The sequence below is a fragment of the Kibdelosporangium banguiense genome (genome assembly GCF_017876405.1).
Classification (GTDB): Bacteria; Actinomycetota; Actinomycetes; order Mycobacteriales; family Pseudonocardiaceae; genus Kibdelosporangium; species Kibdelosporangium banguiense.
Genome location: NZ_JAGINW010000001.1, coordinates 11,768,757 through 11,826,427, shown reverse-complemented (window position 1 = coordinate 11,826,427; position 57,671 = coordinate 11,768,757). Strand labels below are relative to the sequence as shown.

At 66.0% G+C, this 57,671-nt stretch carries 48 protein-coding genes (1 of these 48 only partly in view); 27 read left to right on the top strand and 21 right to left on the bottom strand.

The window, feature by feature from the left end:
- The 4 genes from JOF56_RS52980 to JOF56_RS52965 all read right to left on the bottom strand — a co-directional run.
- A protein-coding gene (locus tag JOF56_RS52980) for a hemolysin family protein (RefSeq protein WP_245378781.1) crosses the window boundary here: on the bottom strand, nucleotides 1-135 show its 5' end (the start). It extends 900 nt beyond the left edge of the window; the window shows 135 of its 1,035 coding nt (coding positions 1-135); the start codon lies at nucleotides 133-135; its stop codon lies off the left edge, out of view.
- Complete coding sequence (locus JOF56_RS52975; RefSeq protein ID WP_307855685.1) at nucleotides 132-1,460, bottom strand: hemolysin family protein; 1,329 nt, start codon at nucleotides 1,458-1,460, stop codon at nucleotides 132-134. The genes JOF56_RS52980 and JOF56_RS52975 overlap by 4 nt, the downstream gene beginning before the upstream one ends.
- A gap of 192 nt (nucleotides 1,461-1,652) precedes the next feature.
- Entirely contained in the window at nucleotides 1,653-3,473 is a 1,821-nt protein-coding gene (locus JOF56_RS52970; protein WP_209647001.1) for an amidohydrolase, read from the bottom strand.
- An 11-nt stretch (nucleotides 3,474-3,484) separates the two neighbouring features.
- A complete protein-coding gene (locus tag JOF56_RS52965) occupies nucleotides 3,485-5,317 on the bottom strand; it encodes an amidohydrolase (RefSeq protein ID WP_209647000.1) in 1,833 nt (610 codons plus the stop codon).
- Between the two features lie 127 nt (nucleotides 5,318-5,444).
- Between JOF56_RS52965 and JOF56_RS52960 the strand changes: the two genes are divergently transcribed.
- From JOF56_RS52960 to JOF56_RS52935, 6 genes are all read left to right on the top strand, one after another.
- A complete protein-coding gene (locus JOF56_RS52960) occupies nucleotides 5,445-6,236 on the top strand; it encodes an SDR family NAD(P)-dependent oxidoreductase (RefSeq protein ID WP_209646999.1) in 792 nt (263 codons plus the stop codon).
- A gap of 53 nt (nucleotides 6,237-6,289) precedes the next feature.
- Nucleotides 6,290-6,796, top strand: coding sequence for a MarR family winged helix-turn-helix transcriptional regulator (locus tag JOF56_RS52955; protein WP_209646998.1), 507 nt, complete (start codon nucleotides 6,290-6,292; stop codon nucleotides 6,794-6,796).
- A gap of 66 nt (nucleotides 6,797-6,862) precedes the next feature.
- Nucleotides 6,863-7,570: a type 1 glutamine amidotransferase gene (locus JOF56_RS52950; protein ID WP_209646997.1), complete on the top strand. Its 708-nt coding sequence runs from the start codon at nucleotides 6,863-6,865 to the stop codon at nucleotides 7,568-7,570.
- An 83-nt stretch (nucleotides 7,571-7,653) separates the two neighbouring features.
- Nucleotides 7,654-9,108 (top strand): APC family permease, encoded by a 1,455-nt coding sequence (locus tag JOF56_RS52945; RefSeq protein ID WP_209646996.1) that lies wholly within the window; start codon nucleotides 7,654-7,656, stop codon nucleotides 9,106-9,108.
- Nucleotides 9,109-9,128: 20 nt separating this feature from the next.
- Entirely contained in the window at nucleotides 9,129-10,028 is a 900-nt protein-coding gene (locus JOF56_RS52940; RefSeq protein WP_209646995.1) for a TIGR03619 family F420-dependent LLM class oxidoreductase, read from the top strand.
- Nucleotides 10,029-10,078: 50 nt separating this feature from the next.
- Nucleotides 10,079-11,332 (top strand): cation:proton antiporter, encoded by a 1,254-nt coding sequence (locus tag JOF56_RS52935; RefSeq protein WP_209646994.1) that lies wholly within the window; start codon nucleotides 10,079-10,081, stop codon nucleotides 11,330-11,332.
- Here the strand turns inward: JOF56_RS52935 and JOF56_RS52930 are convergent.
- Nucleotides 11,329-12,321, bottom strand: coding sequence for a helix-turn-helix transcriptional regulator (locus tag JOF56_RS52930; RefSeq protein WP_209646993.1), 993 nt, complete (start codon nucleotides 12,319-12,321; stop codon nucleotides 11,329-11,331). The two genes, JOF56_RS52935 and JOF56_RS52930, sit on opposite strands and share 4 nt — an antisense overlap.
- A gap of 160 nt (nucleotides 12,322-12,481) precedes the next feature.
- On the opposite strand from JOF56_RS52930, the gene JOF56_RS52925 reads away from it, so the two are divergent.
- The 5 genes from JOF56_RS52925 to JOF56_RS52905 all read left to right on the top strand — a co-directional run bounded on the left by JOF56_RS52925 (nucleotide 12,482) and on the right by JOF56_RS52905 (nucleotide 19,682).
- Complete coding sequence (locus tag JOF56_RS52925) at nucleotides 12,482-13,471, top strand: sugar ABC transporter substrate-binding protein (RefSeq protein ID WP_209646992.1); 990 nt, start codon at nucleotides 12,482-12,484, stop codon at nucleotides 13,469-13,471.
- Complete coding sequence (locus JOF56_RS52920) at nucleotides 13,471-14,955, top strand: sugar ABC transporter ATP-binding protein (RefSeq protein WP_209646991.1); 1,485 nt, start codon at nucleotides 13,471-13,473, stop codon at nucleotides 14,953-14,955. Before JOF56_RS52925 ends, JOF56_RS52920 begins: the two co-directional genes overlap by 1 nt.
- On the top strand, nucleotides 14,952-15,917 hold the full coding sequence (locus JOF56_RS52915) for an ABC transporter permease (protein WP_209646990.1): 966 nt from the start codon (nucleotides 14,952-14,954) through the stop codon (nucleotides 15,915-15,917). Before JOF56_RS52920 ends, JOF56_RS52915 begins: the two co-directional genes overlap by 4 nt.
- Nucleotides 15,918-15,926: 9 nt before the next feature.
- Complete coding sequence (locus tag JOF56_RS52910; protein ID WP_209646989.1) at nucleotides 15,927-17,615, top strand: amidohydrolase; 1,689 nt, start codon at nucleotides 15,927-15,929, stop codon at nucleotides 17,613-17,615.
- Nucleotides 17,616-17,684: 69 nt separating this feature from the next.
- Nucleotides 17,685-19,682: an esterase/lipase family protein gene (locus JOF56_RS52905; protein WP_209646988.1), complete on the top strand. Its 1,998-nt coding sequence runs from the start codon at nucleotides 17,685-17,687 to the stop codon at nucleotides 19,680-19,682.
- On the opposite strand, the gene JOF56_RS52900 is transcribed toward JOF56_RS52905, so the two are convergent.
- The 4 genes from JOF56_RS52900 to JOF56_RS52885 form a co-directional block, all read right to left on the bottom strand.
- A complete protein-coding gene (locus JOF56_RS52900) occupies nucleotides 19,663-21,549 on the bottom strand; it encodes a glycoside hydrolase family 127 protein (protein ID WP_209646987.1) in 1,887 nt (628 codons plus the stop codon). The two genes, JOF56_RS52905 and JOF56_RS52900, sit on opposite strands and share 20 nt — an antisense overlap.
- A 13-nt stretch (nucleotides 21,550-21,562) precedes the next feature.
- Nucleotides 21,563-22,378, bottom strand: coding sequence for a carbohydrate ABC transporter permease (locus tag JOF56_RS52895; RefSeq protein ID WP_209646986.1), 816 nt, complete (start codon nucleotides 22,376-22,378; stop codon nucleotides 21,563-21,565).
- 4 nt (nucleotides 22,379-22,382) lie between these two features.
- Nucleotides 22,383-23,192, bottom strand: a complete 810-nt coding sequence (locus JOF56_RS52890) for a carbohydrate ABC transporter permease (protein WP_245378780.1) — start codon at nucleotides 23,190-23,192, stop codon at nucleotides 22,383-22,385.
- 118 nt (nucleotides 23,193-23,310) lie between these two features.
- Nucleotides 23,311-24,606 (bottom strand): ABC transporter substrate-binding protein, encoded by a 1,296-nt coding sequence (locus tag JOF56_RS52885; protein WP_209646984.1) that lies wholly within the window; start codon nucleotides 24,604-24,606, stop codon nucleotides 23,311-23,313.
- Between the two features lie 170 nt (nucleotides 24,607-24,776).
- On the opposite strand from JOF56_RS52885, the gene JOF56_RS52880 reads away from it, so the two are divergent.
- On the top strand, nucleotides 24,777-25,817 hold the full coding sequence (locus JOF56_RS52880; protein ID WP_209646983.1) for a LacI family DNA-binding transcriptional regulator: 1,041 nt from the start codon (nucleotides 24,777-24,779) through the stop codon (nucleotides 25,815-25,817).
- Between the two features lie 18 nt (nucleotides 25,818-25,835).
- On the opposite strand, the gene JOF56_RS52875 is transcribed toward JOF56_RS52880, so the two are convergent.
- The 5 genes from JOF56_RS52875 to JOF56_RS52855 all read right to left on the bottom strand — a co-directional run bounded on the left by JOF56_RS52875 (nucleotide 25,836) and on the right by JOF56_RS52855 (nucleotide 35,657).
- The gene (locus tag JOF56_RS52875; protein WP_209646982.1) at nucleotides 25,836-30,026 is read right to left on the bottom strand and encodes an AAA family ATPase; all 4,191 of its coding nucleotides are present in this window, start codon (nucleotides 30,024-30,026) and stop codon (nucleotides 25,836-25,838) included.
- Nucleotides 30,023-31,084, bottom strand: coding sequence for a P-loop NTPase family protein (locus JOF56_RS52870; protein ID WP_209646981.1), 1,062 nt, complete (start codon nucleotides 31,082-31,084; stop codon nucleotides 30,023-30,025). The genes JOF56_RS52875 and JOF56_RS52870 overlap by 4 nt, the downstream gene beginning before the upstream one ends.
- A gap of 46 nt (nucleotides 31,085-31,130) precedes the next feature.
- Nucleotides 31,131-33,491, bottom strand: a complete 2,361-nt coding sequence (locus tag JOF56_RS52865; protein WP_307855684.1) for a glycoside hydrolase family 84 protein — start codon at nucleotides 33,489-33,491, stop codon at nucleotides 31,131-31,133.
- A 121-nt stretch (nucleotides 33,492-33,612) separates the two neighbouring features.
- The gene (locus tag JOF56_RS52860) at nucleotides 33,613-34,428 is read right to left on the bottom strand and encodes a peptidylprolyl isomerase (protein WP_307855683.1); all 816 of its coding nucleotides are present in this window, start codon (nucleotides 34,426-34,428) and stop codon (nucleotides 33,613-33,615) included.
- Between the two features lie 95 nt (nucleotides 34,429-34,523).
- Nucleotides 34,524-35,657: a hypothetical protein gene (locus JOF56_RS52855; protein ID WP_209646980.1), complete on the bottom strand. Its 1,134-nt coding sequence runs from the start codon at nucleotides 35,655-35,657 to the stop codon at nucleotides 34,524-34,526.
- Nucleotides 35,658-35,811: 154 nt separating this feature from the next.
- On the opposite strand from JOF56_RS52855, the gene JOF56_RS52850 reads away from it, so the two are divergent.
- The 4 genes from JOF56_RS52850 to JOF56_RS52835 all read left to right on the top strand — a co-directional run bounded on the left by JOF56_RS52850 (nucleotide 35,812) and on the right by JOF56_RS52835 (nucleotide 43,249).
- Complete coding sequence (locus tag JOF56_RS52850) at nucleotides 35,812-36,975, top strand: serine hydrolase domain-containing protein (RefSeq protein ID WP_209646979.1); 1,164 nt, start codon at nucleotides 35,812-35,814, stop codon at nucleotides 36,973-36,975.
- Entirely contained in the window at nucleotides 36,972-38,129 is a 1,158-nt protein-coding gene (locus JOF56_RS52845; protein ID WP_209646978.1) for a sensor histidine kinase, read from the top strand. Before JOF56_RS52850 ends, JOF56_RS52845 begins: the two co-directional genes overlap by 4 nt.
- Nucleotides 38,126-38,788 carry a response regulator gene (locus tag JOF56_RS52840; protein WP_209646977.1) on the top strand — a complete coding sequence of 221 codons (663 nt, stop codon included), beginning with the start codon at nucleotides 38,126-38,128 and terminating at the stop codon, nucleotides 38,786-38,788. The genes JOF56_RS52845 and JOF56_RS52840 overlap by 4 nt, the downstream gene beginning before the upstream one ends.
- Before the next feature lie 339 nt (nucleotides 38,789-39,127).
- Nucleotides 39,128-43,249, top strand: a complete 4,122-nt coding sequence (locus tag JOF56_RS52835; RefSeq protein ID WP_209646976.1) for a hemopexin repeat-containing protein — start codon at nucleotides 39,128-39,130, stop codon at nucleotides 43,247-43,249.
- 357 nt (nucleotides 43,250-43,606) lie between these two features.
- Here the strand turns inward: JOF56_RS52835 and JOF56_RS52830 are convergent, their stop codons facing one another.
- Complete coding sequence (locus JOF56_RS52830; RefSeq protein ID WP_209646975.1) at nucleotides 43,607-44,119, bottom strand: PPOX class F420-dependent oxidoreductase; 513 nt, start codon at nucleotides 44,117-44,119, stop codon at nucleotides 43,607-43,609.
- A gap of 45 nt (nucleotides 44,120-44,164) precedes the next feature.
- Between JOF56_RS52830 and JOF56_RS52825 the strand changes: the two genes are divergently transcribed.
- Complete coding sequence (locus tag JOF56_RS52825) at nucleotides 44,165-44,824, top strand: TetR/AcrR family transcriptional regulator (protein ID WP_209646974.1); 660 nt, start codon at nucleotides 44,165-44,167, stop codon at nucleotides 44,822-44,824.
- A gap of 31 nt (nucleotides 44,825-44,855) precedes the next feature.
- A complete protein-coding gene (locus JOF56_RS52820) occupies nucleotides 44,856-45,659 on the top strand; it encodes an SAM-dependent methyltransferase (protein ID WP_209646973.1) in 804 nt (267 codons plus the stop codon).
- Nucleotides 45,660-45,782: 123 nt separating this feature from the next.
- Here the strand turns inward: JOF56_RS52820 and JOF56_RS52815 are convergent, their stop codons facing one another.
- Together JOF56_RS52815 and JOF56_RS52810 are read right to left on the bottom strand one after the other, a co-directional pair.
- Nucleotides 45,783-45,938: a hypothetical protein gene (locus JOF56_RS52815; protein ID WP_209646972.1), complete on the bottom strand. Its 156-nt coding sequence runs from the start codon at nucleotides 45,936-45,938 to the stop codon at nucleotides 45,783-45,785.
- A gap of 50 nt (nucleotides 45,939-45,988) precedes the next feature.
- Nucleotides 45,989-46,630, bottom strand: a complete 642-nt coding sequence (locus JOF56_RS52810; protein WP_209646971.1) for a TetR/AcrR family transcriptional regulator — start codon at nucleotides 46,628-46,630, stop codon at nucleotides 45,989-45,991.
- Nucleotides 46,631-46,689: 59 nt separating this feature from the next.
- On the opposite strand from JOF56_RS52810, the gene JOF56_RS52805 reads away from it, so the two are divergent.
- Entirely contained in the window at nucleotides 46,690-47,034 is a 345-nt protein-coding gene (locus JOF56_RS52805; RefSeq protein WP_209646970.1) for a PNPOx family protein, read from the top strand.
- Between the two features lies 1 nt (nucleotide 47,035).
- On the opposite strand, the gene JOF56_RS52800 is transcribed toward JOF56_RS52805, so the two are convergent.
- Together JOF56_RS52800 and JOF56_RS52795 are read right to left on the bottom strand one after the other, a co-directional pair.
- The gene (locus JOF56_RS52800; RefSeq protein WP_209646969.1) at nucleotides 47,036-47,812 is read right to left on the bottom strand and encodes a citryl-CoA lyase; all 777 of its coding nucleotides are present in this window, start codon (nucleotides 47,810-47,812) and stop codon (nucleotides 47,036-47,038) included.
- The gene (locus JOF56_RS52795; RefSeq protein WP_209646968.1) at nucleotides 47,812-48,957 is read right to left on the bottom strand and encodes a CaiB/BaiF CoA transferase family protein; all 1,146 of its coding nucleotides are present in this window, start codon (nucleotides 48,955-48,957) and stop codon (nucleotides 47,812-47,814) included. Before JOF56_RS52795 ends, JOF56_RS52800 begins: the two co-directional genes overlap by 1 nt.
- 127 nt (nucleotides 48,958-49,084) lie before the next feature.
- Here JOF56_RS52795 and JOF56_RS52790 point away from each other — a divergent pair, with 127 nt between their 5' ends.
- The 8 genes from JOF56_RS52790 (at nucleotide 49,085) to JOF56_RS52755 (ending at nucleotide 56,595) form a co-directional block, all read left to right on the top strand.
- A complete protein-coding gene (locus JOF56_RS52790) occupies nucleotides 49,085-49,945 on the top strand; it encodes a dioxygenase family protein (protein WP_209646967.1) in 861 nt (286 codons plus the stop codon).
- Nucleotides 49,942-50,460, top strand: a complete 519-nt coding sequence (locus JOF56_RS52785) for a DoxX family protein (protein ID WP_209646966.1) — start codon at nucleotides 49,942-49,944, stop codon at nucleotides 50,458-50,460. The genes JOF56_RS52790 and JOF56_RS52785 overlap by 4 nt, the downstream gene beginning before the upstream one ends.
- A 5-nt stretch (nucleotides 50,461-50,465) precedes the next feature.
- Nucleotides 50,466-51,908, top strand: coding sequence for an amidohydrolase family protein (locus JOF56_RS52780; protein ID WP_209646965.1), 1,443 nt, complete (start codon nucleotides 50,466-50,468; stop codon nucleotides 51,906-51,908).
- 41 nt (nucleotides 51,909-51,949) lie between these two features.
- The gene (locus JOF56_RS52775; RefSeq protein WP_209646964.1) at nucleotides 51,950-52,750 is read left to right on the top strand and encodes an IclR family transcriptional regulator domain-containing protein; all 801 of its coding nucleotides are present in this window, start codon (nucleotides 51,950-51,952) and stop codon (nucleotides 52,748-52,750) included.
- A 411-nt stretch (nucleotides 52,751-53,161) separates the two neighbouring features.
- Nucleotides 53,162-54,655, top strand: coding sequence for an Nramp family divalent metal transporter (locus JOF56_RS52770; protein ID WP_245378778.1), 1,494 nt, complete (start codon nucleotides 53,162-53,164; stop codon nucleotides 54,653-54,655).
- Nucleotides 54,655-55,179, top strand: coding sequence for a hypothetical protein (locus tag JOF56_RS52765; protein ID WP_209646963.1), 525 nt, complete (start codon nucleotides 54,655-54,657; stop codon nucleotides 55,177-55,179). The genes JOF56_RS52770 and JOF56_RS52765 overlap by 1 nt, the downstream gene beginning before the upstream one ends.
- Before the next feature lie 198 nt (nucleotides 55,180-55,377).
- The gene (locus tag JOF56_RS52760) at nucleotides 55,378-56,346 is read left to right on the top strand and encodes a patatin-like phospholipase family protein (protein WP_209646962.1); all 969 of its coding nucleotides are present in this window, start codon (nucleotides 55,378-55,380) and stop codon (nucleotides 56,344-56,346) included.
- Nucleotides 56,347-56,373: 27 nt separating this feature from the next.
- Nucleotides 56,374-56,595 carry a hypothetical protein gene (locus JOF56_RS52755; RefSeq protein ID WP_209646961.1) on the top strand — a complete coding sequence of 74 codons (222 nt, stop codon included), beginning with the start codon at nucleotides 56,374-56,376 and terminating at the stop codon, nucleotides 56,593-56,595.
- 67 nt (nucleotides 56,596-56,662) lie between these two features.
- Here the strand turns inward: JOF56_RS52755 and infA are convergent, their stop codons facing one another.
- Nucleotides 56,663-56,887, bottom strand: coding sequence for a translation initiation factor IF-1 (gene infA, locus JOF56_RS52750; RefSeq protein WP_209646960.1), 225 nt, complete (start codon nucleotides 56,885-56,887; stop codon nucleotides 56,663-56,665).
- Nucleotides 56,887-57,627: a GNAT family N-acetyltransferase gene (locus JOF56_RS52745; protein ID WP_209646959.1), complete on the bottom strand. Its 741-nt coding sequence runs from the start codon at nucleotides 57,625-57,627 to the stop codon at nucleotides 56,887-56,889. The genes infA and JOF56_RS52745 overlap by 1 nt, the downstream gene beginning before the upstream one ends.
- Nucleotides 57,628-57,671 lie beyond the last annotated feature (44 nt).

Genomic DNA, 57,671 nt, shown 5'->3' with positions numbered 1-57,671 from the left:
GCTACGCTCGGCTGCCTCCTCCAGCCGGTAACGGCGTGCCGCGACGAGGGCGAACTCCACGGCCACGAAGAACGCGCTCAGCCCGATGATCACAGCGGTGATCAGCAGGGCCATTCCGGTGCTCATCCCGCTCATCGCGTCTGAACCTCTTGCAGTGTAAGGAAAACCGTCTCCGGCACGTGCCTGGCCACGCTGCGGACGGTCGCCGTGATCTCGAATTCGGGCTCGTCGTTGCGGGCGGGCAGCACGATGGTGACTGTGTCCTCAGGGTTGGGCAGTCGTTGCAGTTCGTTGATGACAAGTCCTGCGATGGTCTCGTAGACGCCGTCGGGCAGGTCGTGCCCGATGAGCCTTTCCACCTCGTCGATGTGGGTGGCGCCGGACACCAGCCAGCCGTTCTCCGCAGGTTGGGCGATGTGCTCGTCGTCGTGTTCGTCGGTGATCTCGCCGACGAGTTCCTCGGCGATGTCCTCCAGCGTGATCACACCGGCCAGGCCGCCGTACTCGTCCACGACACAGGCGAACTGCTCACCCGCCTCGCGCAACTGGGTCAGCACCGCGGGCAGCGGCAGCGAGGCGGGAACCATCACAGTCGGCCGTGCCGCCTGGAGAACTCTGGAGTCCTTGTCTTGCAAGGAAAGTACGTCTCGCAGGCAGATCATTCCGGTGACATCGTCGACGTCGGCGCCGAGTACCGGCAGTCGCGAATGGCCGGACGCCATCAGCTCGACAGCCCGGCTGACCGGCTCGTCACCGGAGATCGTGGTCACTCTCGGACGCGGGATCATGGCGTGTTCGGCCGTACGCTCGTGCAGATCCAGCGTTCGTTCGAGCAAAGTGGACAGTTCGGCGGGCAGATCCCCGCTTTCCCGGGACTCCGCCACGATGTGTTCCAGATCCCGCGGTGTCGCGGCATGCTCCACATCGTGCACAGGCTTGATGCGCAACAGTTTCAGCAAGAGGTTCGACGCGTGGTCGAACAACCGGATCAGCCAGCCGAACAGCTTCAGATACAAGCCGGTGGACAACGCCAGACGGCGCGCGACCGGCTCCGGCCGGGCAATGGCCAGGTTCTTCGGCACAAGCTCCCCGAAGATCATCTGAATCACCGTGGACAGCAGCAGAGCCAGCACAGTCCCGACCGCGATCCCCACCCCGGACGGCACACCGACGCCACCGAGAAGTTCACCCAGACTGTCGCCGATCATCGGTTCAGCGACATACCCGACCATCAGGCCGGTCACAGTGATTCCCAGCTGCGCGCCGGACAGCATGAACGACGTCCGCCGAGTGATCCCCAGCGCACGCGAGGCTCCAGTGTCACCACTCGCGGCACGAGCCTTCAACCGGGAGCGATCGACCGCCATGTAGCCGAATTCCTGCGCGACGAAGTATCCAGTCGCGACAGTCAGCAGGACAACGACAAGAACACCCAGCAGGATGTTGAGCAGGATCATCATCGCGACCGCTCCATGATCAGGCGGTCGCGGCCGGTACTTCGGGAGGGGTCCATGACTTCTTTCGATAGGGGGCAAGGGCCTCTCAGAAGTAGGAACGTACAACATCACGGCAAAGTTCCGTCAACGCCCTGCTTGGCGCGAGGGGTACCTGTCCTAGCGGGACGGAAGGGGCGTTGACCAGGGCTGGAGGTACTACCGGGGGATGCCGGCCCGGATGTCCTCGGCCAGACGGCAGCAACATTTTCCGCCGTTCAGGCACTTGGTGGCACGCGCCTCCCGCGACATGGTCATGGCTTTGGTTCCGCCCTCGTAGACGACCTGGCCACCCAGCACTGTCGTGGTGATGGGCAGGTTCACGAGCTCGTGCGGGTCGGCACTGAGCACGTTCCCGCCGACGATGCAGATGTCGGCGGCTTTGCCCACTTCGAGGGTGCCCTTCCATCGTTCTGCGTGGTCCTGCCAGGCGGGAGTACGCGTGTAGCTGGCGAGTGCTTCCCGGACTGTGATGCGTTCCGCTTCTCCGGCGACACCGCCGAAGCGGCCTTCACGAAGGACGGCGGATTGCACGCCTTGGAGCCAGGTTGGGAAGGTCACCGGTGCGTCGGACGAGCTCGACACCTGTACGCCGAGGTTGAGCGCGCTCCGGTACGGCCATTGGTAGTCCGTGCGCTCGGGGCCGAGGACAGGGTCGAGTGTGCGGCCCAGCAAGTATTTGATCGTCGCGTTCATGTTCACGCCGATGTCGTTACGGGCCATCGTTTTCAACGTTGCCAGGGGCGTGAGGTCGCCGTGGATGACGTAGTGGCGTGGATCGCCGCCCTTGCGACGCATTGCCCTGAGATAACCGTCGACGACGGCATCGATTGTGGCGTCGCCGGTCGCGTGCGTGCCTATCTGGAATCCGGCGTCGTGGGCGATCTTTATCAGTTCGCGCAGGTTCGCGACCTGTTCCGCATTGGTGGCGCCGGCTATGACCAGGCTGCCGTTTGTGCCGTCGAGGTAAGGCTTGTGCAACCATGCTGTCTTGGCTGCGGTTGGGATCCCGTCGCCGAATATCTTGACGCCCGCCACTCGTAGCCACCGTGGGTCGACCCCGCGCAGTGGCCTGTACCGGGATAGGGTGTCGCGTAGCTGTTGAGGTGCGGTACCGGCGGAAAGAAGCGTGTTCAGGCGGATTCTCAACGTTCCGGCGCGGGCCTTGTCGGCATACATCGCCAGTAGGTCGAGGCCGATTCCCGGATCGGTGATACTCGTGATGCCCTGCGCGTGCAGGAGCCTGATTCCGGTATCCACGCCTTGGGCGATCTCATCTTTGGTGAACGGCGGGATAAGCGCGCGCACGAGACCCTGTGCGGTCTCGCGCAGGACACCGGTCGGCTCGCCGCTGGCATCCTTTTCGATTACGCCACCCGGTGGGGGAACGGTGTCGCGGGTGATGCCGGCCAGTTGCAGCACACGCGTGTTGACAGTCATTGCGTGGCCGGAGAAATCGGTGAGGAATACCGGGTGGTTGCCGGACACCGGGTCGAGGTCGGTTCGCCGTGGTGGGCGTGGCAGTCGGTTGTCATTCCATCCCTGGCAACGGATCCAGGAGTCCGGGGCCGGTGCGGCGGCGACCGCTGTGCGGACCACGGCGACCAGTTCGTCGATCGTCGCGGTGTCGACGTCGTAGGAGAACGGCGGGAAATCGAGGCCGAACGCGTTGAGGTGCAGGTGGGAATCGTTGACACCAGGCAGAACGGTTCCGCCGCCGGCGTCGATCACCTGTGTGCGTCGACCGGCAAGGCGCCGGATGTCCCGGGCGTGTCCGACAGCCTGCACAACGCCACCGCGCACCGCGATTGCCTCCGCGACACGGAAAGCCCTGTCCAGAACGAGAACCCGGGCGTTGTAGATGATCAGGTCGGCATCCTTCTGCCCGTGACCGCTGTCCGCGTACGCCTGCTGCGCGGGAAGCATGCCACCCGCCAGGCTCAGTGCGGCCCCGCGCAGGAAATGCCGTCTGTTACCCATGTCGGTTCCTTTCAGCAGTTCGCACACATGTGTTCGGGATTCGGGTTACGCGCCCAGCCCGCGTTCTGCGCAGCCGTGGCCGCGGCGCGAGCGGACTTGTCGGAGGAGTCGTAAACGACCGAGCCATCTACCAAAGTCATGGCGACAGGGATGTCCGAAATCGCATGGGCATCCACTGCCAGACGGCCACGCTCGTCGAGCAGGGTTCCGTCCAGAACGCACAGATCCGCAGCCATACCTGGTTCCAGCGAGCCTTTCCAATGATCGGCATGGTCCTGCCATGCGCCCGCAGTGGTATATGTGCGCAATGCCTGCTGCACGCCGATTCTTTGCTCTGGACCGGAAACGGTCCCTGAGTTGCCTTCGCGCAGCAGTATCGTCTCCAGCCCCTGCAACCAATGCGGTGACACATTCGGTGTGTCGGACGCACTTGTCACCTGGACTCCGGCGCGCAACGCTGATTGGTAAGGCGTCTGATAGGCAGCCCGTTCCGGACCTACCACCCCTGGCTGGGTATCGGCGATCAAACGTTTGATGTTCGGATTGAAGCTCACACCACAGCGATTGCGCGCCAGCAGACGCAGCGTCTCGGGCCACGCGAAGTCCCCGTGGATCACATAATGGCGCTGGTCTGAAGGCCGTGACGAGGCGTAGGCCGTAGCTACGGCGTCAATGGCGGCGTCGCCCGTGGCGTGTGTCCCGATCTGCAGGCCTGCCCGGTGTACCAAGGCGACCATCGCTGTGAGCTCGGCGACCTTCTCCGAGTCGGACGCCCCGACGGTCAACAGCCCGCCCCGGCCACCGCCGACGTACGGCTCGCGCATCCACGCGGTACGGCTCCCGATCGGCACGCCGTCGGCGCGCAGCTTCACGCCGGCGATGTTCAACCATCGACGGTCGATGCCCTTGAGAGGCTGTTGCGCCGCAAGGATTTCACGAACCTGGGCGACCGAAACCGGGTAGGTGTCGTCTGGCCGGCTGAGCAACGCGGTGACCCGTATTCGCAGCGCGCGCCGGCGTGCCTTGTCCGCGTACAGCTTCTGGGCCACCGCGCCGATGCCAGGCTCGGTGTAGCTGGTTATCCCATGGCTGAGCAGGAGGGAGATGTTCCGTTCGATCGCGTCGGCCTGCTCTTGTTCGGTGAACGCCGGAATGCGCTCGTTCACCAGCCGCGCCGCGCCTTCGAGCAGCAGGCCGGTCGGTTCCCCGGCGCTGTCGCGGACGATGACGCCTCCGCCCGGGTCAGGCGTGTCACGGGTGATACCGGCGATCCGCAACGCGACGCTGTTGACCCACAGCTGATGGTTGGACCAGTCCAGCAGGGCGACCGGATTGCCGGGGGAGATCTGGTCGAGGTCCTGGCGCGTCGGTGGCCGGCCCTCGGCGAACTTCTTCTCGTCCCATCCCTTGCCGCGAATCCAGGCGCCGGGCGCGACCTGCGCAATGGCCGCGGCGACCGCCTCGGTGACTGCCGAGATGGCAGGTTTGCCGACGTCGACGGTGTACGGCGGCAACGCCAGTCCTGTCCGCAAGCCGTGTGCGTGCGAGTCGTTGACACCGGGCATGACTGTTCGTCCACAAAGGTCAATGACATCGGTCCGACGCCCGATGAGACGTCGTACGGACCTGTTGTCACCGACCTCGATCACTCTGCCGTCCTTGATCGCCACGGCTTCGGCGATCCGGAAGCCACGGTTCAGGGTCAGGACGCGGCCGCCGGACAACACAAGATCCGCCGCGCCGCCCTGCTGGGCGTGGGCGGTCCCGGTCAGGCCCGAGGCGGTGATTCCGGCGACGGCTGCGCCTTGGAGCAGTCTTCGCCGATTCCACACAGGACTGGTCATCCGGCGCTCCTCGCGAGCAGGGCCGACGTACTGGTGACGATTAGGATGTTTGGAAGCAAACGAACTGTCAAGTGTCCGGCCGCAAGGAATCTGGTCAAGTTGTTCGGATGCGAATAGCATCTCCGGGATGAGCGAGTCCCAGTCCGGGCCGGTCGCGCTGATCACTGGCGCCGGCACGGGAATCGGTGCGGCCACCGCACGCATGCTGCACCAGCGTGGCTATCGGATCGTGGCCTGCGGTCGCCGTACCGAGCCTCTGGCAGTGCTGGAGGCGGAGATCGGCGCGTTCGTGAGATCTGTCAACGTGGCCGACGCTGATTCGGTCAAGGCGCTCTCGCGTGCGGTTGAGGACCGTTTCGGCCAGCTTGACGCGGTTGTGCTGAACGCAGGCGCGATTTACTCCGCTGAGGTCGACCATCAGGGTGACGCCGAGTGGGCGGACACCATGCGGACCAATTTGGACGGTGCGATGCATGTCGCCCGCGCCTGCCTGCCGCTGCTGGAGCGGGCCGGCGGGGCGATCGTCGCCGTGAGCTCGGTCGCGGCCAGGGTGGCGTCCCGGGGGAGCGGGGCGTATTCGGCGTCGAAAGCCGCGTTGACCATGTTCATGGCCACCGTCGCGTACGAGTTCGGCGCACGCGGTGTCCGGGCGAACACCGTTGCGCCTGGCTGGGTGCGTACCGAGATGGCCGACGCCGAGATGGACGCTGTCGCCGGAGACCTGGGGCTCACGCGGGAGGAGGCCTACGGGCGCGCCACCTCGCTCGTCCCGCAGCGGCGCCCTGCCGAGCCCGCTGAGGTGGCTGAGGCAATCGTTTGGCTGTTGTCGCCTGCGGCTTCCTACGTCACGGGCGCCGTTCTCCCCGTCGACGGCGGACTGGGGGTCGTCGACCCTGGCATGGCGCCGCTCGACGGTTAGGTCCTCTTAGACTCATGGTGGGCGACTGCCCGTGATGACCTGAGAGGAAGCAGATGACTGGATCGCACACCCTCCAGGCCACTGAGAAGGCGATCGAGGACCGGCTGGCCGGCATGCAGATCGACACCGGCGCGATGTGGGCCGTGTCGAACCTCTACCGCGCGACCACTTCCATCCGTAACCACCTTGAGCAGACCGTGCTGCGCGACACCGGACTGACCTGGACCGGCTTTGTGGTCCTCTGGGTGGTCTGGATCTGGGGCGACATCGAGACCCGGCACGCCGCCGCGGAGAGCGGGATCTCCAAGGCGACCTTGACCGGGGTGGTGAAGACGCTTGAGTCCTACCGATACGTCCAGCGCGCGCGGCACGAGTCCGACGGACGCCGTGTCGTGCTGTCGATGACCAGGTCCGGCAAGAAGATGATGGAGAACCTGTTCCCCGCCTTCAACCGGCAGGAGGCGTACGTCGTGCGCGGCCTGAGCGACGTCCAGCGCAAGGAACTCGCCGCGTCCCTGCGGGTGATTGTCGAACAACTGGAGGAGCCGGACCGCGACTGACGGGTTTGGTGGGAGGCGATCCGCCGGTATATCGTACGGGTCCGAACGATATACCGGGAGCGGCCTATGCGAGCGCTGTGTGTCCTGCATGACGCCTTGTCCGAGACCGGCCTGATCGGTGCCGCGCTGCGGGATCAGGGGTGGCACGTCGACGAACTGGTTGTCGTGCCCGCGGACCGGCACGCCTCGCCGGATGTGGAGGCGTCCTTTCCGGACAGCTCGGCCTACGACCTGCTGGTGCCGATGGGGGCGCCGTGGAGTGCGGGCCTTGACGACGGGCGGATCGGCCGATGGCTGGCGCCGGAGCTGGAATGGCTTGCCGACGCGGTCGCGGCCGGTGGAGCGGTGTTCGGAATCTGTTTCGGCGCACAGGCGTTGGCACGTGCGCTCGGTGGTTCGGTTGGCAGGGCGGCTCATCCGGAGATCGGATGGGTCCGGATCGATTCGGTCGTGCCGGAGCTGATCGAGGCCGGACCGTGGTTCCAGTGGCATTTCGATCGGTTCACGCTGCCGCCCGGCGCGGTCGAACTGGCCCGCAACTCCGTGGCAGTGCAGGCGTACCAGGTCGGGCGCAGTCTTGGTGTGCAGTTCCATCCGGAGGTGACCGCGGCTGGGATCGCGCGTTGGGTGGACAACGGGGGCGCCGAACAGGCGCGTGCGCTCGGTATTGACCCCGTGGACGTACTCGCCGAGGCGGACCTGCAGGCGGAGGCGGCGCAGCGGAGGGCGGCTGCCCTTGTCGGGGCCTATTTGGCCAAAGTCTTTCCCGGCTGAAAACCGACCGTTGCGGTAGAACGTTTGGGGCCTTACGATTTGCCGATCCGGGGGCGGACCACCAGGGGCCGAGGAGGCGCCATATGGCTGACAGCGCTGGATCAAACCGTCGTCTTGGTGGGTCCTTGACCCTGGTGGACGCCATCGCGCAGTCCGTCGGGGTGATGGGACCGGTGTTCTCCATCGCGTTCCTGGTTCCGCTGCTCGTCGGGTTGAACGCGTCAGGCAGCGGTGCGGGCGCTGCGGCGCCGCTGTCGGTCGCGATCGGGGCGATCGGCGTGCTCGGCCTGGGCTGGATCGTCGCCCAGTACGCCCGCCGCATCCATTCCGCCGGGTCGCTCTACGACTACGTCACCGACGGGCTCGGCAAACGCGTCGGCGCGGCGGCCGGATTGCTTTACTACGTCGGCATTCTCGTGCTCGGCGTCGGCATCCTGGTGATGATCGGCGGCACGATCCACGACACACTCCAGGCCGAGTTCGGGATCACCCCGCTGCCGGAAGTGGTGTGGGACCTGATCCTGCTCGTCGGCCTTGGTGTCGTGCTGTACATGGGTGTCGCGCTGTCGACCCGGACACAGCTGGTGCTCGCGTTGGTCTCGTTGGCCGTGGTGCTGGTGTTCTTCATCGTGGTGATCGTCAAGGTCGGCGACGGCAACCAGGTGGTCACCGCGTTCAACCCGGGCACGTCACCGCAAGGGCTCAGCGGCGTGCTGTTCGGGGTGCTCTACGGCGTGTTGCTGTTCACCGGTTTTGAGACAGCGGCCAACCTCGGCGAGGAGACCAAGCATCCGAAGCGCGACATCCCACGCGCGGTGCTGATCTCCGTGCTGACGGTTGGTGTCTTCTACGTCATCGGTTCGTACAGCCAGGTCGCCGGTTATCAGTTCAACCTGGACGCGTTGGGCAGCAACGCAGGCGCACCGTTGTTCGGCCTGGCCGGTCCGGTGTCCGACGGTGGCTTCGGGTCCGTGGCTGTGCGGCGGCTGCTGGAACTGGTGGTCATCCTCGACATGTTGGCTGTGATGATCGGATGTTCCGTCGCAGCGTCGCGTGGGTTCTTCGCACTCGCTCGAGATCGGCGGCTGCCTACCGCGTTGAGTTCCGTCAGCGGACGCGGAACGCCTTTGGTGGCAAGCCTTGTCGTGGTGGCCGCACACCTGGTGGTCATCGTGATCACGGCTGCGTGGACCGGGCTCTTCGCCCAGGAGAACATGCCGCACTACGTGGCCATGTTCAGCTGGGGATCGACGTACGGCGGATTCTCGCTGGCGGTGATCTATCTGCTGATGTCGGTCGGGGCGTTGCGAGGGCTGCGCGACCACAGCAAACTCTGGGCGGTCTATTTGGCTGGTGCCACGGGCATTGTGGTGACCGGCGCGGCCATCTTCGGCGCGGTGTACAAGGTCGGCGCGCCGATCATCTACGCCCCGTACGCGGCGATTGGAGTGTTCGCGATCGGCTTGGTGCTTGCGTTCCTTCACCGGGAGCAATCGATCGACCCGGTGACCGCGGCCGTCCCCACCGCGCGGGCGTAAGCGGCATGCCAGTGCCACGGATGCTGTTGATTCTCAGCGAGAACTGGACGTTGACCTCGGGACGCGACCTGCCCACGCTCGTGCGGTGGGCACGTGAGGCCGAGGATGCCGGGTTCGACGCTGTGATGATCAGCGAACACCTTGTCCTCGGCCCGGATGCCAGTGACAAGGGCGTCATGGCCAACCCGCGTGAGTACGCCTTGCCTGGCAACCAGGATCCGTACACGCCGTGGCCCAACTCGCTGATGCTGCTGTCCGCGATCGCGTCCGTGACTTCGCGGGTGCGTCTGGTGGCTGGTGCGATCCTCGCGCCGTTGCGGCATCCGATACTGCTCGCACGCGAGTTGGGCACGTTGGACCTGTTGTGCAAAGGGCGGCTCGTCGTCCAGCCGACGGTCAGTTGGAGCCGTGACGAATACGACGCGCTCGGGGTGCCGTTCGAGCGGCGGGGGAGGATTCTCGACGAACAACTGGCCGTGATGGACCTGCTCTGGCACGCATCGCCGGCCACTTACTCGGGGGAGTTCTTCTCCTTCAAGGACATCTACTTCGAACCGAAGGCGTATCGCCCCGACGGGCCACGGATGTGGTTCGGCGGTCAGCACCTGCACGACCGCCTGCTGGACCGGATCGTCCGATATGGACACGGATTCCATCCGCTCGGTGTTCCGTCCGAAGCGGATCTGGCCCGGCTGAGGCAAAGCGTGACCAAACAGGTGGAGCTGATCGGCGGTACGCGGGCGGTGTTCCCGGACGACGACTCGTGCGCGGACATCGGCCAGGCCATGGCCGGCCTGCCCGAGCAGATGGCCAAGGGGTTCACCACGTTCTGCCTCAAGCCGTCCCAGTTCACCGACGACCCGGCCCAGGTCGGCGCCCTGTGCCGGGAGGTGGTGCGCCGGGCGGAGGCGATGGCCTGAGCGACCGGGTCTAGCGATCCTCTTAGGACCCCATAGGCGAAGATGGGCGCATGAACTCGTTGCTGCTCGCTGCCGCGTTGGCGATGGTGGTCCGGTCGCTGGCGGCGTCCCGGCTGGATCGGTGGAATCTCGGCGCGCCGGTCGTGATGGTGCTGGCGGGTGTCGTGGTCGGTCTGCTGAACGAGAGCTCCATCGAGGCTGTGCTGAACACCGAGGCAGTGCAGCACGCGGCGGAGATCATCCTCGCGGTGTTGCTGTTCGTCGACGCCACGGAGGTGCGCGGGGGACGGTTGTGGGGTGCTTACCCCGGCCTGGTGGCCAGGGTGCTGCTCATCGCTCTGCCGGTGAGCCTCGGGCTGGCGATGCTCGTGGGCTGGCTGCTGTTCCCCGCCCTGCCGTGGCCGGTCCTGCTGCTGGTCGCGGGCGTCACCGTACCGACCGATTTCGCCCCGGCCGAGCAGTTGGTCCGTGATCGGGCGCTGTCGATGCGGGTGCGCAGCGTGCTGAACGTGGAAAGCGGCTACAACGACGGGATCATCTCACCGCTGTTCCTGTTCGCGTTGATCCTGGCGGGCGACCAGACCCAGGAGCGGACGCCGCTCGACGCGCTGGCGACGGCGTTGCCCTTCGCGATCAAGGCCGTCGTCGTCGGTTTCGTGATCGGTACCGCCCTCGCCTGGTTGATGGACCGGGCACACCACGCGGGATGGGTGACCGGGCAGTCCGGGCGTATCGCGATTCTGCTGACGCCGTTGCTGACTTACACAGCCACCGTCGCGATCGACGGCAACGGGTTCGTTGCTTCGTTCGTCTGCGGCATCGCCTTCCGCTATGTGCACCGTCTGCTCAAGGCCCGCCGTGTTCGCATGAGCTCAGGCGATCGCACGGAAATCCGGCGAGACACCACGAACGAGGACTTCCACCTGCTGGAGGACACCACCTCGCTGCTGACCATGACCATGTGGTTCGTTGTCGGGATCACGGCCGTGCTGGCCTACTCGTTCGGTGTTTCGTGGCAGGTGCTGCTCTTCTGTGTGGCGGCGCTCACGGTGATCCGACTGGTGCCCGTGTTCCTGTCCCTGCTCGGATCGAGGTTGTCCGGGCGTGAGCGCATGCTCGTCGGGGCGTTGGGACCGCGTGGCACGACGACGATCGTGTTCGGGCTCCTGGCCTTCAACCGGCTGCCGGATGGGACCGCTGCCGACACCATCCTGTTCATCACCGTGACGTGCGTCCTGGGAAGCGTCGTGCTGCACGGCATGGGGGCCAGGCCGGTGACGTTCCTGCTGACCAGGACGCGCTAGGACTCCAGGAAGTACTTCAGCCCGTCGGGCAGCGGCCGCAACAGGCCATCGCGTAGCGCCAGCGCGGTGGCCTCGGCACGGGAGCCGGTGCCTGTCTTGCGCAGAATGTGGTCGATGTGGCTGTGCACGGTCCGTGGGGACAGGAACAGGCCTTCGGCGATGGTCCGGTTGGCGTGTCCCATTGCGACCCGAGTGAGCACGTCCAGTTCGCGCGGGCTCAGCCGGAACGGAATCGGGCTCGGCTGGGCGTGCACGAGAACGGCCTGCGACCCGGACAGCAGCGACTGGCGGCAGAGCACAACGCGGTACCAGTCCTGCCGCACCGGCCAGAGCAGCCGCAGTCGCTGCCCGTCCGAGGCTTCGAATCCGGCAAGCAAGTGACGGAACGGCTCGTCGGTCAGGACCCGGGGACGTTCCCGGTCGGGAAGGTCGATGACCTGGCCCTGGACCACCAGGGATGCGCATGCGTCGGTCGGCAGGTCGTCGACCCGCTCGGCGTTGTCCGCGAGCGCTGCCAGTGCGGGCATCACGGTGGCGAGCAACCGGCGTGCCTCGGTGCCGAACGCTTCCGGCCGCTCAGCTGACACGTGGATCATGCCGACGTAACGGCCACGATGCCTCAGCGCGCCGGACATGCCGTCACGGAAACCCGCCGGATGGACGTATTGCTCGTAGAACCAGCTGCGCCGGTAAGGCTGCCCTGGTTCGTCTGAAATGGACGGCGGCAGTGCCTGGTTCACGACTGTCTCGTACCAGGGCGTGTTGATGAACTCGACCGCGAGCGAATGCGCTTGCGCGGTGGAACATTCGAGCCCGGCGAGCTGGAAGTGATCGCCGCTGACCGGGTCGACGGCCATCAGCATCGCGGCATCGTTGGCCAGCAGCCCGCCCAGCACGCGTAAGGACTCCGCGCATGCCGCGGGCCGGTCACGTTCCCTGGTCAGCATGCCGATCTGGGTGGCCGCTTCGACCTGCCGGTAGTCGAGCATGTTCGCGCCTCCGGTGACGACCCCCGAGGACGTTTGGCCCCTAACGATAGGGCGGGTACGGCTGCCGGGCAAGCACGAAACTCGGCATTTGTACGGATGGTGGCGCCGGGGCCACGCGGCTTGACTGTTCGCCACGCCAGCCACCGACTCGAGGTGCACGATGACACTCTCCCGCAGACGGTTCCTCACCGCGACCGGCGCCGTCCTGGCCGCCGGGGCGTGCAGCGCGCCGCCGTCGACCCAGTCCGCCACCAGCACCGCGGCCCAGCCGAAGACCCTGACGAAGATCGGCTTCGACTACCCGTTCACCCAGCTCCCGCTGTACGCCACCCTGGTCAAACTCGCCACCGCGGCCGCCAAGCCGCACAATATCGAACTGGTCACGACCAACGACGCGAGCCGAGCCGACACGCAGGCGTCGAGCCTCACCACCTGGGTCGGCCAGAAGATCCCGGCCATCGTGTCGTTCCCGATGGTCTTCGAGGCGACCGAGGGCATCGCGCGCTCGGCACTCGACGCCGGGCTGATCTGGGTCACCTACGGCGGCTCCCTGCAGCACCAGAGCGCGGACATCCAGTTCAGCTTCCTGGAGGGCGGCACGCTGCTCGGCGCGGCGGCGGCGAAATGGGCCAACGAGAACCTCGGTGGCAAGGGCAAGATCGCGTTCCTCACCGACGGAACGATCCAGCTGGGCCGCGACCGCACGAAGGGCATGGTCGACGCGTTCACCAAGGCCGCGCCCGGCGTGGACGTGGTCGCCCAGGAACAGGCCATCGACCCGGACACCGGGTTGTCCAAATCCACCGCGTTGCTGGCCAAACACCCCGATCTCAACATCATTCTCGGCATCACGGACGCGGCTGCCTACGGCGGGTACAAGGCGCTGCTGCAGGCGGGCCGGTCTGCAACGGACGCGAAGACCTTCGTCGGCGGCCAGGACGGCTCGGCGCCGTCGTTGATGGCGATCAAGCAGGGGACTTTCTACCGTGCCTCGGCCGCGCTCGCGCCGGACGACATCGCTTCGGCCGTGGTCAACGTGCCGCTCGCGGTGGCCGCGGGCAAGCCGAACCCGAGCGTGAACGTGCCCATCACGCTCGTCGGCCAGGCGGACGGCGCGAAGATCGACGGACTGCTCGCGCAGGGCGCCTGATGAGTCTGCGGATCACCGGGCTGGTGAAGTCCTTCGGCGGGGTGCGTGCCCTCGACGGTGTCGACCTCGCCGTACCGGCCGGCCAGGTGCACGCCCTGCTCGGGCACAACGGGGCCGGGAAGTCGACTTTGATCAAGTGCCTCGGTGGTGCGTTCGCCCCGGACTCCGGGGTCATCGAGGTCAACGACACCCAGCACACGCGGCTCAGTCCGCGCGAGTCGATCGCGGCCGGTATCGGGATCATCTTCCAGACGCTCAGCGTGGTGGAGTCGCTCACCGTGGCCGAGAACATCTTCCTCGGCCAGGAATGGACCCGCCTCGGCATGGTGAAGCGCGGCAAGCAGGAGGCCATCGCCGCGGAACTGCTCAACCGGGTGGCGGCTACTTGCTCCCCGCGTGATCGCGTGGGAGATCTGCCGATGGGGCAACGGCAGTTGGTCGAGATCGCGAAGGCGCTCAGCCGTAGTGCCTCGGTTCTGATCCTGGACGAGCCGACGGCCGCGCTGTCCGGTGCCGAGCGTGATGCCCTTGCGTCACGTGTCGACGACTTGCGCAATCAAGGGTTGGCCATCGTCTATGTCACGCATTTACTGTCCGAAGTGGAACGACTCGCTGACGAAGTGACGGTGTTGCGTGACGGGCGCGTCAGTCACCACTCCACCATGTCCGGCCGCACTCGGCGGGAACTGGTGGACGCGATCGCCGGCGGCAACGCGCAACCGGCCCGGCCTTCCGCGGTCGTGGCCGGTCCTCGAAAGCTGGTGGTGGAAGGGCTGAGTGGTCCAGGCTTCGGGCCGGTCAGCCTGAACGTGGCAGCGGGGGAGATCGTCGGCGTCTACGGCCTGATCGGATCGGGCCGAACCCGGATGCTGGAAACCCTCTTCGGCCGCCGTCCCCGGACAGCCGGCACAGTCCAGGTCGCCGACCGGGTTGTCACTCCGCGCGATCCGGCTGAGGCATTGTCGGCCGGAGTCGCCCTGGTCCCAGCCGACCGCCGCGCCCAGGGCCTGTTCGCAACCCTGAGCGCGCAGGACAATGCCCTGCTCCCAGCGATCCGCCCACTGGCCCGCTGGGGAATCCGCGCCCGCAGGTCCGAACGCCGGATCTTCACCGAACTGGCCACCGCCGTCGGCCTCCGGCCAACGGCACCGAACCGTCCCGCATGGACATTCTCCGGCGGAAACCAGCAGAAACTGATCCTCGGCCGCTGGGTGAACTCATCCCGGTCAACCTCAGTCCTGCTCCTGGACGAACCGACCCAGGGCGTGGACGTCGGCTCCCGCCAGGAAATCTACCGAGTGATCACCCACCTGGCGGCAGAACAGAAGACAGCAGTCCTGTTCGTCTCCTCCGACCCAGAAGAAGTGGTGGCCCTCGCCCACCGCTGCCTGATCATGACAGGCGGCCGGATAACCGGCGAACTCACCGACATCACCGAGGAAGCACTGCTGTCCGCGGTGCACAACACGGAGGCCGCATCATGACTGTTGCCGCCAGGACTTTGCCGAGTGTCAGTTTGGGTGCTGTGCGGCGGCATCCGTTGCTTCCGGTTCTGATTTTGCTGGCTGTTCTGTTTCAGGTTACTACTGGTAGTTTCTTTGATCAGGCCAATCTGCGGGGGATTGCGACTGATGCGGCGGCTGTGGCGATTGTTGCTGTGCCGCTTGCGTTGTTGCTTATCAGTGGGTATATCGATCTGTCTGTTGGGTCCACTTTGGCGCTGGGTGGGCTGGTGGCCGGGTGGCTGGCTGGGGCTCAGCAGCAGTCGTTGGTGGTTTCTGTGCTGGGTGCGCTTGCGGCTGGGGCTGCTGTTGGGCTTGTCAATGGGGTGTTGTGTTGCTGGTTCGGGTTGTCCTCGTTCATTGTCACGCTCGGGATGCTTACTGCGCTGCGTGGGATTGACCAGCAGCTGTTTCCGTTGCCGTTGAGTGGTTTCGGTGACGGGTTCGCCTGGCTGGGTGGGGCGAGGTTTGCCGGTGTTGCTGTGCCGGTTGTGATCGCGGTGCTTGTTCTTGTTGCCGGGGCTGTGTTTCTTGCGACTACGCCTGCTGGGCGGCATGTGTTTGCGATCGGGGTCAATCGGGAGGCGGCGTACCTCTCTGGCGTGAATGTTCGGCGTACGCCGTTGGCTTTGTTCGTTGTGACTGGTGCGGCGGCGGCGCTTGCGGGGGCGATCAAGGCGTCTGTGCTGGACAGCGTTGTGTCAGGGACTTCCGGCGCGGGATTTGAATTGACTGTCCTTACCGCTGTGTTGCTGGGTGGGGTCGCACTCAGCGGTGGTTCCGGTTCTGTTCTCGGGGTTCTACTGGGTGTGCTGTTTCTCGGCTGCCTGCAGAACGGGCTTACTTTGCTGGGGGTGCCGACGTTCTGGCAACAGATCACCCAGGGAGCGGCCCTGGTCGCCGGTGCCGCGCTCGCGTACTTCGGCCCCAAGAATGCCAGATAGGAGTTTGTCGTGGCAGAGGCTTCGATTGTCCTTGTCAACGGCCAGGTTCTCACCATGGATCCGGAGTTCTCGGTCGCTGAGGCCGTCGCCATCCGGGACCAGTGGATCGTCGCGGTCGGTGACAGCATCAAGATCCAGTCGATGGCGGGTCCGTCGACCCGCGTGATCGATCTGGGTGGGCGAACCGTCTTGCCCGGGATCAACGACTCGCATCTGCATGGTGCGGCGTACGCGATGACCAAGCCGCCCTTCGCGCTCGATGTCGGGTACCCGACTGTCAAGTCTATTGAGGACATACTCAGCGTTGTGCAGGAGGCTGTGAGGACCGCTGAGCCGGGGGAGTGGATCATCGGGCTCGGCTGGGATCCCGGCTACCTCGCCGAGTGCCTGGCCGACCCCGGCCGGCTGCCGAACCGTCACGACCTGGATCGCGTGTCGCCGGACAACCCGGTCTGTCTCAACGACTTCTCCGCGCACATGCTCCTGGCCAACACCCTGGCGCTCAAGCTGTCGAATGTGGACAAAGATACGCCGGAGATCGATCTCGACGAGCACGGTGAGCCGACCGGGATCCTGCGCGAGGCCGCCCAGCGGCACGTCCAGGCACAGCTGCCCACGCCGACCGTCGAGCAGCGTCGCAAGGCGATCCAGGCCATGATCGCCAGTCTGCATTCACGCGGCATCACCAGCTATACCGAACCTGGTCTCGGGGCTGGTGGTGCGGAGACGCTGTTCGGCGGCCTCAGCGGGGACAACCTGACCGCGTACACCGAGATGGTGGCTAATGAGGAGTTGGCCGCCCGGGTCAGTGTGCTGCTACTGCCCGCGCCCATGGGCGGCTCGGTCGCGGAGTTGCGGCGCGGCCTCGAGGAATTCGAGCCGCCTGCGTCGGTGGATCCACGGCGGTTGCGGGTCATCGGCGTGAAGATCTTCGGCGACGGCGTGCCGCCCAACCGGACGGCGTGGATGAGCGAGCCGTACGCCGAAGGCGGGCACGGTTCCCTGTGTGTCCACGGCAGCACGCCCGAACTGCGTGTTTCCGAGTTGCAGGAGATGATCCTCGTTGCGCACCAGCGCGGCTATCAGGTCGGCGTGCACGTCACCGGCGACCTGGCCATCGATACGGTCGTCGACGCCTTCGTCACCGCGAACAACACACACCCCAGGTCAGGCGCGCGGCATTACGTGATCCACGGCGATTTCGTCAGCCCGCAGAGCCTGGCCAAGCTGGCAATGCACGGCTACGGCGTCAACATGAACCCCAGTATCAAGTGGACGATCTCGGACCTCATGGACTCCGTGGTGGGCGCCGGCCGCTCGGCATACCAATGGCCAGTCCGTTCCGCGTTCGAGGCCGGTGTCTCGGTTTGCGCGAGTTCGGACGCGCCGGTCACCGAGCCGGACTGGCGTCAGGGCGTCGCCGGGATGCTGCTTCGGGAATCGAAGGCCAGTGGCCGGTGCAGTGGCCCCGATGAGTGTGTCGGCCTGGCCGATGCGCTGCGTGCGTACACCATCAATCCCGCGCGGCAGGACTTCGCGGAGTCGTGGAAGGGATCGATCGAGATCGGCAAGGTCGCGGACCTCTGCGTGCTCGACCGTGAGCTGGTCGCGACCGATCCGCACGACATCCCAGGGCTGTCGGTCGACCTCACGGTTTTCGACGGGCAGGTCGTGTTCGAGCGCGCTCAGCCGGTGTAACGACGTATCTTACGGGCACGACCTCTCGACGAGAGGCCCATCGGACGAGTTGTGCCCGGGAGCGTGCGAGTGTCGAAGGTTTACGCTGTTCACAGCCCGGAGAAGGCCGCGCTGGACGTCGTCTTCGTGCACGGCCTGGATGGGGACGCGTACAAGACCTGGATGCGCAAGAAGGAGACGGAATCCTTCTGGCCGCAGTGGCTGGCGAGCGAGTTCGACGATGTCGCGGTCTGGACTGTCGACTATGACGCCTGGTCGAGCGGGTGGCGGGGCCAGTCCATGCCCATCCAGGACCGGGCCGTCAACCTCATGGCCCTGCTGGAGACCAAGGGAATCGGCGAACGCCCGATCTGTTTCGTCACCCACAGCATGGGTGGACTGCTGGTCAAAGAGATTCTCATGCACGCTTCCGACGGCCGCACCGAGTTCGCGGCCTTCGCGCCGGCCGCGAAGGGAATCGTCTTCCTGGCCACCCCGCATACCGGATCAGGTCTCACCAAAGCGGTCAACGCGTTGGGGATTCTGTATCGAGGCACCGACGCCGTCGAGGATCTCAAACGCAATGCGGCGTATCTGCGGCATCTGAGCGACCGTTATCGCAACTGGGCCGACGAGACGAAGATCCGCAACCTGGTCTTCTTCGAGACCCACAAGACCAAGGGCCTGCAGGTCGTCGACGAGACATCGGCGAACCCAGGCCTCGCCGGGGTCACCCCCATCGGCGTGGACGCCGACCACACCGAGATCGGCAAACCGGAAGACCGCGACTCACTCGTCTACGGCCAGATCAAACGCTTCATCACCAAGCTGCGCACGGCCGAACCCGCGGATCAGCCCCGCAAGCCTCCGGAGCCGCGGATTCCTGCCCGCAGTGGGGTGACCAATATCATCAGTGGTCACGTGACAGGGCCAACGTTCCAGGCGAGAACCATCGGAGGCGGTATTCACCAACACTACGGCGGTCCTGTCGAGAAAGTGGCCCCGTCATTCGAGGTGGGAAGCGGCGAACCCGGCTGGTCGAACAAGTTCCGGCGAATTCATGCGGAGGTCGGCCGCATCGGTCGCCCCACTTCGGAGCTGCGCCGGGAAGGCCCGGGTGTCGTGCAGGACTTCGAGAACGACGGATGGGTACTGTGCGCGCTGCCTGACCAGGACGTCACAGCTGTCGCGGAGGACGTGTGGTCCGCGTTGCGTTATGTGGGTGGCCGTGCTGCTGGCATGACACCGTTTGAAGCGACCGGCTTTCCCGAACCAGGACAGATCATTGGAAACGACGCCACCCAAGTCGCTTTGACCGGTGGGGCCTGGAAATCCGGGGTGCTGAAGCGGGACAGCCAGGGCTGGCGATGGGAACCGGTGCCGAAGCCGTTCATCAAGACCCACACGCCTCATACGTTGATCTGGCCTGGTGTCGCGGCGCAACCGATGGTGCGGGCGCTCACGACGTTGCCATGGGCCGACGAATGCGAGATCACTCCTGAACGTCGTGCTGAGATCGTGGAGGCGTTGCCGTCCAGCGAGTTGACAAGGGTTGTCGGCCTGCTGTTTCCGCAGAGCACCGGCATGTCCTGGAAGCGCGGACCGAACGGCAACACGCTGAGCACGTTCAGTTATGTCCTCACTCCGGATGGGCAGCCCGGGGTATCCGCCGAGGTGATGGTCTCGCTGCCCACCACGACACGGTCCTCATTCGTCTCGTGCGCGGAGCTCAGGTTTGAGAGCGGCAGGCTGTCACCGAGGCTGACGTGGTGGGAGATCGTCGAGTTCCTCGCCGCTGCCTCCACGACCTCCGCCACGCTTCTGCCACGGATCGCCAGCGACAATCCGGCTCACATGCGATGGACCAGTCCGCCGCAGATCGAGTTCCGGCTGACTTCCGCCTTGTCGTTGGCTGACCTGATCGACTTCACTCCCTTGGGTGAGAGTGACGCTCGCAGTCCGACGAAGATGGTTGTGACCGTCAACTCCGCCACAGGGCTGGACCGCGATTTGACCGCACAGGCGATCACGCACATGGCCCACAGCAATGGTTATGTGGATGCCACTGTCAGACGCCTGCGGTCCTAACCGGGATCCAGACTCGCATCGGGCCGGGTTTCCGGTTGCCCCATAGGAAGTAGGGGATGGCGACGAGTTCTGACGGCTCGCCGTGCGACTCGGCGTGGCCGGAGTACAGTGCGTCCGAAGTGGACTGCTCGATACTGCCACCGACAATGAGGGAAACTGGGATATCCGGCAGGTTGCCGGCTGTGATCGGCGCGGCTGGGCCGATCCGCACGTCCTCCAGTACAACGTCTTCCGGCAGGTCGGACTGTTCCACGGCGTAGACAAGCGGTCCGCGCGTCACGGCCACGCAGCCGCGCACGGCGTCGATCCGAGGGTGCGGCCGGACAATGCGGGCAGGCATCGGAAGGTCGAGCGTCACGGTGACCCCGGCGGACCAGTCACGCTGAAGCCGGACATAGCCGTCGTTTGTGTCGACAGGCTCGCCGTCAAGCTGGGCGTCGGCTGCCCAGCCTGGAATTCGCAGGGCCAGTGTGAGCGGTGCCTGCGTGGTTACCGTCAGCTCGACTCGACCGTCCCAGGGATAGTCCGTTCGTATGGCGACATGAACGGGAGATCCGTCCACTGTGGTGTTCAGTTCACCTGCGGTGTACAGGTGAATCTGGAGTCCACTGTGGTCTGTTGTGGCTGTGTGACCGGACAGCGAAGCCAGCAACCGGGCGAGGTTCGGCGGGCAGCACGCGCACGAGTACCACGGCAGGCGCTGTGATGGTGCGTCCTCGTGCGAACCGTCGTGGCCGGTCCGCAAGTGCAGCGTGTTGGAGTAGAAGAAATGCGTCCCGTCCAGGGCTGTCGATCCCGCGATCACGTTGTACAGCGCGCATTCCATCTCATCGGCGTACTTCGAGTCGCCCATCGCCAGCAGCATGCGCCAGTTCCACTGGAAGCTCGCGATCGCGGCACACGTCTCGCCATACGCCCGATCTGAAGGAAGCTCGTACGTATCGCCGAATGCCTCGTCGCGATGCCGCGATCCCTGAGCGCCGGTGATGTACGTCTTTGCACCGAACGCGTCGTCCCACAGCCGCTTGGCGGCTTCAAGGAGATCGGAGTCGTGCGACTCGACCGCGACGTCCACCATGCCGGCGAGCAGGTAGAGCTGGCGTACGACGTGCCCGGCGACCGTCTCTGCCTGCCGTACCGGAACGTGGTCCTGCAGATAGGCCGAACCGAACCGGCCGCCGTCAAGCAACCCGTGCCCACGCAGGTCGATGAACCGCTTGGCCATGTCGAGGTACGGCTCGTGCCCGGTCACCCGGTACAGCTCCACCAATGCCGTCTCGATCTGGGGATGCCCGTCGATGTCGTCGACTGTGCTGAACCGTTCGACGATCAGGTCCGCGAAACGCCGGGCCACCGTGACGAGCTCCGCGCCCACCCCGGCCCTGGCGGCGGCGACGGCGGCCTGGATGAGATGGCCCGCACAGTACAACTCGTGGCTCCAGTGCAGCTTCTGCCAGCGCTTTTCCGGGGCTACCACGGTGAGATACGAGTTGAGGTAGCCGTCCTCGCCCTGGGCCTTGGCCAGCAGTGCCCCAGTGCTGTCGACGAAGGCGAGCAGTTGCGCGTCGTCTGGAGTCCGGCCCAGCTGCCAGGCCGCGGCCTCAAGGGTTTTGTAGACGTCGCTGTCGGCGAACCACATGTTCTGGTAGTCGCCGTCTGCCTCACCGATGACCCGGCGCAGGTTGTCGAGGGCACCCGAGGCGTCGAGCTGGCTGATGCAGTACGGCAATGACCTGGTGGCGTTGCGCCGCTGCCATACGCCGAGGAAGCTTTCGGGAGCGAAGACGGCGTCGTTGAGCGAAAGTGGCCGCAGCGCTGCGGTCGCGAAGGACGTGGGCTGGACTGGGCCTGCAATGGGGTCAGTCAAGAGGAGCTCTCTTTCAGCCCTTGAGGGCGCCCGAGGTGAATCCACGTACGTAATACCGCTGCAGCACAAGGAAAACAGCCACGCACGGCAGTGCGGAGGTGACCACACCCGCCTGCAGCGCGCCGAAGTCGACCGAGCCGAGGTTGCCGGACTGCAGGTTGAACAGCGCGACCGGGAGCGTGAACTTCGAGCCGTCGGTGAGGAAGATCAAGGGAGCGACGAACTCGTTCCACGAAGCCAGAAATGAGAACAGCGCGACCGTGACGATGCCGGGCAGCACGCCTCGCAAAAGCACGTGACGCAATGCTCCGCCGACTGTGCAGCCGTCGATGAGCGCTGCCTCCTCCAACTCGACTGGGAGTGCCTCGAAACAGTTGCGCATCATGAACAGGCCGAACGGCAGTTGCAGCACGGCGAGGACCAGTCCGAGGCCGACGAGCGAGTTCTGCAGGCCGATCCAGCCGAGCAGGATGTAGAGCGGCACCAGGATCGTGGTGTACGGGACCATCAGAATTGCCAGTGTGACCAGGAAAAGCAGGTTCCGGCCGGGAAAAGCGAGCCTGGCCATGGCGTATCCGCCAAGTGTGGTCGTCACGACGGTGACAGTCACCGCGACGACCGCGACCACCGTTGTGTTGAGCAAGTAGGTACCCAGACCGCTGCCGAAGACGGCGAGGCGCTCGTAGTTCGACAGTCCCCAGCCCTCGGTCCCGTTGGCGGCTTGGCGTCCGCTGACCGACGAGTAGAGCGTCCACAGCAACGGCAGCAGGAACAGCACGGCCAACGCGCTGCTGGTGACGTAGAAACCCGTGGTTCGCAATCGAGGCATGGCCTTACCGCCCATCACGGCGAATCAACCGCATCTGCGCGATGTTCAGCACGATCAGCACGGCGAGTGTCGCCACCGACACCGCGGCCGCGCGGCCCAGATCCTGTGACAGGAACGCCTCCCGGTAGATGTCGATGACTACGGTGGCGGTGTCGTGCCTGCCGCCGGTGAGGATGAAGAACTGGTCGAACGCCAGCAGTGAGCCGGTCACCGACAGCACCATGGTCAGCGCGAGCGTCGGCCGCAGCAACGGCAGCGTCACGCGCCACATGATCTGCCACCGGCTGGCGCCGTCGATGCGCGCGGCCTCGTACAGCACCGGGTCGATGCTTTGCAGGCCGGTCATCAGGATGAGCATGTAGAACCCGGCGAACCGCCAGGTGATCATGCCGACGGTCGAGCCGAGCGCGTTGGTGTTCGACCCGACCCAGTCGACGTGCCCAAGGCCGAGCAGCTGAACCAGCTCGTTGAGCGGGGACGTGTCGGTGTTGAACAGTCCGTAGAACAGCAGACAGGTGGAGGCGAGCCCGACTGCGCTGGGCAGGAAGAAGATGGTGCGGAAAACGCCCGCGCGGGGCCGTTCCTGCTGCATCAGCAGCGCCAGGCCGAACGCCACAAGGCCGAGCACGACCGTGGTGACCGCCGTGTACTTCAGCGTGAACCAGACCGCCCGGAGGAACAACGGATCCCGCAGAGCCTGGTAGTTGTCCACCCCATTGGGTGCCGACGCACCCAGCAACGGCCAGTGGTTGACCGACATCCACAGCATCAGCCCGAGCGGGAGGACGAACAACACCGCCACCAGCACCGCCATCGGGGCCGTGTACAGCATCCCCAGGTGGCGCCGATGCCGGCTGATCGACCTGCGCCGCCGTGATGCCGGCGCAGGGGAGGCCTGCGCCGGCAGCTTGGGTGGCGACAGCGACACCATGTCAGCCGCCGCTGGACAACGACTCGGTGATGGCCGCGTTGTGTTGCCGCAGCACCGATGCCACGTCACCGGTGCCGAACACCGCGTCGATCACTGTCGCGGTCCAGGGACCGTTGGCGTCGTTGAACGTCTTGCCGAAGTTGACCGAGATCGGCGTCTGGCCCTCGCCCGCGAGCCGGTTGAACACACCCAGCCGTGGGTCCTGCTTGGCGTAGGTGTTGTCGGCCAGGTCGGACCGGACAGTGATGTTCTTGCTCTTCGCCACGACCTCCACCTGCGCCTGCTCCGACAGCGTCCAGGAGATGAAGTCCCACGCCGCCGCGGCGTGCTGGCTGTTGGAGCTGATGCCGAGTACGTCCCCGCCGACGAACGACGAACTGCCGCCGGTTAGACCGGGGATCGGCGCGACCCCGACCTGCAGGTCCGGGCCTTCCTTGATGCCCTGCAGCCCGGTGGCGCCCATCGGCTGGATGCCGATCCTGCCCTCGCCGAACGACTGTGTCCACGTAGGACCCGACTCGTTCTTCGCCGTGGCAGGGACAACACCGTCCGCGTACAACTGGCGCAGGAACGAGTACACCTTGGCCGCTGTCGGGTTGTCGATCGTGGACGCCGTGCCCTGCTCGTTGAGCACCGTGCCGCCGGAGGCCCAGATCATCGGCCAGCTGGTGAACAGCTGACAGCCAGGGCATGCACCGCCGAAGAAGTAGCCGCTGACGCCACCGCCCAGTGCCTGGATCTTCTTGGCTGCGGTGGCCATCTCGTCCAAAGTGGTCGGTGGTTTCTCCGGGTCGAGGCCGGCGCGGGTGAACAGGACCTTGTTGTAGAAGACCGCGGACAGGTCGATGTCGTGCGGGACCCCGTAGTTCTTTCCGTTGTGGGTGGCCGTCTTCATGTGGGCGGGTGCGAGGGTGGCCTTGAACGGCAACTGGTTTATTCGCTCGGTGATGTCCAGGTAGACGCCCTTGGACGAGTAGTTGGGCGCGTACACCACGTCCGCCGCGAGGATGTCCGGTAACTGTTTCGCGCCCGCGGCCGTGCCGACCTTCTGCTGGTACGAGTCGGCTGGGAAGGCTGTCAGCTGCACCTTGTTCTTGTGACTGGCGTTGTAGGCGTCGACCAGGGTCTGGCTGAAGGTGACCGTCGGTGACCTGGTCCACATGGTCAGGGTCGTCCCGTCGTCCACTGTGCCGGTGCTCCCGGCTGACGACTCGGTGGGACCGCTCTGACAAGCGGCGAACAGCAGCGCGCCGGCTAAGAGGACGACTGCGGCCTGGGGGCGGGTGTGCGAACTCATGGTGTCTCCCAAGGGAGAGCGGCGGTTTCGAGGAGGCGACATCCAAGGAAAAAGGAAACCGGTTTCCTCGTCAACGTAGGCGTGTCGTCACGGCACTGTCAAGGGTCCGTGTCCAGCATGTGACCACGGGTTTACGGTAGCCGCGAGTGACCGGGAGGTACTCTGTGAACATGCCCGGACGGAAAACAGAGGAAAATGTCGGAAACACCGGCAGACCGGCGACGATCAGTGACGTCGCCCAGCTCGCCGGTGTCTCGATCGGGACCGTGTCCAAAGCGCTCAACGGCCGCGGGTCGCTGCGTCCGGAAACCAGGCTCCGGGTGCTGTCGGCGGCCGGGCAACTCGGCTTCCAGCCGAACAAGGCAGCCGTGACGCTCAATTCGGGCCGGACCTACACGGTCGGCATGATCACTACCGACACCATCGGCCGCTTCAGTATCCCGCTCATGATGGGCGCCGAGGACGCACTGGGAGCGGGCGAGATCTCCGTGTTCCTGTGCGACGCCCGCGACGACCCGATCCGCGAGCAGTACTACCTGCGGACGCTGCTGTCCCGCCGGGTCGACGGCATCATCGTCACAGGCCGACGCACCCAGGCCCGCCCGCCGATCGGCGCCGACCTGTCCATCCCGGTGGTGTACGCGTTCATCAGCTCCACCGATCCACAGGACTGTTCCGTGGTCCCAGACGAAGCAGGCGGCGCCCACCGCGCAATCGACCACCTCCTGGCGGTGGGCAGGCGCCGGATCGCCCACATCACCGGCCCCGAGCACCACCACTCAGCGACAGGCCGCGCCGCCGCAGCCACCGAGCGGCTCGCCGAAGCCGGCCTCACCCTGGTCGGCGCCCCACTGTTCGGCGAATGGAGCGAAGCCTGGGGCAGACAGGCAGCGAAGATCCTGCTGGGCGCGGAAGGCGGAATCGACGCCGTCTTCTGCGGCAGCGACCAGATCGCCCGCGGCGTGGCCGACGCACTGCGCGCGTCCGGCCGCCGCGTCCCCGAAGACATAGCCCTGGTCGGCTTCGACAACTGGGACGTGATGGCCCTGGGCTGCCAACCCCCACTGACCAGCGTCGACATGGAACTGGAAAAACTCGGCCGAACCGCGGCTGACCTTCTGTTGGCCGCGATCGGCGGCGATCCCTCCCCAGGCCGGCACACCCACCCCTGCCGCCTGGTCATCCGCGAATCCACCGCCGTATCCATCTGAACCCCGACAGCCAGTTCGTCAGACATCCCGGTGTTGCTGGGTCTCCTTGGCACGCAACCACATTCCAGCTGTCGGAGTCACGGAGACCGCCCGGCCTCGGAGGGACAGCAGGGCATCCCAAGCTATTGACTCCAATTCGCTGGTCGGGGAGATGACCAGCTCATAGTCGTCTATGAGAGGAAGCAACGCCTGCACGGTCAAGTCGTCCATCAGACTGGTGGCCGCCTGACGGACCTCATGGACTGGGTCAAAGCGAACGATAATCGTCGGCCCGTTCAGCACGGTTGCGAAGAGCTTGTCCCTGGAGGTTCCGAATGACACGAACAGACGGTGGTGGCCCAGTTGGCTAGTCACGGCGGTGCGTGACGGGATCTGTAGTGGTTGCTGCCCCTGGGGCCGGACATCAGCCAGTCGGCGATCCAGTTCGTCGACAGCCCAGCCTTCCAGAATGTTCCGCTGGCGCAGTGCGCTCAGGGTCCGCAGTTCGGTGAACTCGTCGTGTGCGTACTTGGGGTCGTAGCGGTAGACCGGCTCTTTGAGTCTTTCCAGCGCTTCGAACAGACTCTTGTTGTTCTGTTGTAGCGCGACATCGACAGCCAGTTGTGCCAGCTCGAGTCCGTACATGGCGACGCCTGCGGGAAAATCGAGGGTTCCCAGTCTGTCGGGGTGACTGGTGAGTTCGGCGAACCCTTGCTGTGCCTCGGTGAGCACCGCGTCGGGATCTTCGCGCGCATCAGCGAGCTCGGCACGGCACAGCCGGAGCAACATCCGGCAGTCGATGGGTGTGCGAAAGTCGAGTCGCGGTACTGCATCGATCAGCGCTTCGGCCTCCGCGAGAGCCTGACGCCGGATGGCGACGCGCGCCGCGAGCAACCGTGCCACGGCCGATTCGTCATGCAGACCTAGTTCCGAAAGCCGGTCGGCGAGTTCCATCGCGTTGTTCTGGATAGTCCGGCGCAGCGGTCGGGTGCCCGCCACGATTTGGGCGACACGGATGCGGATCGAGGTAAGCGCCGCGATCGATGCCCATGGCTCGATTGTGCGCCGGGCAAACCGGCGCCGTGCGGACACTGCGTGGACCTCTGCTTGGGAGAGATCGTTTTGAAGAAACTCGGCGACAGCAAGCTCGTGCTCGGCAAGCGCCACGTCGACACCGGCTCGCGCGGCTCGCAAGTCCGGCAGGACACGATTGATCTCGGAGGCGGCCTCCTGGCCGAGGCCCGCAGCCAGAAATGCCTTGGCCCGCTCGTGTGGCAGGAACGGCGGTACAGCTGAACCGGCTACCCGCAGCACTTCTTCAGATCGGTCGTACCAGGTGAGCGCGGATGGCAGATCTCCGGTGATTCGCGCCGCTTGACCGAGGTACGCGTATGCTCTGGCACGCGGCTCAGGCTCTGCTCCTGCTGCGGCCGATGTGAAATCCTCAACCGCGCCCTCGATGTTTCCGTCGTCCAGCTGGGCAGCTCCGCGGTAGAGAAGTATTGTCCGCGCGACTTCGGCTCGAGGACTTGGCACTTCTCGCGGCCTGGACAGCATGACGTCGTAGAGTTCAAGCGCCTCGGCTATCCGGCCCGTGCGATGCAGGTGCAGCGCGCGCGCGATCTCGAGTGAAGTCGAGAAGGGGTCGCCTTCCATCCGTACTTTTGTCTGGCGGACCAGACTGAGAACCTCCTCTGGCGTGCTCTTGAGCTCGGCGTCCGGGGCACCGGCGATCGCATCGTCGGCGTCGAAGCGGTAGATCTCCGCGAGGGTTTCGAGGCCGGTCGGCGAATGTACCCCGGCCTCCAACAAGTCTGCGACCCGATCGCCGAATTTGCCATCCAGGGCGTTCGCTGCCAGCTCGACGGGGTGGTTGAAGGCGTTCAGCACTTCTGGGGTGTCGCGTTCGTCGAGACCGATGTGCCGGAGTGCTGCGATCATGATTCTGGGCTCGTGTTCGCCTACCTCGGCAGCGAGATCGCGCACCAGTCCATGTACATTCCGGACTGCCCGCGCACCGATTTTGTCGTACAGCTGGACGGCTTCGGCGACAAGTTGGTCCACACTGAACGGTTCCGGTTCGATCCCTACCCGGGCCAGGCGCAGACTGTAGACGAGCAGCCTCAGGCGGATCAGCCAGAACTCGGTCGTGGGTGGTGCAGAGTCGGTGGTCCGCAGCGCCTTGACCGCTTCCTCCTGGGCGGTGTGGAGCTCGCCGAGTTGGTCGTTGAGCCTGATGACGTGGAACGTCATCGTGTAGAAGTCCTGCGGTGATCCGGAGTTCGCCGCTTGCTCGCGTGCGGTCAGTGCCTCGTGGAGCGCGTGTTCGAACTCGTTCGCGGCTTCCAGGAGCTGGATGGACATGTCCGCGAGAGCCGGCGACTGGTCACCGGTTGCGGCCCTGTGCTGTTCGATCTCGCGCAATGCGGGATGGAACTCTCTGTCCTGGAACAACTTACGGGCTCGGCGCAGTATGTGTTCGCGCCGGTCGGTGATGTCCGCGGCAGCGAGGTCCTCATCGGACACTCCGAGGTTCGGGGCCTTTGCTGCCAGGTATGCCTTTGCGGCGGGCGGCAGTTCGTCGATCGAAGGCGTCAGGCCTGCCAGTGCGGCTGGGTCCCAGTGCTTTTCGAGCGTTGCCCGCTTCTGGCCCAGCATCATCCGGTGGTAGAGCTCTTCGGTGCGTGCTGTCGGTCCCTGCTGTCTCCGGTAGTACGCGACAGCCCGGCGGTGGATGCTCGCGACGGTTTCCGGGGCATCAGCTGTGAGCCGGGGCAACATCATCTGACGGACGTCCTTGCGGTGGACGAGTTCGTGTGGGGTCCGGTCGACGAGCATCGCTTCCCGGGCAAGCTCGTCGAACAGGGCTTCTGCGGCGGCGCGATCGGGCACTGGCACGTGACACGGTCTGGCAAGCACTTGCTGGATCAGCTCCGGTGTGACGCGGCGCAAGGTGAGACCGGGATGCGCGAGCCTGCGAACCTCAGGGTTGTCGATGTAGCCGAGCAGGCGGTGGTACAGCTCGCCCTCGATCGCGCCGAGGCGGACCGCGATGTCCCGGAAGGCTGTTGGTGCGGGCTGCTTGCGGAGGATGCCTGCTGCCAGCCGGATGCACAGAGGGCTAGGTCGCACCGCTTCGACCACGCGCTCAGCCTCGTCGGGTGGCAGGTCGAACGGCAGCAGCGATCGCAGCAACACTGTGGCCTCAAGCGGTTCCAGCAACGGGACTTCCACAATGTCGAAGCCGAGATTGGCAGCGGGCGACCGGCCTGCCAGCACAACGGACAGTTTGGGGAGCCTCCTCGCCAGGTCGCGAACGAACTGTGCGAACGATTCCTGGACCTCCCGGCTTTGGCGCTGCACCTCCTCGAAGGTGTCCAATACCAGCAGTATTCGCGTGTCCCACACGGCAACATCGAGCAGACGTAGCAGCTCTCCGTGTGTTGCACCTCTGCTTTCCGAGCGGCTGCTGGTATGAAATTGCTTGTCGCCTGTGCGCAGCCGCCAGCCGGCCTCTCTGATCAAGACGTCGAAGCGGCCGTTGTCGATCTGCAGACTCAGTTGCCGCGCCAGAGCACTGACCACGGTCGCCGGTGCGCTCGGATCCAAGGCTGTCTGGTCGAAGTTCAGGTAGCACACCGGTACCTGGATGGCCCGGTTGATGATGTGCCTGGACAGCAGGGAGGACTTCCCGATCCCGCCGATGCCGTGGATGAGCAGGGGCCGTCCCCCAGGATCAGCGAGGTGGGCATCAAGCCGCGCGAGAATGTCGTTGCGGCCGATGAAATGGTCGCCTACCAGGCCACGCAACGGTTCCAGCAGGCTGTCCAGACCTAGCCTGCGGTCGATGTCGCCGTCAGTGGACAAGTGGTGGCCGAGCCACCGGGACAACCAGGCCAACGCGCGCAGCTCGGCTGGAGTCAGATCGTTCAGCCGGATGGTGCCGCCACTGATGGCATGGTCGATGGCCTGTTGCCGGTCGTCCGACGGCCGATGGTCGAGCAGTTCCCACGCGGTACGTAGCTCGTCGAATGTCGCCTGAGCTGCGATGGAACGTCGTACCGAGTCGTCCAGTGCCCAATGTCGTACGCCATCGACCAGCACTCGGGTTGATTCGGCGAACAATGCTGAGCCTTCGTCACCAACGCCCAGCCAGGACAATTCATAGTGTGACAGCAAGCTTGCTCTGAGACGCAGCTCGTCGAGGTCGATGGCGACCGACGTCGTCATGCTGTCGCCTCCGGTGCGAAGCGCGCGTGCGCGGCCTTGCCTGCGGCTGCTCCGACTGCGCGCAGGTCGGAAAGATCCGATTGGGCGAGGACGCCGGTCACCATGGCATCCAGTTCGCTGGGCTCGAGTGCGCAGCCCACGGCGGTCGCGATGTCGGTGAAGAATTCGCGTAGATGGCCTTCGGTGATGCCGCTGAGGGGTTCCACCAGCAGCACTTCGAGTACGTCGGGGCTGAAATCGCCAGGGTGACCGGTCACGATCAGCCGTGTGTCGTGCAACTGGCCCGCCTCGACCTCCTTGGCCAGCTGCGCGACCGCGATGTGCACGCACGGCCGGACCCAGGGTCGGTCGAGGCCGTCGATGAAGATCCACCGCTGGCGCTGCGGCAACGAGCGGAATCTCCCCACAAAGCTGTGCACGAGTTCCCGGACCGCCCGGGACTGCTCGACGTGCTCGACGGGACCGTCGGCCCGGGGAATTCCGAGCCGGGTGGCGAGTGTGGCGAGCAGTCCGGCCGCGTTCACGTCGTCGTACCAGTCGTTCTCCACGTCGACAGCGACGAATTCGCCGTTGTGCACGAGGTGCCGGATGAGGTGACGGCTGTAGGACTTGCCGGTTCCCGGCCCACCGGTGATCGCCAGGACCGGGAAGTCCTCCTTGATCATGCGGATCATGCTCCGGCGAAGCCGCTCGCGATCGATCAGTGCGCGCCTGCATCCGGGGCCGACGAGCATTGCCGTGTGCCGGTGGAGCGGTGTGTACCAAGTCGCGTCCACGCGCCTGGCCGCCAGGACGCGGTCGAGTTTCCCGGCCACAGCCGGTATCCGCTCGCGGACCTCGAAGATCAGCTTCTCCAGCTTGCCCGCGTCGAACGCGTCCCGGGTGAGCGTCCGCCAGATCATCGAGGCGGGCTGATTCCAAGCGACTTCGGCGGGCGCCATTCCGACCGCGCGCCAGACATCGACCAAAACAGCGTTCTCCCAGATCGCGCCCTGCAGCGTGCGGTGCAACAGCTCCGCAGTCGCGTCGCTCCAGTCAGGCGATGTGGTCCACAGCATCAGTCCGTATGTTTACACGTTGTCCGATACCGCCAGACGGCACCTCTCAGGTGTCACCCGATCGGCCGAAGACCTGGACTTCGGCCATGTTCAGTTCCTGGGGTGTCGAGGTCGTCAGCCAGACCCGTACGTAGCGTGCGGAGGCGGGCAGATTGATCGTGGTCGGGCGTTCGGCCTGGGCGGTTTCGAGGTGGCTGACCACGCCTGGGGTGGTCAGGGCTTGGCTGAGGGTTGCCGGGAATGGGGTCGGCGATGCCAGTACGTAGTAGTTCCGTACGCGTTCGGCGCAGCAGTCGACGCGGTTGTAGACCCTGATGGTCTCGATGTTGGCGACTGCGCCCAGGTCGACCTGCCACCATGGTTGGACCTCGGCGCCTGATGTGGTCGAGAAGTCGGAGAGGTTGCCGTCCACGGATCGGGCAGCGGTGTATTCCGGTGCGTAGTCCGAGATCTGGGTCGCCTGCTTGCCCTGGGAGAGGTTGGTCAGGGGGATCTGGCCGCTGAACTCGTCGTGTTTGGCGCGTACTCGGTCGAGGAAGACGTCGATCACGCCGTCGCCGATCTGGACGACGCCTTCGACGCGGTTTTCGCCTGGCACTGAGCGGATCTTGCCTGCCGCGCTTGCCTGGGTGTCCATTCGTCGGCGGGCCTGGGCGGCTGCGGCGCGGTCGCCTGCGGCGATCGCGTCCAGTGTGTTGAGGCCGCTGTTCATGGCGCCTGCCCACAGTTCGGTGGCGTCCAGCCAGTTCGACGCGTCGCTGAGGAACGCCTTGTCGCTCACTGAGGCCCGGATTGCCGTCGGGGCCTGCGTCATGCGCTGGACGTACGCTCGAAGCCTGGGATCACCGGCCCAGAACGAATCCACCAACGCGCGGAGCGCGGGCGCCTGCGGCTGCCACGGTTGTGGGCCGAAGGTCGGCGCGAGATGGTTGAGGTCAAAGAAAAGCAGCAGTGCGTCGGGGTTGGCTGCCGACAGGTACTTCGCCGCCTGCGTCCAGCTGACGTCACGGTTGTAGGCGCGGTCGTTCCACATGAAGTCGGCCATGGTGAAGATGGCGACCTTGCTCGCCGCGGCCTGGTTCATCGGGTTCGCCACGATGCCCGCCAGGTGATCGGACAGCCCTGCCTCACGATGGTCGTACGGCGCGAGCAGCAACCGGCCGGCGGCCTGGGCGTAGTCGTTCACCGGGTAGTTGTCCCAGACGAAGACGTTGCGCCCGAACAGTTGCGAGGCACTGCGCGCCTGGGCGACGGTGATGCTGGGCGGAATGACGTCCGTCCCGGTCCACATCACCAGCACAGCGGGGTCGAGCGTCGTCCGGATCACCTGCTTGTACGCGGTGTCGGTGAGGTCGCCGTACTCGGTCGGGACCATCTGCAGCGGATACGAACCGGGGTGGGTGGCGAGGAAATTCCGCTGTACGTCGTTGAGCAGCGAGACCTGGGCCCGGGCGGCCGCCGCACGCCCCGGCGATCCGTATGTGGTCTGATCGGCCGTGCAGTTCCAGCGGGTGTAGCTGATGTCGTCCAGCGGAATGGAGAAGGCACGCACGCCGAGGTCGTACATCGCTTGCAGCTTGCGGGTGAGTGCCGCACGGTCGGACTGACTTGAGTAGCAGATGGAAGTCCCGGGCGAGATCGCGTACGTGAACCGGACGTGGTGGGACGCGGCCACATCGACCAGTTGGTCGAGTTCGGCGAGCTTGGCCTGCGGGTACGGATCACGCCAGCGATCGCGGTGGTAGGGATCGTCCTTGGGCGCGTAGATGTAGGTGTTCGCCTTGACGTCGCCGTAGAAAGCGAGCTGGTCAAGCCGCTCCTGGTGGGTCCAGGGCGAGCCGTAGAAGCCCTCGATCGTGCCGCGCAACGGCATGGCGGGGTAGTCGCTGATCGTGACCCCGGCGATGTGCCGCCGGTACGGGCTTCCCACGAACAACTGCCGCAAGGTCTGCACGGCGTAGTACTGACCGGCCGGGTCGGTGCCGCCGAGCGCGACGGTGCCGACCAGTGATCCGTGTCGGCTGGTGACGGCGATCGCGCTGCCTTCGGGGTGCTGGGGGACCAGCGTCCGGCCTAGTGCCGATGCGATGTCCGGCCGATCGGCAGGTCCTAAGTGGATCGTCAGCGGGGTGCTGCCCGAGGCGTTGGCGCGGACGTTGACACTGCGCACACCCTGCTGGCGCAGGACGCTGTCGAGCAGGCTGAGCGCGGCCGGATCGGTGGCGGCCGTGGCGACCACTTCCACCTGGCTGCCCACGACGATGTCCGGGCCGCTGCGGCGGATGTCCTGCGGTGCCGGTGTCACCTGCGGGACCGGCCCGGATTCGGCGGCCTGGACCTGGGTCGCGGCCGCCATGGTGAGCGCCAACGTTACGGAGACGAGGAACGGAACCGTTCTGCTGCGCACGCGACCTCCAGGATCGGCTGGACCTGATCACCTCGATTCAGTGTCACAGCTGATCCCGCCGGACGGCTTCCGCCAAAAGGACTGTTATTGTCCAACCGGTCGGCTAATCCATAAGGGACTGTCAGCCCGCGGTCGTGGCCTGCTGGATGTTGATCGGTGTGTTCGGTTTGCCGTCCTCGGGCCCCAGGCTGTCCGGCCCGGCGCTGACACCGCCCGCGGCCACCTTGTCGATGACCGCCTGGGCAGGGGCGCTGTAGGCGCCGAACACGGAGTAGTTCGGGGGCAGCGGGGTGTTGCCGTACACCAGGAAGAACTGGCTGCCGTTGGTGCCGGGACCGGCATTGGCCATGGCCACGGTGCCGGTCGGGTAGGTCACTCGCTCCGCGTCGATTCGTTGCAGGTCCTTGGGCAGTTCGTCGCCGAACTTGTAGCCCGGCCCGCCTCGGCCGGTTCCGGTCGGGTCGCCGCACTGCAGCACTTTGAACTCGGCAGCCGTGGTGATCCGGTGGCAGGGCGTGCCGTCGAAGTACTTCTTGCCGACCAGGAACAGGAAGCTCTGCACGGTGCAGGGCGCCTTGGCGCGGTCCAGGGCCAGTGCGATGTCACCCTGGTCGGTCTTCAACGTGACCTGCACGGTTCCGCTGGACTGGGCCTTGCCGTTGGTGGGCTGGCCGACGTCCTTGGCCGCGGGGTCCTCGGGCATTCGCGAGTATGAACACGTGGCCGCTGAGGGCAGCGCGTCGGTGGTACGAGGAGTGGCCTTCGTCGAGCCTCCAACAGCAGTACCCGCGGTTTGCTCGGCCGGCCACAGCAGCCAGGCCGCGACTCCGCCCAGCGCGACCACCACCGCCACCACAACCCCGATGATCAATCCTGTTCTGGATTTCGCGGGCGGTGTCGTCCCGGAGTGAGACGGCTGTTGCGGCGGATACGTCACTACGACTCCCTGGGGCTCACTTCGTCCGGCCGGATCATGGTACGGCCTGGGCCTGGGAGCGGGCCGCACTGCGACGCACCCGCTCCCGTGCCCTGTCACCAGGGGAAGGTGGCTGCCTCCACGTGGGCGCTGGCGGGGTTGAAGTAACTGAGCATCAGCTGGCTGCTGGTGGACAGCTGCACGTGCCCGGTCAGCGCGCGGCAGAGGTCGTTGCCCGCACCTCCCGAGCAGGGGACTTTCCCTGTGCTGCGGCGGGTCCACGGGCCCGCCGGGCTGGTGGCCTGCCAGAGTTCGAAGCCACCGGCCACGTCCTTCTGCACGATGGCGATGAAGCCGCGGCCCACCGGGCTGAAATCGTGCATGGAGACTGCCGAGGGCGCGGACGCGATGACATTGCGCGCGTCCGCGGGTTTGTTCGACGTACCGCCTTGGGTGTTGGTGTACCAGACGTACGCCGAAGACGAGCGCCACGACTGAGGGTTGGCCGGTACGCGTGCGGCGTAGGTGTTTCCGGTGGCACACACCCCAGAGAACCAACTTGTGCACTCGTAGCCGTACAGGTACAGATTCCCGCCGGAAATCACTGGCGAGCCAAGGATTTGCGCGGCCGGGAGCTGTGTTCCCGTGGTGGACATGACAGTCGTCCGTGCCAGAACGGTGTTGGTCGTGGGGTTGTACTCAGCGATTCCGTAGCGCTGGGTGAGGAAAGGTGTTGCGGTGTTTGTGACACACAGGTCGGAGTACGTGATCAGCAGGTTGCTCGACGCCGGGTCCCGGGTCAGGCCGGTGATCCAGGAAGCCGGGTACTGGGTGGTGTTCGGTGTGCACGGCTGCCCTGCTGGGTTGAGCAACCCGGTGGGAGTGGGCAGGAACTGTTCTGGGCCACCGTTGTAGGGCTGAGGACGTGGCGCTCCGGGCGGTGTCGGTAGTTCATTCAGTTTCGTGGGTACCAGACCGGCGGTGTGCGGCCCGACTGCCGCGGTGGAGCCGGTGATGAAATGCCCGCCGTTGAAGTCGTTCCACGCGGTGTCGCAGAAGAGCCAGAAGCTTTGGTTGCCCGCCAGCGACTGGGAGTAACCACAGTCCCGGTTCAGGCTGACGCCCCAGTAGGTCTCGAAGTTGGAGGTGACTTTCGCGGGCGGGGCGACATCGGCGGCGGCGACCGCCGGACTGACCAGAAGCGCCACGACTGCGGCTAAGGCCGCCCTTGCCATATTTCGTCTTCGCACCAGGCATGTCCTTCCATGATCATGTCGGATCACGCGACCATACCGGCGATCTCCCTCTCTCGGGGGAGATCGGGATTGGCTCTGTCCGGCGATGTCCCCGGCACCTCTGAAGATCAGGATTACGCCCGTCGACCTGATCGAAGGAGCCTTCACCATGAATGTTCGTACTGCCACCGCTGCGGCCCTGATCATCGCTGCCCTGGCCGGCGCTTCGCCTGCGATCGCGGCGCCTCTGCGGACTGCACACTCCTGCGAGGCCGCGCGGCCACTCGACACGACTGCGCTGCAAGTGGCGATCGCTGGTCTGCTAAGCGCAGACGTGACTGCGGCGCTGGTCCGTGCCACCGGGCCGGACGGGTGTTGGGAATCCACCGCCGGAACGGTGGACCGGCGCACCGGGGCTGCTGTCCCGCAGGAGGCACGGTTCCGGATCGGCAGTGTCACCAAGGTGTTCACGGCCGTTGTCGTGCTGCAACTGGTCGCCGAACACCGCATCGAGCTGGACGGCGCTGTGCAGCGGTACCTTCCCGGGCTGCTTGCGCAGGGCTACCCGACGGTGACTGTCCGGCAGTTGCTGAACCACACAAGCGGCTTGCCCAGCCCGGTGATCTCTGACGAGAGCGTGGAATACCAAGTGGCGCACCGGTTCGACAGCTGGACCCCGCAGCAGTACGTCGACGCGGCGTTCAAACAGGAGCGTGAGTTCGACCCGGGCACGAAACAGCAGTACCGCAACATCGGCTACATCATCGCCGGCATGCTGATCGAGAAGGTGACCGGCAACAGCTACGAGCACGAGGTCCGTGACCGGGTCATCCGGCCGCTGCGGCTGACCGGGACCTCCGTGCCCGGCGACGATCCGGGCCTCTGTGGTCCGCACGTACACGGCTACCAGGTGATGAGCGACGGCACGCTGCGTGACGTGACTCGCTGGAACCAGTCCTTCGGCTGGGCGGCCAGTGCGATCATTTCCACCACCCGTGATCTTGACGTCTTCACAGAGGCACTGCTGGGCGGGCGGTTGCTGGCGCCGGAGGTTCAGCGGGAGCTGTTCATCGTGCCCGCCGTGCCCGATGTCAGTGGCAAGGCCGCGAGCTACAGCGTTGCGTTGCAGCGGTTCAAACTGCCTGGCGTCGGTGAGGTCTGGGGCAAGAGCGGCAGTCGGTACGGCTATCTCGCGGGCATCGGCGGAACAGTGGATGGCACGCGACGGCTCGCGTACGGCATGACAGCGAACGACGCCAGGAACGGTGACAACCCGACGCCGATCACCCAGCGGATCGTGCTCGCCGGGATGACGCTGTCCGCACGCGCATGACCTGGCGTGCGTCGGGCGCAGGCGAGGAGGCAAGATCACGTCTTGTGTTCATGCGCCTGGGCACCTTGCCGGCGGCCGGTGTCAATGTGGCCCTGGCTGCGGTCGCGTTGGTGGCTGGGCTGTGGCCGTTCTTCTCCCGGGCCAATCCCATTGGTGTGCCGTGGCATTGGTGGGGTTACGTGGTTGTAGTCGTGGCTGCGGCGGCTGTGTTGTGGCGGCGGCGCGTGCCAGTCGTGGTGCTGCTTGTGAGTCTGGCCGCGGCAGGTGCTTACGACCTTGCAGGGAGCGTTCCGGCACAACCTGTGTGGTACGGCGTGTTGGTCGCTATCTACACCGTCGCCACTCGGTCGGCGCCGGTGCCGCGGGTGATCATGCTGGTGCTCACGGTAGGCGGCAGCATGCTGACCGCGTCGTCGGAAACGGCTGTCCGTAGTGGAATCCTGTTCGTCGCCGCCTACGCGATCGGCCGGGCCACCACTGTTTCCCGGGCACACGCCGAGTTCCTTGAGCACGAACGGATCGCCGAGGCCGAGCGGGCAGCTGCTCGTGAGCGGGCCAGGATCGCCCGCGACATGCACGACATCCTGTCGCACGCGGTCAGCCTCATGGTCGTGCAAGCGGAAGCGGGTCCAGTCGCGCTGCCCGCCAACCCTGCCCGGGCCGAGGCGGCGTTCGACGCCATCGCCTCGGCCGGTCGGGACGCGATGGCACAGCTGCGCCGTATCCTCGTTGTGCTCAAGGAAGATGACGGTCCGCACGCCCCGCAACCCGCCCTCGGAGACCTTCCAGCCTTGGTCGAGCAGGTCTCGCAGGCCGGCCCAGCCGTCACACTGGAGGTCTCCGGAGATGCCGGCACACTGCCGGCGGACGTCGAGGTCGCGGCGTACCGGATCACCCAGGAAGCCCTCACCAACATCGTCAAACACGCGGACGCCCGGCACGCCGATGTCCGCCTTCACCGGCAGGACAACACTTTGACCATCGAGATCAGCGATGACGGCCGCGGTGCGGGCAGTCCGGCCCCTGGCGGCCACGGCTTGATCGGCATCCGGGAACGGGCCACGGCCTGCGGCGGCACCGTGACAGCGGGACCACGCCAGGACGGCCCAGGCTTCCGGGTCCAGGTCTGCTTGCCGGCCGGGGGCCTGGCGTGACCGTGCGGGTAGTCGTCGCCGACGACCAGGAACTGGTGCGGGCCGGATTCGCGATGATCCTCGATGCCCAGCCCGACATCGAGGTCGTCGCCGAGGCGGCCGACGGCGTCGAGGCAGTCGAGGCGGTCCGTGCCCACGAGCCGGACGTGCTGCTGCTCGACATCAGGATGCCAAGGATGGACGGCATCGAGGCGGCGAAGATCGTGCGCGCCGAGACCGCCTGCCGGGTCCTGGTGCTTACGACCTTCGACCTTGATGAGTACGTGTTCGAGGCACTGCGTGCGGGCGCCGGCGGGTTCCTGCTCAAGGACGTTCGTCGCGACGACCTCGTCCAGGCGGTGCGGGTGGTGGCGGCAGGCAACGCGCTGCTTGCTCCGACGGTCACCAAGAAGCTGATCTCCGAGTTCACGTCGCGTCCGGCCGCGGCACCCACGCCGTCACCCGCACAGCTGGAGGTGCTGACCGGGCGGGAACGGGAAACCCTGGCGATGATGGCCCGTGGGTTGTCCAACGCCGAGATCGCGCAGGCCATGGTGGTCAGCGAGCACACCGTGAAGACGCACGTGAGCAACGTGCTGAGCAAGCTCGGTCTGCGTGACCGGATCCAGGCGGTGATCCTCGCTTACGAGACCGGCGTCATGACGCCTGGCCGGTCGTGAGGCCGAATCTGTTCGGGCGCTTGTGCTGTGGCATTCAGAGTATTCGCGGATTCCTTCCAGGTCCGTAGTTTCGAACACGCTCAGAAAATTTTGCAGAGGGCCCGTAACGGGTTCTGCCGGGCGGCCGACTGTGTGGGCGTTGGGCTCCTTCTAGTCGATCTGACCATGCGATTCTGACCGGGAAAGCGCAGAACTGGAGACGGTTACCCGCAGGCGGGCGATCACTTGAGAAAGACTTGAGCTTCGAGTGTGATCGGGCCGGCTTCTCCCTGGTGCTCTTTTCTGGTTTGCCGCTGTGCGTCGACGCGGGGCGAGCGGGGTTGGGCATGTGGAGGAACAGTGTTGCGAGACGAATCGACGCCCGGTTACGAGGACCTGTTCGGTGAGCCGGCCTTCAGCCTGCACGACGACGCCCGGTCGGTGTACTCGCCGGCGGCGTACCTGGTTGAGCTGCTTGCGTTGCTGGACAAGGACTTTGTCCGCTCACCGCTGGACGGGCGGCGGCCGGATCTGAAGGCGGTCGTGCTCGACGCGGAGAACACGTTCACCGAGACGCCGTATCTGGACATCGTCAACGAGATACTCGAGCGGTTGGTCGGAAATGCGCCGTACACCGCTTTGCGAAACCGCAGGCATCCATTCGGGCTGCCGTTCTCGTTACCGGCTGTGCGGCTCACGCGCTACTTACCTCAAATCCAGCTCAAGTCTTCGGAGTTTTATCAGCTCTTCGCTCCTGCGGCCGATCATGACGTCGCCGCCCGCGAATGGCTGGAGATGTCACCGGAAGACGTCGCGGTTGTCACGACCCTCTCGGAAACGGAAGCCGTGCTCAAGTCGCTTTATGGTCTGGCGAACGCCGAATCGTTCGAACAATTGCGCGGTACCGAGCAGTTCGCCGAGGCGTGCGGGCTGACCGGCGTCCAGATGCAGGAGCTGATCGAGGCCAGTCCGGGCGTCACGCTGAGTGCGGACGGAAAGAGCCTGCAGTGGGGCGCGTCGGTGCCGATCGACTGGCTCGACCGCACGCACCGGTTCGTCCGGCTGGCCCGGATGACCGGATTCGGGTTCGCCGATCTGCGCCTGATCATCGACTCGTGCTGTGGCGGCCGGATCACCCTGGCCGCGCTGCGGTCGCTGGCGATCGTGACGCGCCTGCAACAGGTGCACAGCCTTACTGTCAAGGAGATCTGCCGGTTGGTCGTGTCGGTCGAATCCGACGAGGTGCGGGGCTGCTCCGGCGACATCCTCGCCGATCGCAACAAGGACTACCGGTTGCGGCTGGCGGCCTGGATCGACGTGCCGGAAAGCGAAATCGCCGCTGTCGTCCGGCGCTACCGCGAGCGGTACCGCGCCGCCGAGCCCAGTCCCTTCGACCAGGGCGACATCGGACTGCCCGCGATCGGGCTGCTGCACCGGTGCGGCCATCTCGCGAGCACACTGGGCATCAGCGTGGACGAGTTGTTCGACGTGCTGGTCGCCTTGGACAGCGAGCCATCGCTGCGGCGCTACACGACTTTCGCCGTGCTGGGCGAGGTGGACCCCGAGCGGCGCGACGCCTTCGAGATCCTCGCAGGCGGCGATCCCACCGAAAGCCTGTGGCTGGCTCAGACCCTGTTCGCGGTGGTCACCTGGATGCAGGCCGCCGGGCTCGCCGGCCAGGAACTGACCGGCATCCTCGGCGGGCGCCCGGACCCCGGCGGTGGCAGGCAGGACTTCGTCGACGGCATCAACCAGGCTTTCGAACCGGTCGCACACGCCCCGGCGCTTTTCGAGGGCGGCCGCTTCAGCGAGCGCGCGGCCCAGGTCATCCACGATGTCCTTACCGAATACGGCGAAGGTGTCGTCTCCGCGGCGGATGGCCGGTTGCTGGATCTCGATCTGTCAGTGGCCGCGGCCGCTGCCTACAGTGCCGTCACCGACCTTGGTGTGGTTGTCGCCAAGGACTTCCGCGGTCTCGGTCTCGGCGAACGCCTGCAGGCCAAGATCTTCGGCAACCTCGTGATGCTCGGTCATCTCGACGCCGATGGCACGCTCACGATCGAGACCACCGATGGGCTGACCCTCGCCACTGATTTCACCGCGTACAGCGAGACGCTGTTCAAGGCGATCGGAGCCGTCGTCAACGGCACCGCGTCGTTCTTCCCTTCCGACCTCGCCGGGATCCCCGATCTGCCCGAGGAACACCGGGTCGAGCTCTACGACAACCTGATCTACAACGGCTACCTCGACCAAGACGGCGTCATCGCCGACCCGGGCTTCTTCATCGAACCGGACAACGCTGGGCTCTTCAGGATCAACGCCGGCCTGGCGGACGCCACCGAGGCGGTGATCGCTTTGCTGGCCGAACGAATCACCCGGTTCAGCTCCGACGCGTTGCCGATCGACCTTGAGATCTTCGCCGAACTCCGGTTCACCGATGCCCAGCTGACAGCCTTGGCCGAGAGCCTGACGTTCAACGGCTACCTGGACGAGCACGGCGGCTACCGGGACAAGCCGGCCCTGGCCGCCTTGGCATTGACCGACTTCGGCCTCGCGCTGGAGTTCTACCCGCAGCGGCGGGCGATTCTCGACGCCGTCCAGGCTCAGATCAAGGCGTTCGAGACCGGGCTGCGCACGTTCACCGTCGAGGATTTCGCCGCTCTGGCCGACGATGTCATGAGCCGCCGTGTGATCGTCGATCACCTCGATGCGGGTCTTGACCGGGCCGGGTTCACGGCCGCCGAACAGAGCATCGTCCTGCGGCAGATCCAGGTGATCCGGCAGGATCAGGCGCCGTACCGGCTCGACCCGGCCGCCCTCACCGCTCTGGGGTTCACCGTCGAGGAACGTGACACACTGCTGGCTCTGCTCGTCGGCGCCGGATACCTGACCGAAGACCTTGCGGTGGCTGAGGAATGGCTGCCGTACTTCCGGAACGTCAACAGCGCCTACGACTTCGCGCTCACCAGCCTTGAGGACCACAGCACCGACATCTTCTTCCTGCTGCACGCGGTCGCTGTCGAGCTGGCAGCGGCCGTGAACGAGATCGTGGACTCGCTGACAGTCCGAGCGCTGCAACAGAAGCAAGCGCTTTACAGCGCGTTCGGCGACCTCTTCGGGGTCCCGGCCGACGCTGCCGCCGCGATCTGCGAAGCCGTGACGGGCGGTCCGGCAGAGGCCTTCGACGCCCTGGTGGCGCCCGTGCTCGGCGCCGAGACATGGCCCGCCGACGCGCGTTTGCGGCTCACCCATCGCCGCGTCCGGCGGTTCGCGCTGCTGGCGGCGAAGCTCGGCCTCAGCCCCGCCGAGATCACCGCGGTCTTCACCGACCAGGACCTGGTCGGCAAGTTCCCGGAGAACCTGACGCTGCCGCCGGGCGTCCGCCGGTTCGACGCGTTGCTGGAGACCAGCTACAACACTGACAACAAGGTCCTTGTCTTCACCGGGGACACGTACTGGACCTACGCTGCCGACACCTGCACGCTCACCAGCCAGAAGGCGGCCCAGCTCACCGAACTCTCGGCCAGGTTCCAAGGGCTGACCGAGATCGACGCGGCCTTCCGGCTGCCGACCGGCGAGGAATGGATCGTCGGCCACACCCAGGACGGAACCTCGCGCGCCTTCACCCGGCAGCCCGGGGGCACCAGGTGGGCACCGGCCGACCAGACCTGGGGCAAGATCAAGAACAACTTCACCGACCCGGCACGGATCGACGGCGCGTTCGTCGACACCGACGGCCGGACCTATCTGTTCAGTGGCGATCAGTACATCCGGTACTCGTCAACGAACTACACCTACGTGGACGAGGGCTACCCGCGGCCCGTCACGGAATGGCAAGAGCGCGAAGGGATCGACAGCATCCCCAGCGGGCCGCTCGACGCCTTCCAAGCACCGGACGGCACGATCCATGTGCTCACCGGCGCGACCGGTTGGGGCCGGGTGCGTAACACGTTCGAACACCTGGAGAAGCTCGATGCCGCGCACACCGACGGATCCGCGGTCCAGCTGTACTCCGGCGGCCAGACCGTCCAGTATTCCGACAGCATCGAGAAAGGAGCCGGGCACAAAGCTGCCGGACACAGAGCTGTCCTGGAACTACGCCAGCGAACGGGAGATCCCGACCAAACGGGAGATCGCCGAGAGCACGAAACCGGTACCCGATCCCCGGACCGTCGACAAATGGCGGACAAGTCTCGCTTTGCCCAGACAGGACATGACCAAGCCGGCCGCCCTCGACGATGCCGGGAAGATCGGGGCTCTGCTGGACCGATGGCCGGTCTACTGGCTGCAACCCGACTACAAGGAGGCCAAGGGACTCCAGGAGTCGCTTGCCGGCAGCAAGCAGGACACGGCCGTCATGCAGGCGGGACTGGCGAACCTGCTGGAGCAGAGCGAACGCCAGTCGATCATCAGCGATGCGCTCAAAGCGCCCGATGGCCGCCAGGTCCTCGCCATTGTCGCCGGCGACCCCGCGCGTCTTGAAGCGGTCTGCCTCTGGCAGGTCGTCACTGCCACCGACAAGCCGAAAAGCAGTGATCAGGATATCGCCACCTGGAACAAGGGCTGGAAGTCCATGTACATATCGGAGCTCACCAGCGCGCCATGGAACGTCGGATGGCCGACAGGGCAGACCGGGGTCAACGGTGCCGCCCGCGCGTTGATCGAGGCCGCGAAGGCCAAAGCCGTCAAGGAGGGATTCGACGGCATCGGCCTGACCGGGCTGCTCAACAACCTCGACTTCTACCGGAAGGTGGGTTTCAAGGCCCGGGACGGGGGCCTCGCCATGGTCATGAACTTGAAGTAGTCACGTCCGACCCCGGCAGCCGCGGTCTGCCGGGGCTACGGTTCGTCCAGGAACGCGCTGGTCGTGCCGCCGAGGGGCATCGCGGGCAGGCCGAGCTTGCGGTGGTCCCAGGAGCGGACTCGGACCGGGTCGACACGCACGACGATTCGCTTGTTCATCATCGCCTCCACGAATGGGCGGGTCTCCTCGGTGTACGGCCCTTGATATCGCTCGTACACATTGATGCCCGCGGCCCAGTACTCGTCGTCGGCGGTGTCCTCGATGAGGTGGGCCGTGCCCTCCACCGAGACCCCGCGCAGCTGGTCATAGGTGTCGCCGGCTTCGACCATGCACACCACGGTCGGGTCGCGGCGCAGGTTCACGGCCTTCTGGGACTTGGCCTTGGTCTCGAAGTAGATCCGGCCGTCGAGGTAGCCGAACCACATGGCCACCAGATGCGGGACGCCACTCGGGCCGTTGGTCGCCAGGGTGGCCACCCGGCTGCGGCTGAGGAACTGGGTGATCTCGGCCTCGGTCATCCGCACCGTTGCCCGCTGGTTTGTGCCCACTCGCTGACTCTATCGCCTGATTCAATCAATTGATAGAGTGTGTGGATGGCGACCGGCACGGCTGACCAGACCGCAGTGCCGACCGAGCAGCGGCTGGTCGCGGCGGCCGAGAAGCTGTTCGCGCAGAAGGGGATCGACGCGGTCTCGTTGCGCGCGATCATGGCCGAGGCCGATACCAACGTGGCGTCCGTCCACTATCACTTCGGGTCCAAGGACGCGCTCGTCAAAGCCGTCATCGCGCACCGCGGCCGGGAGATCGCCCGTCAACGCGGGCGGCTGCTGGACGCCCTCGAAACCGCACCTGACCCGACTGCCCGCCGGCTCGCCGAGGCCGTCGTCCGCCCCATCGCCGATGCCGACGCGGCCTGGGTCCGCTTCATCTCCGGCATCATCGCGACCGGCCACCCCGCGATGAAGACCGTGGCCAGGGGTTTCGCCCACCAAGGGCGCAGAAGCACCGCCCTGCTGGCCCGGATCTGCCCGGCCGTGCCGCCTGCCACGATCAGGTTCCGCCTCGCGCAGGCCATGACGCTGGCCTTCCACGTCCTCGGCGACCTGGACAACGCCCAGGGCATCCTGGCCCTCAGCGGCGCCCCGTCCACCCCGGATCAGATCGTCGAGCAGTTGCTGGACGTGATCACAGCGATCCTCGCCGGCCCACCGGAGCAGGGACACCTTCATGCGGGATCCGGCGATCGGCTCTGAAGCCATCGGCCCTGGAAGTAAGGTGTCCCATGTGACCAGTGGCAGTCGGTCGGCGACCATCGTGCGGGTGTTCGACGCGTTGCTCGACGGCAAGGACAACTACGAGGCAGACCGGGCCGTTCGGGACCGGTTGCTGCGCCTCGACCCGTCGTTCGCATGCGCGGCCTGGGACATGCGCGCCTTCCTGGCTCGAGTGGCCCGCTACCTCGCTGGTCAGGCGGGTATCAGCCAGTTCCTGGACTGCGGTCCGGCACTGCCGGTCGGCGAGAACACGCACGAGATCGCCCTGCGGCTCAACCCCGAATCCTCGGTGGTCTACCTGTCGGCCGACCCCCTCGTACTCGCCTACGGCCGCGCGCTGCTCGCCGACAACGACCGCACCCACATGGCCAAGGTCAACATCACCCGCGCGGAGACGATCTTCGCCGACCCAGTGGTCGGCAAACACATCGACTTCGACCGCCCGGTGGCCATGATCCACGTGGGCACCCTGCACCACTACCCCGACCGCTTCGACCCCTGGCAGGCGATTGCCGACTGCGTCGAGCGCTTCGCCTCAGGCTCGTACATCGTGCTGGGCCATATGGTCGATCCCGGCCCCGGCCATGAACTCGCAGATTTCCCAGCCCAGGTGAGCGAGATCTACGCCGACGCCGTCGACGGCTACGGCGCCTGGTTCCGCCCACTCGACCGCGTCAAAGCCATGCTGGACGGCCTGGAGATCCTCGAACCCGGCTTCGTCCCGATCGCCGACTGGTGGCCCGACGGCCCCCGGACCCGCCCGCAGAGCCCCATCCAACGCCTCTTCATCGGCGCCGTCGCCCGCAAACCCTAGAGCACGTATGAGGCGATCATCTTGCCGAGATGTGCGATGTCCCGGGGATTGCACGGAGCGAGCTTGAAGACGGACGCCTTCTCAAAATCGATCATGCCGCAACCCTGGAGGCTCCGGCGACCGCTAGAAGATCGCGATGAGTAACACGATCACCGCGACCGCGATGACGATCGACAGGATCGGTATGCCGCCGTGTGAGCTGCGGTGATGGCTGCGGACTGTGGTGGTGCGAAACCAGCTGCCCGGCACGTGCCGACGGTGGCGGCGAACCCAGGCCATGTCTGCCTCCCTTGTCTGCTTGTCGAAGGGAGTACCCAGAAGTGGGGTGGTCATTCGGCTGGGTGGTGCAGGACGTCCAGCAGGTTGAGGTGCACGGGTGGTGGCAGTGATTCGGCGTTGTCGGCGCGCAGGGAATGGAGCAGGAGTGCGACAAGCCTGCGAGACGCGGCCACGGCTGAGTTTGCTGAGCTGGTGACTATGCCGCGGTTTGCCATCAGAAGCAGGATGAGGTCGTCGGGCACGAAGTCGGGGCGTAGCCGCCCGATTTGCTTGGCGCGTCTGATCAGTTCGGTGAAACCCTGGATTGCGCGGTCGCGTTCCCGTTCTATGTCGGCTGCGTGGGGGAAGGTGGCGACGAATGCTGTGCTGAAGCCTTGGTCGGCTGCCTGCAGGGTGCAGACCTTCTCGATCACTGTGCAGAATCCGCGCCATGGGTCGGGGTCGGCCAGTGCGTCGTCCACGACTGACACGCAGGTCGCGAACTGGTCGGCGAAGACCTCGGTGACAAGCGATTCCTTGGTGGGGAAACGGCGGTAGAGCGTCGCGACTCCCACGCCTGCGTGCCGGGCGATGGCGGCCATCGGCACGTCGAGCCCGCGTTCGGCGAACAGGTCGCGGGCGACCTCGACGATCCGGTTGCGGTTGTGCAGCGCGTCGGCGCGTAGCTTCAAGCGAGAGGCCTCAGTGCTCATGCCTCTCACTTTACGGTCAAGTGGATGGGGTATTCCACTTGCCGTGTAGCTTGGGTGCTGTGAAATCGCTGCCTAAGAAGACGGTCAACCGTGTCAATGCCTGCGTGAGCACACTGCGGTCGTCCCGTAGGTTTGGACGGCTGGTGAGCAAGCGCCTCACGATCGTCACCTACACGGGACGGCGCTCCGGGCGTACTTTCAGCACGCCCGTTGCCTTCCGTCGGGTGGACGACATCGTCACGATCGGCGTCCAGATGCCTGACGCCAAGAAGTGGTGGCGCAACTTCCTTGCGGAGGGCGGCCCGATTTCGCTGGAACTGGACGGAATCGACCGCGCCGGGCATGCGATCGCCCGGCGCGACGACAAAGGACGCGTGACAGTCACCGTGCGGCTGGAAGACTGAACTACTCCGGGGTCACATAACGGGCGTTCCGGTCCACGGCCATGTAAATGTCACGCGCGACGGGCTCGCGTAGTTCTTCCGCGATGTGTCCGAGCAGACCGGCAGCACGGGCGAGCAAAGCGAAGCCGCGCAACAGCTCCACCGGCAGCCCGAGATCGGCCAGTGCGGCGCCGCAGACGCCGGCGCCGTTGAGAGGCAGTGCCCGACCGAGTACTTCGGGCGCCGCACGGCCGATTGCCTCGAACAGAGCCAGATGCGGCCCGTACAGGCCTTCCTCACGCGCGATCCGCAAGATCACCGGTGTACGCGGGTCCTGTTCTTTGTGGACTGGGTGGCCGAGACCGGGAACCAGCTTGCCCGCTGCCTTGCGTTCGGTGAGTGTCTTGTGCGCCAAGGCATCCCACTCCTGGTCGGTCGTGGGCGGCGGGTCGGCCGAGGCCAACGTGTCCGCGAGGAAACGGCCGGTGTCCTCGGTGACGCCCAGGAACCGCGATCCGCCGCCGAGCAGGCCCGCTGCCAGCGCTCCCTGGATTGAGTCCGGTGCCGACAGCAGGGTCAGACGGGCCGCGATGGCTGTCGGGGTGAATCCGTGATCGGCCAAGGCGACCAGGACTGTCTCGAACACCCGTACCTCGCCTGGGCCTGGGCGGCGCCGGGTGACCAGCCAGAAGGCGAGTTCGCCGAAGCCGACCTGGCCCATCAGGTCCTCGGCCAGGTCCTGGCCGAGCAGCGTGATCCTGGTGGCATCCGACGTGCCGAGGCCGGTGGGATACGTCATCAGTGGGACTCCTCAAGCCATGCGCGGATCTCGGCGCCGTGTTCGTCCAGAGTGGGCGGTGGCAGTATGTGCCGGACCTGGCTGGCGCTGAAGGTGATCGGGTTGCGGATCATCGGCAGGTCGTCGTCGCCGACCGCGACCACGGGGTCCAGTCCCAGGTCTTCGGCGAGCGCGACGCCCGCGTCCACGTGGTTGATCGGACCACACGGCACGCCCGCGGCGGACAGCTGTTTGAACCATTCGTCAGCCGGACGTTGTTTGAGGCGCGCGACAAGCAGCGGCCTGAGCTCCTCGCGGTTACGCGTGCGAGCTTCGTTCGAGGAGAATCGTTCATCAGATGGCAGGTGCGGCAGGTCCAGTTCGGCGCAGAGTTTGCGGAACTGGCCGTTGTTGCCCGCGATCACGATCAGATCCTTGTCCGCGGTGGGCAACGGTTCGTACGGGAACAGGCTCGGGTGCGCGTTGCCCATCCGGTGTGGCACCACGCCACCTGACACGTAGGCCGACGTGTGGTTCACCAGCGCCGACAGGGCCGACGACAGCAGGTTGACCTCCACATGCTGCCCGGCGCCTGTGGCATTGCGATGGTTCAGGGCCGCGAGCACGCCGATGGCCGCATGCATCCCGGTCATCACGTCGAACACGGAGATTCCCGCGCGATACGGCGGCCCGTCCGCGTCGCCGGTGAGGCTCATCAGCCCTGACGCCGCCTGGACGAGCAGGTCGTAGCCGGGCAGCGAAGCGCCCGCCGCGGTGCCGAAACCGCTGATGGACGCGTAGATCAGCTTCGGATTGCGGCTGCTGACCGTCTCGTAGTCCAGGCCGAACCGGCGCAGGCCACCCGGTTTGAAGTTCTCGATCAGGACGTCCGCCCGGGCCGCGAGCTCCTGGGCGAGCCGCAGATCCCCGGGGTCGGCGAAGTCCAGTGCGACGGAACGCTTGTTCCGGTTGATCCCCAGGTAGTAGGTGGACGTCCCGTCCCGGTCCGGTGGCACCCAGGTCCGTGTGTCGTCGCCGCCCGGCGACTCCACTTTCACGACCTCGGCCCCCAGGTCGGCGAGCAGCATCGTGGCGTACGGGCCAGCCAGGATCCGGGAGAAGTCGGCGATCAAGAGCCCGTCCAGGGCGCCGCGTGCAGTGGTCATCGCTCCCCATCTCGGACATGTGTCCGTTCCGTGGATGTCCTACGTTAGTCGATTGAGGGCTTGCTTCACCACGCGCTCGGCACAAGAATGTACGCACAGCGGACCATCGTCCGGAGCGAGGAGACCGATGGCTTTCGTCACCGAGGACAACATCACTGAACTCGCGGCCGAGCGCTGGGGCACGGCCCACCAGCCTCGTACGGCCGAACTGCTCACCGCGCTCGTGCGGCACCTGCACGCGTTCGCCCGGGAGATACGGCTCACCGAGCAGGAGTGGGCGGCCGCCATGGACTGGCTGGCCGCGGCCGGGCAGATCTCCGACGAGAAACGGCAGGAGTTCATCCTCACGTCCGACGTGCTCGGGCTGAGCATGCTCGTCGTCCAGCTCAACAACCAGTTCTCCGGCAAGGCGACGCCGGCGACCGTGCTCGGGCCGTTCCACATCGACGGCTCCCCGCCCGTGGAGTCCGGGCACGACATGTCCGAAGGCATCCCAGGGACGCCCCTGTTCATCACCGGAACGGTCTCCGACGTCGACGGAAACCTTTTGCCAGGAGCGATTCTGGACGTATGGCAGGCCGATACGGACGGTGCCTACGAGGCCCAGTTGCCCGACATCGACGAAGCCCGGCTGCGCGCGAAGTACCGCGCCGCCCCGGACGGCAGCTACTGCGTGCGCACAATCGCCCCGCTCGGCTACGCGATCCCGATGGACGGCCCGGTCGGTGCCCTGATCAGGCAGACCGACATCAGCTACTTCCGGCCCGCGCACATCCACTTCCTGCTCGACGAGCCCGGCCACCGCAAGCTGATCACGCACCTGTTCCAGGAGGGATCGCAGTACCTCGACAGCGACGTCGTGTTCGGCACCAAGGACGCGCTGGTGATCCCGTTCGCCGAGAAGCCAGCGGGCCCGGCACCCGACGGGAGTGACATCGACCGGCCCTACCTGCACGCCACCTTCGACTTCGTGCTCGAGAAGTCATGAGTGCCCTCGGGGCGTTGCTGCTCCGGCTGCTGCTCGCCGGTCTGCTGTTCGGTCACGCCACACAGAAACTGTTCGGCTGGTTCGGCGGCACCGGTCCCGCGGGCACGGGCGAGATCTTCGAGAAATGGGGATTCGTGCCGGGCCGCCGGATGGCTGTGCTGGCCGGATGCACCGAACTGCTTGGCGCGGCCTCCATCGCGGCGGGCTTTCTGACGCCAGGTGGCTGCGCGGTCGTGATCGGCACGATGACGGTCGCGGCCGTTGCCACCGCGCCGAACGGTTTCTGGGCTCAGAAAGGCGGCTGCGAGGTGCCGTTCTGTTACGGCGCGCTGGCCGTTGTCGTCGGCTTCGGCGGTCCAGGCGAATGGTCACTGGACCACGCGTTCGGCCTCACCGCGCTGGCCGATCCGTTGTGGGGACTGGCCGCGCTGGTCGTAGGCCTGGCCGCAGCCGCAGTGCCTCTCACCATGCGTGCCCGCGTACTGCGGTCCCGCGGCTCAATCACAAAGAGGTGAACCAGATGCAACCTGGCAGACCGATCCTGTTCCGCAATGCCACAGTGCTGTCCATGGACCCGGCCATCGGTGTCCTGGAGGGGGGCGATGTCCTGGTCCGGGGCGAGCGGATCGAGCAGGTCGGACGCGAGCTGCCGGCTCCGGACGACGCGGAGGTCATCGACGCGACCGGCGGGATCCTGATGCCGGGCATGATCGACACGCACCGGCACATGTGGCAGACCGCGCTGCGTGGGTTCGGTGCGGACTGGACGCTGACGCAGTACTTCGTCTTCTACTACCTCAACTGGGGCAAGATCTTCCGCCCCGAGGACATCCACGCGGGCAACCTGCTGTCGGCGATCGAATCGCTGGACGCCGGTGTCACCACGACCCTGGACTGGTCGCACGGCCTGCAGACGGTCGAGCACGGCGACGCGGCGGTGGAAGCACTTCGCTCGGTACCCGGCAGATTCGTGCTCGCGTACGGCAATCTGCTCGGCGCGCCCTGGGAATGGTCCAACTCGGCCGACTTCAGATCCTTTGTGGACAGGAACTTCGGCTCGCGGGACGACATGCTCGGCCTGCAGATGGCCTTCGACGTCACCGGTGAAGCGGCCTTCCCGGAGAAAGGCGCTTTCGAGGCGGCCCGTGAGCTCGACCTGCGGGTGACCACCCACGCCGGAGTCTGGGGCGCGACGACCGACGAGAGCATCCGGCTGATGTGGGAACACGGCTTCATGACGCCGGGAGTCACCTACGTCCACGCCAGCACCCTCAGCCCGGACTCCTACCAGCGGATCGCCGCGTCCGGCGGGTCGGTGTCCATCGCGACGGAAAGCGAGCAGAGCGCGGGCCAGGGCTACCCGACGAGCTGGCAGCTGCGTAAGTACGGCATTCCCGCGTCACTGTCGATGGACACGAGCGTGTGGTGGAGCGGAGACCTGTTCTCCGCCATGCGCGCGACCCTGTCCGCCGACCGGTCCCGTGAACACCTCGAAGCCCAGACGGGCAGTGAAACCGTTGTGCACAACCAGCTCCGCGCCGAGCATGTGGTGGAGTGGGCGACCATGGGCGGCGCCAGGGCACTCGGCCTCGACGACGTCATCGGCTCGCTCACCCCGGGCAAGAAGGCCGACATCGTCCTGGTCAAGAACGACCGTTCACCCACGATGTTCCCGATCCTGCACCCGTACGGCCACATCGTCTTCCAGGCCGGCCGCGGTGACGTGCACACCGTGCTGGTCAATGGCAAGGTGGTGAAGTACCAGCACGAGCTGGTCGGCATCGACCTCGCCAAGGCCCGTAGCGCCGTCACGGCCACAGTGGAGTACGCCCAGCGGGAAATCGGGCCGCAGGAATGGCATTCGTGCATGAACCCGGAGATCCAGCAGACCGACGTGATCCCCAACCCGTACACGTACTCCGACTACCAGGGCGAGGGCGTCGCGGTGAAGAGCGACTCGTGATCGGTAGTCTGGCAGTCCAGTAGGTCGTGGAAGGACAACGGATGCGGCGGGACACCAGCCCGGATTTCATCGAGGCCCTCGCGCGGGGGCTCGATGTGCTGCGTGGGTTCGAGCCGGGCAGGCCCCGCATGACGCTGAGCGAGGTCGCCGCCAAGGCAGGTCTGGCCCGACCCACCGCCCGCCGCATCCTGATCACGCTCGAGTCGTTGGGCTACGTCCGCTCCGAGGACGCCGGGTTCTCGCTCACCCCGCGTGTGCTGGAACTCGGCATGGCCTACGTCGGCTCACGCAATCTCTGGGAGCTCGCGGAGCCGCATCTGCGTGACCTCGTGGCCCACACCAACGAGTCGTGTTCCATCGCTCAGCTCGACGGCTCCGACATTGTTTACGTCGCCCGGGTCGCCGTACCGAAACTGGTGGCCCTGTCGGTGACCATCGGTACCCGCTTCCCAGCCGTGCAGACCTCGCTGGGCAAAGTGTTGCTCGCCGCGCTCGACAAGGACCAGCTCGACGAGCTGCTCGCCACACCCAGCAGGTCGGGCATCGGTCCACGCTGGAGCCCGGCCCGTGACGAGCTCGACGAGGTTCTCCGCGACGTGCGCGCCAAAGGATGGGTCGCGACCGACCAGGAACTGGCGCTCGGCATCCGATCGGTCGCCGCGCCCATCCGCAACGGCCACGGCCACACGATCGCGGCGGTGAACGTCAACGCCCACGCCGCCGAAACCTCGATCGACCACCTCGTCGAGCATCATGTGCCGCTGCTGCTGCGCACCGCGGGCGCGATCAGCGCGGACTGGGCAGCCTGGGAAGCCCGGCCCATCGCGGCCACCGCAGGCTGACCGTTCCTCTACAGTGGACCTGATCGTCCGGTTGCCGCGGCGTTGCGCGCGTTGCGGACACGGTCCGGATTGACCTACAGACAGTGCCGGCCTCGATAAATGACACACAAAATAGTCCTTTATGGGTGGTCGATGTCCGCCTTGCGTTCGGTAATCCGTTAACGTGAAAGGCATTTCATTGGATGATCCCTGTCCTGGACCGTGGCCAGTCTGTGATCTGTGAGCCCTGGCACATTGTTTGCCCGCAGGCCTAAGGTGTTCGCCGGGTTGATCGCGTGAGTGGTGCGGCAGAGAGGTGACTGGAGAAACGCACCGGCGAATCGATGTTCGCCGGGCGTGTTGTGGCGCGCGTTTGTTCTGGGGAAAACCACGGCGGGCTTCAAATCGAGATTCCTCAAGGGAGAGGGCCAGATGGAGACCTCGAACATCCGGAGTGCCGGCCCGCCGTTACCCACGGCTGGGCAGAGGGTGTGGCGAGCGGGCCGCCGGCTCGATCCGATGCCCATTCGCACGCTGCCCGAGGCGCCACCGGCGATGCATCTGCTCGGGCCGACGGTTTTCCTGGTCGCGCTCGGTGTCGGGATGGGCGAGTCGTACATGTGGCCGAGGCTGGTGCTGGTCTTCGGCCCGGAGATCAGGTGGCTGTTCCTGATCGGTGTGACGTTGCAGGCCGTGGTGATGCTGGAGATGGCCCGTTATGCGATGGCCACGGGCGAGAGCATCTTCACCGGTGCGGCCCGTGTGTTCAAACCGATCATGTGGTTCTTCTTCGTTGTCGCGATCATGGTCTACATCTGGCCGGGCCATCTGTCGGCCGGTGCCGGGGCTCTGGAAGAGATAACCGGCATACCGTGGGTCGTGACAGCCTGCGTTGCCTTGATCGTGGTGGGCATTCTGTTCAGCCTCGCCAGGGTCATCTACAACCTGCTGGAGAACGTGCTGGCGATCCTGATCGGGCTGCTGGTCGTGGGTACGGCCGTGATCGCCTCGATGGTCGGCAACTGGGACGACCTCGCGTCCACCGTCACCGGCATGTTCAGCTTCGGGTATCTGCCTTCCGGCGTGCTGACTGATGCCTGGTTCCCCGTTGTGGTCGGCGCAATCGCTTTCGCTGGGCCGTCGGGTATGCAGCAGATGTGGTACACGCTGCATCTGAGGGACAGCGGCGCCGGTATGGGCGCCTACGTGCCGAACGTGCGCGGCCTGCGGCACGCGGGTGACGAAGAGCGAATGCCCAGCCATGGCTTCATGTTCGACACCGACAACCCCGACGAGATGCGCAAGTGGCGCGGCTGGCGCCGCTGGGTCACCTTCGACGCCCTGCTTCTGTTCTGGGGCATCACGATGCTCGTCACCATCTCGTTCACGGTGCTGGCTCAGTCCGCGGCCCGGGTCAGCCCGAAGGTCCGGGTACTGATCGAATCCGGCGAACGGGAAGCCGCGTTGTCGGCGATGTCGGACGCGTTCTCCGCGGCCGGCGGTACGGTCATCGGCGCTGTCTTCTATGGATTCATCGCCCTGATCGGTCTCAACGCGACACTGAGCCTGTTCGACTCGTTCTCCCGCGGCCAGGCGGATATGACGTACTTCTTCGTCAAGGGCGCCAGACGGTTCAAGATGTCGCACCTGTACGCCGGGTTCCTCTGGGGCGTCATCACGTTCGGCATCCTGATCCTGCTGTTCGGCCCGATGGACGGCCCAGGCGCGATACTGGACATCCTGGCATTCCTCTCCACGTTCGCCATGGGCGCCTACTGCGTCGTGTTGTTGCTGGTGAACAACAAGATGCTGCCGAAACCGATCCGGCCGAAGTGGTACACGAACCTGATCATCGGCTTCGGCGCGGTGTTCTACCTCGGGATGCTGTTCTACTCCCTGTTCCGCTTCGGAGTGGTGGTCGGCTGATGACGAAATACCGGATGGCGGAGCTGGGCCTGCCCGGTTTCGCGGTCGGCTTCATCGCGGGCACAGTGGCGGGCGCCATGGCTTTGGTGGTCGGTCAGCCCATCGGCTGGGCGTTGGTCACAGCGGTCACGCTCGCCGTGCCGCTGGGCCTGCTGGGCGCGGGCTACAGCCTGCTGGTGGCCTTCGGCCGGGTGCGTCTCGGCGGATTCGCACCCGCCTTCCTGTTCTGGTTGTTCGCCTTTCCCTTGGCGCGGCTCCTGCAGGAAGTCCTGACCCGCCTGGTACTGACCGGCAAACCAGGTTTCCCGCCCCAAGCCTGGGGATTCCTGGCGTTCCAGGCGATCATCAGCGCGGGATTCGCGATCGGATTCCTCTGGATGCACGAACGCCTGGCACCACGCTGGTGGCACCGGATAGCCGACCACAACCCCACCGCACGCAGGGTCTACGAGCGCTATGCCGCACACGCACACGTCATGTGGGAGGCCCGTGCCCGCAGGCGGGCGATGAGCAACTCGCGCTGACGGGTTCCCCACCGTTCGGGCCGGAGCCCGAACGGTCTCTGTGGCTTGCGTCGTCGCCTGTGACCGACCCTCCCACCGATGAGGGCGGACAGTGGCCGTTCTGATACCGATTCGCGCCCGAAATCTCGTATCAGATTCGCCGGGTCTGCCCTCTTTTGTCTGCATAAGGAGTGACATCTGAGGGCAGGGGAGGGCCTGATGAGTGAGCTGAAGTCTGTGGACCTGGTGCTGGAAGGCGGCGGCGTGAAGGGCATCGGCCTGCTCGGTGCCGTTCTGGGGCTCGCGGACGCGGGATACCGGTTCGAGCGGATCGCCGGCACGAGCGCGGGCGCGATCGTCGCCGCGCTGGTCGTGGCCTACCAACGGGCCGGCCGCGACCTGCACGACCTCGAGCCGATGATGCGCGGACTCGACTACACCCGATTCGCCGACGGAGCAGGGCTGGCGAAGGTGGCCGGCAAGGCCGGCGCCGCGGTGGAGGTCGTCATGCACGGCGGCGGTCACTCCGGCGACTACCTGACTGAATGGCTGGGCGAGGCTCTGCAGGACGTCGGCGTCAGCACATTCGCCGACCTGCGAATCGCCGACCCGGACAGTTCCCTACGCGACAACCAGGAATACGCACTCGTCGTGCACGCCACCGACCTGTCTCGCCGCCTGCTGGTCCGGCTGCCCTGGGACTACCCGCAGTACGGCAAGAACCCCGACGACATGCGGGTCGTGGACGCCGTGCGCGCGTCCATGTCGATTCCCTTCTACTTCCGGCCGGTGCAGATCGAAACGCAGTCCGGCACGGCGACCTGGGTGGACGGCGGCCTGCTGTCGAACTTCCCGATCACGGTGTTCGACCGCTCGGACGGGGAGGAACCCCGCTGGCCGACCTGGGGCATCAAGCTGAGCCGGGACGCGCAGGGCTTCGGCCAGGACAAGCCGGTCCGCACCGGCCTGCGGATCGCGATCAGCTCCCTGCACGCGATGACCGCCGACTGGAACCGTTACCGCTACGAGGAGGACGGCGTCACCAGGCGCACTCTCCACGTCGACACGGACGGCGTCTCCGCGACCGACTTCGACATCTCCGCGGAGAAACAGCAACTGTTGTTCACCAACGGAACGCTGGCCGTCCGGAGCTTCCTCGACAAGATCAACCTGGTCCCGGCCGGGTAACCACACCATTTGGACGGAGGGAACATCGTGCCCACCCGAGCGCAGGACGTCTCGCCCAAGGTCATGCTCGCCACAGTCGGCGGCGCCGTCTCCACGATCTTCTGGACCGTGGCCGACGGCACCTTCTGGCACGGCGTCTTCAGCACCGCCACCATGGTCACCCTGACCACGGCCACCACCGCGGTGCTGACATTCGTGATCGGCTACCTCGTGCCGGACCCAGGCTGGCGCAGGGCAGGCAGATCGTAAAAGGAGTGAACCCCGAGCGTCGGCCGGCTTTCGCTGTTGTCCGGCAACGAAAGCCGGCCGGCTGCCGCTAGGTCCGGTACCGGAACAGGATCCGGCCCCGGTTGAGGTCGTACGGGCTCAGTTCGACGAGCACGCGGTCATACGGCAAGATCTTGATGTAGTTCTTCCTGATCTTCCCGCTGATGTGCGCGAGCACCTTGTGCCCGTTCTCCAGTTCGACGGTGAAGCTGGCGTTGCGCAGGCACTCGGTCACGAGGCCCTCGACCTGGATGCCGTTGCTCTTGCCTGCCATCAGCGCAACACCAGTTCCAGGTTGCTGCTGGCCCGCCGGGCGCCGAAGCCCTCGAACAGCGCCACAGCCGCATGGTTGGCCTCGTTCACGTCGGCCGATGCGGTGTCGATTCCCTTGCCGTGCAACCGTCCCAGCACGTCGGCCAGCAATGCTCGCGCGATGCCACGGCGTTGCTCTTCCGCGCGGACCGCGATCAGGCCGATCCGGGGGCTGCGGGGCCGGCCCGTCACCCGGACCAAGCCGACGTATCGATGACCGGCTACGGCCGCCGCGTGTTTCGACGGGGCGCCCGCCGGGTGTGGCAGTACTTCGGCCGGCATGGACAGCCAGCCGACGCTCGCTTCGACCTCGGCGCGGATCTCGCGGTCCAGTTCGCGCAGAGGCCCCTCGTCCGCTTCGCCGACCGGCACGATCGTGACGCCGGCGGGCTGCGGGACTGAGTGGACGCCGGTGGGCACGTCGTACTCCCATTCGCGGCGGCGTGTGGTGAAACCGGTGCGCTGCCAATGGGAAGTGAGGTCGCGGTCGGCCTCGTCGACCACGGTGTAGAGGGGCGTCGGCAGTTCCGCCAGCATGACGCCGGCGAGTTGGTCGAAGACCGTGCCGTGCCAGGAGTCGATGCTGAGGAACAGCCGGCCGTCGGGCCGTGGCGACGCTTCGCCCCGGCCGACCACCCGATCGTCTTCCAGAGCGTGCCAATGCCGCTCTGCGACGCGGGTGATGACGATCGCAGAATTCATGGTGGTGCCTTTCGGGAGTGCCAAGGCGCTCCCGGCGACACCTA

Excerpts from the sequence above, each read along its gene's own strand:
- JOF56_RS52930 (WP_209646993.1), bottom strand. The coding sequence starts at position 12,321 with ATGCTCGACTACCGGCAGGTCGAAGCGGCCACCCAGATCGGCATGCTG.
- JOF56_RS52895 (WP_209646986.1), bottom strand. The coding sequence starts at position 22,378 with ATGCCTCGATTGCGAACCACGGGTTTCTACGTCACCAGCAGCGCGTTG.
- JOF56_RS52775 (WP_209646964.1), top strand. The coding sequence starts at position 51,950 with ATGCGGCGGGACACCAGCCCGGATTTCATCGAGGCCCTCGCGCGGGGG.
- JOF56_RS52880 (WP_209646983.1), top strand. The coding sequence starts at position 24,777 with ATGCCCGGACGGAAAACAGAGGAAAATGTCGGAAACACCGGCAGACCG.
- JOF56_RS52770 (WP_245378778.1), top strand. The coding sequence starts at position 53,162 with ATGGAGACCTCGAACATCCGGAGTGCCGGCCCGCCGTTACCCACGGCT.
- JOF56_RS52845 (WP_209646978.1), top strand. The coding sequence starts at position 36,972 with ATGACCTGGCGTGCGTCGGGCGCAGGCGAGGAGGCAAGATCACGTCTT.
- JOF56_RS52870 (WP_209646981.1), bottom strand. The coding sequence starts at position 31,084 with ATGCTGTGGACCACATCGCCTGACTGGAGCGACGCGACTGCGGAGCTG.
- JOF56_RS52975 (WP_307855685.1), bottom strand. The coding sequence starts at position 1,460 with ATGATGATCCTGCTCAACATCCTGCTGGGTGTTCTTGTCGTTGTCCTG.
- JOF56_RS52810 (WP_209646971.1), bottom strand. The coding sequence starts at position 46,630 with ATGAGCACTGAGGCCTCTCGCTTGAAGCTACGCGCCGACGCGCTGCAC.
- infA (WP_209646960.1), bottom strand. The coding sequence starts at position 56,887 with ATGGCAGGCAAGAGCAACGGCATCCAGGTCGAGGGCCTCGTGACCGAG.
- JOF56_RS52815 (WP_209646972.1), bottom strand. The coding sequence starts at position 45,938 with ATGGCCTGGGTTCGCCGCCACCGTCGGCACGTGCCGGGCAGCTGGTTT.
- JOF56_RS52915 (WP_209646990.1), top strand. The coding sequence starts at position 14,952 with ATGACTGTTGCCGCCAGGACTTTGCCGAGTGTCAGTTTGGGTGCTGTG.
- JOF56_RS52850 (WP_209646979.1), top strand. The coding sequence starts at position 35,812 with ATGAATGTTCGTACTGCCACCGCTGCGGCCCTGATCATCGCTGCCCTG.
- JOF56_RS52950 (WP_209646997.1), top strand. The coding sequence starts at position 6,863 with ATGCGAGCGCTGTGTGTCCTGCATGACGCCTTGTCCGAGACCGGCCTG.
- JOF56_RS52885 (WP_209646984.1), bottom strand. The coding sequence starts at position 24,606 with ATGAGTTCGCACACCCGCCCCCAGGCCGCAGTCGTCCTCTTAGCCGGC.
- JOF56_RS52960 (WP_209646999.1), top strand. The coding sequence starts at position 5,445 with ATGAGCGAGTCCCAGTCCGGGCCGGTCGCGCTGATCACTGGCGCCGGC.
- JOF56_RS52875 (WP_209646982.1), bottom strand. The coding sequence starts at position 30,026 with ATGACGACGTCGGTCGCCATCGACCTCGACGAGCTGCGTCTCAGAGCA.
- JOF56_RS52955 (WP_209646998.1), top strand. The coding sequence starts at position 6,290 with ATGACTGGATCGCACACCCTCCAGGCCACTGAGAAGGCGATCGAGGAC.
- JOF56_RS52765 (WP_209646963.1), top strand. The coding sequence starts at position 54,655 with ATGACGAAATACCGGATGGCGGAGCTGGGCCTGCCCGGTTTCGCGGTC.
- JOF56_RS52925 (WP_209646992.1), top strand. The coding sequence starts at position 12,482 with ATGACACTCTCCCGCAGACGGTTCCTCACCGCGACCGGCGCCGTCCTG.
- JOF56_RS52935 (WP_209646994.1), top strand. The coding sequence starts at position 10,079 with ATGAACTCGTTGCTGCTCGCTGCCGCGTTGGCGATGGTGGTCCGGTCG.
- JOF56_RS52800 (WP_209646969.1), bottom strand. The coding sequence starts at position 47,812 with ATGACGTATCCCACCGGCCTCGGCACGTCGGATGCCACCAGGATCACG.
- JOF56_RS52760 (WP_209646962.1), top strand. The coding sequence starts at position 55,378 with ATGAGTGAGCTGAAGTCTGTGGACCTGGTGCTGGAAGGCGGCGGCGTG.
- JOF56_RS52745 (WP_209646959.1), bottom strand. The coding sequence starts at position 57,627 with ATGAATTCTGCGATCGTCATCACCCGCGTCGCAGAGCGGCATTGGCAC.
- JOF56_RS52780 (WP_209646965.1), top strand. The coding sequence starts at position 50,466 with ATGCAACCTGGCAGACCGATCCTGTTCCGCAATGCCACAGTGCTGTCC.
- JOF56_RS52890 (WP_245378780.1), bottom strand. The coding sequence starts at position 23,192 with ATGGCGGTGCTGGTGGCGGTGTTGTTCGTCCTCCCGCTCGGGCTGATG.
- JOF56_RS52825 (WP_209646974.1), top strand. The coding sequence starts at position 44,165 with ATGGCGACCGGCACGGCTGACCAGACCGCAGTGCCGACCGAGCAGCGG.
- JOF56_RS52785 (WP_209646966.1), top strand. The coding sequence starts at position 49,942 with ATGAGTGCCCTCGGGGCGTTGCTGCTCCGGCTGCTGCTCGCCGGTCTG.
- JOF56_RS52790 (WP_209646967.1), top strand. The coding sequence starts at position 49,085 with ATGGCTTTCGTCACCGAGGACAACATCACTGAACTCGCGGCCGAGCGC.
- JOF56_RS52945 (WP_209646996.1), top strand. The coding sequence starts at position 7,654 with ATGGCTGACAGCGCTGGATCAAACCGTCGTCTTGGTGGGTCCTTGACC.
- JOF56_RS52795 (WP_209646968.1), bottom strand. The coding sequence starts at position 48,957 with ATGACCACTGCACGCGGCGCCCTGGACGGGCTCTTGATCGCCGACTTC.
- JOF56_RS52970 (WP_209647001.1), bottom strand. The coding sequence starts at position 3,473 with ATGGGTAACAGACGGCATTTCCTGCGCGGGGCCGCACTGAGCCTGGCG.
- JOF56_RS52940 (WP_209646995.1), top strand. The coding sequence starts at position 9,129 with ATGCTGTTGATTCTCAGCGAGAACTGGACGTTGACCTCGGGACGCGAC.
- JOF56_RS52965 (WP_209647000.1), bottom strand. The coding sequence starts at position 5,317 with ATGACCAGTCCTGTGTGGAATCGGCGAAGACTGCTCCAAGGCGCAGCC.
- JOF56_RS52920 (WP_209646991.1), top strand. The coding sequence starts at position 13,471 with ATGAGTCTGCGGATCACCGGGCTGGTGAAGTCCTTCGGCGGGGTGCGT.